Annotated in this window: 43 protein-coding genes and 3 tRNA genes; 36 read left to right on the forward strand and 10 right to left on the reverse strand. The window is 65.2% G+C overall.

Annotation, left to right across the window (positions count from 1 at the left end; all coding sequences use genetic code 11):
* Positions 1-161 precede the first annotated feature (161 nt).
* Genes mauA through napH form a run of 6 tightly spaced genes read left to right on the forward strand, consistent with a single transcriptional unit; the run spans position 162 to position 4,799 of the window.
* Positions 162-728, forward strand: coding sequence for a methylamine dehydrogenase (amicyanin) small subunit (gene mauA / locus Q0O97_RS11655; RefSeq protein WP_294929208.1), 567 nt, complete (start codon positions 162-164; stop codon positions 726-728).
* Positions 729-784: 56 nt separating this feature from the next.
* Positions 785-1,159 carry an amicyanin gene (locus tag Q0O97_RS11660; protein ID WP_294929211.1) on the forward strand — a complete coding sequence of 125 codons (375 nt, stop codon included), beginning with the start codon at positions 785-787 and terminating at the stop codon, positions 1,157-1,159.
* 21 nt (positions 1,160-1,180) lie between these two features.
* On the forward strand, positions 1,181-2,053 hold the full coding sequence (mauJ, locus tag Q0O97_RS11665) for a methylamine utilization protein MauJ (protein WP_294929215.1): 873 nt from the start codon (positions 1,181-1,183) through the stop codon (positions 2,051-2,053).
* Position 2,054: 1 nt separating this feature from the next.
* Positions 2,055-3,236 carry a cytochrome c peroxidase gene (locus Q0O97_RS11670; RefSeq protein WP_294929218.1) on the forward strand — a complete coding sequence of 394 codons (1,182 nt, stop codon included), beginning with the start codon at positions 2,055-2,057 and terminating at the stop codon, positions 3,234-3,236.
* Between the two features lie 28 nt (positions 3,237-3,264).
* Positions 3,265-3,927, forward strand: a complete 663-nt coding sequence (gene napG / locus Q0O97_RS11675; protein WP_294929221.1) for a ferredoxin-type protein NapG — start codon at positions 3,265-3,267, stop codon at positions 3,925-3,927.
* Entirely contained in the window at positions 3,924-4,799 is an 876-nt protein-coding gene (gene napH / locus Q0O97_RS11680; RefSeq protein ID WP_294929224.1) for a quinol dehydrogenase ferredoxin subunit NapH, read from the forward strand. The genes napG and napH overlap by 4 nt, the downstream gene beginning before the upstream one ends.
* A 17-nt stretch (positions 4,800-4,816) precedes the next feature.
* On the opposite strand, the gene Q0O97_RS11685 is transcribed toward napH, so the two are convergent.
* The 3 genes from Q0O97_RS11685 to Q0O97_RS11695 form a co-directional block, all read right to left on the reverse strand.
* Positions 4,817-4,890, reverse strand: a tRNA-Cys gene (locus Q0O97_RS11685).
* An 89-nt stretch (positions 4,891-4,979) separates the two neighbouring features.
* Positions 4,980-5,579: a CbiQ family ECF transporter T component gene (locus tag Q0O97_RS11690; protein ID WP_294929227.1), complete on the reverse strand. Its 600-nt coding sequence runs from the start codon at positions 5,577-5,579 to the stop codon at positions 4,980-4,982.
* Entirely contained in the window at positions 5,554-6,291 is a 738-nt protein-coding gene (locus Q0O97_RS11695; RefSeq protein ID WP_294929230.1) for an ABC transporter ATP-binding protein, read from the reverse strand. Before Q0O97_RS11695 ends, Q0O97_RS11690 begins: the two co-directional genes overlap by 26 nt.
* A 135-nt stretch (positions 6,292-6,426) precedes the next feature.
* On the opposite strand from Q0O97_RS11695, the gene Q0O97_RS11700 reads away from it, so the two are divergent.
* The 6 genes from Q0O97_RS11700 (at position 6,427) to Q0O97_RS11725 (ending at position 14,939) form a co-directional block, all read left to right on the forward strand.
* Positions 6,427-8,097 carry a formate--tetrahydrofolate ligase gene (locus tag Q0O97_RS11700; protein WP_294929232.1) on the forward strand — a complete coding sequence of 557 codons (1,671 nt, stop codon included), beginning with the start codon at positions 6,427-6,429 and terminating at the stop codon, positions 8,095-8,097.
* A 91-nt stretch (positions 8,098-8,188) separates the two neighbouring features.
* A complete protein-coding gene (gene ada, locus Q0O97_RS11705; RefSeq protein ID WP_294929235.1) occupies positions 8,189-9,253 on the forward strand; it encodes a bifunctional DNA-binding transcriptional regulator/O6-methylguanine-DNA methyltransferase Ada in 1,065 nt (354 codons plus the stop codon).
* Between the two features lie 347 nt (positions 9,254-9,600).
* Positions 9,601-10,857: an aspartate kinase gene (locus tag Q0O97_RS11710; protein ID WP_294929238.1), complete on the forward strand. Its 1,257-nt coding sequence runs from the start codon at positions 9,601-9,603 to the stop codon at positions 10,855-10,857.
* Between the two features lie 36 nt (positions 10,858-10,893).
* Positions 10,894-13,131 (forward strand): phosphoenolpyruvate--protein phosphotransferase, encoded by a 2,238-nt coding sequence (ptsP, locus tag Q0O97_RS11715; protein ID WP_294929241.1) that lies wholly within the window; start codon positions 10,894-10,896, stop codon positions 13,129-13,131.
* 60 nt (positions 13,132-13,191) lie between these two features.
* On the forward strand, positions 13,192-14,130 hold the full coding sequence (locus Q0O97_RS11720; protein ID WP_294929244.1) for a diacylglycerol kinase family protein: 939 nt from the start codon (positions 13,192-13,194) through the stop codon (positions 14,128-14,130).
* Positions 14,127-14,939, forward strand: coding sequence for a metallophosphoesterase (locus Q0O97_RS11725; RefSeq protein ID WP_294929247.1), 813 nt, complete (start codon positions 14,127-14,129; stop codon positions 14,937-14,939). Before Q0O97_RS11720 ends, Q0O97_RS11725 begins: the two co-directional genes overlap by 4 nt.
* On the opposite strand, the gene Q0O97_RS11730 is transcribed toward Q0O97_RS11725, so the two are convergent.
* The gene (locus tag Q0O97_RS11730) at positions 14,903-16,096 is read right to left on the reverse strand and encodes an AI-2E family transporter (RefSeq protein ID WP_294929328.1); all 1,194 of its coding nucleotides are present in this window, start codon (positions 16,094-16,096) and stop codon (positions 14,903-14,905) included. The two genes, Q0O97_RS11725 and Q0O97_RS11730, sit on opposite strands and share 37 nt — an antisense overlap.
* Before the next feature lie 262 nt (positions 16,097-16,358).
* Between Q0O97_RS11730 and Q0O97_RS11735 the strand changes: the two genes are divergently transcribed.
* The 4 genes from Q0O97_RS11735 to Q0O97_RS11750 all read left to right on the forward strand — a co-directional run bounded on the left by Q0O97_RS11735 (position 16,359) and on the right by Q0O97_RS11750 (position 21,830).
* On the forward strand, positions 16,359-16,694 hold the full coding sequence (locus tag Q0O97_RS11735; RefSeq protein WP_294929250.1) for an SMR family transporter: 336 nt from the start codon (positions 16,359-16,361) through the stop codon (positions 16,692-16,694).
* A 200-nt stretch (positions 16,695-16,894) separates the two neighbouring features.
* The gene (locus Q0O97_RS11740; RefSeq protein ID WP_294929253.1) at positions 16,895-19,165 is read left to right on the forward strand and encodes an AAA family ATPase; all 2,271 of its coding nucleotides are present in this window, start codon (positions 16,895-16,897) and stop codon (positions 19,163-19,165) included.
* A gap of 321 nt (positions 19,166-19,486) precedes the next feature.
* Positions 19,487-20,080, forward strand: a complete 594-nt coding sequence (locus tag Q0O97_RS11745; protein WP_294929256.1) for a terminase small subunit — start codon at positions 19,487-19,489, stop codon at positions 20,078-20,080.
* Positions 20,067-21,830, forward strand: a complete 1,764-nt coding sequence (locus tag Q0O97_RS11750; RefSeq protein WP_294929259.1) for a terminase gpA endonuclease subunit — start codon at positions 20,067-20,069, stop codon at positions 21,828-21,830. The genes Q0O97_RS11745 and Q0O97_RS11750 overlap by 14 nt, the downstream gene beginning before the upstream one ends.
* 277 nt (positions 21,831-22,107) lie before the next feature.
* On the opposite strand, the gene Q0O97_RS11755 is transcribed toward Q0O97_RS11750, so the two are convergent.
* Entirely contained in the window at positions 22,108-22,398 is a 291-nt protein-coding gene (locus tag Q0O97_RS11755; protein WP_294929261.1) for a hypothetical protein, read from the reverse strand.
* 322 nt (positions 22,399-22,720) lie between these two features.
* Between Q0O97_RS11755 and Q0O97_RS11760 the strand changes: the two genes are divergently transcribed.
* Genes Q0O97_RS11760 through Q0O97_RS11795 form a run of 8 tightly spaced genes read left to right on the forward strand, consistent with a single transcriptional unit; the run spans position 22,721 to position 28,503 of the window.
* Complete coding sequence (locus Q0O97_RS11760; RefSeq protein WP_294929264.1) at positions 22,721-23,281, forward strand: hypothetical protein; 561 nt, start codon at positions 22,721-22,723, stop codon at positions 23,279-23,281.
* A gap of 4 nt (positions 23,282-23,285) precedes the next feature.
* Positions 23,286-24,635 (forward strand): phage portal protein, encoded by a 1,350-nt coding sequence (locus Q0O97_RS11765; protein WP_294929267.1) that lies wholly within the window; start codon positions 23,286-23,288, stop codon positions 24,633-24,635.
* Positions 24,628-26,463: an HK97 family phage prohead protease gene (locus Q0O97_RS11770; RefSeq protein ID WP_294929270.1), complete on the forward strand. Its 1,836-nt coding sequence runs from the start codon at positions 24,628-24,630 to the stop codon at positions 26,461-26,463. The genes Q0O97_RS11765 and Q0O97_RS11770 overlap by 8 nt, the downstream gene beginning before the upstream one ends.
* Positions 26,463-26,678 carry a hypothetical protein gene (locus tag Q0O97_RS11775; RefSeq protein ID WP_294929272.1) on the forward strand — a complete coding sequence of 72 codons (216 nt, stop codon included), beginning with the start codon at positions 26,463-26,465 and terminating at the stop codon, positions 26,676-26,678. Before Q0O97_RS11770 ends, Q0O97_RS11775 begins: the two co-directional genes overlap by 1 nt.
* 1 nt (position 26,679) lies before the next feature.
* Positions 26,680-27,009: a DUF2190 family protein gene (locus tag Q0O97_RS11780; RefSeq protein ID WP_294929275.1), complete on the forward strand. Its 330-nt coding sequence runs from the start codon at positions 26,680-26,682 to the stop codon at positions 27,007-27,009.
* 12 nt (positions 27,010-27,021) lie between these two features.
* Positions 27,022-27,210, forward strand: a complete 189-nt coding sequence (locus Q0O97_RS11785) for a hypothetical protein (protein ID WP_294929277.1) — start codon at positions 27,022-27,024, stop codon at positions 27,208-27,210.
* A gap of 4 nt (positions 27,211-27,214) precedes the next feature.
* Entirely contained in the window at positions 27,215-27,460 is a 246-nt protein-coding gene (locus Q0O97_RS11790) for a hypothetical protein (protein WP_294929279.1), read from the forward strand.
* Between the two features lie 2 nt (positions 27,461-27,462).
* Positions 27,463-28,503 carry a tyrosine-type recombinase/integrase gene (locus Q0O97_RS11795; protein ID WP_294929282.1) on the forward strand — a complete coding sequence of 347 codons (1,041 nt, stop codon included), beginning with the start codon at positions 27,463-27,465 and terminating at the stop codon, positions 28,501-28,503.
* 74 nt (positions 28,504-28,577) lie between these two features.
* Here the strand turns inward: Q0O97_RS11795 and Q0O97_RS11800 are convergent.
* Positions 28,578-28,654 (reverse strand) — tRNA-Arg (locus tag Q0O97_RS11800).
* 140 nt (positions 28,655-28,794) lie between these two features.
* The gene (locus Q0O97_RS11805) at positions 28,795-30,225 is read right to left on the reverse strand and encodes a HAMP domain-containing sensor histidine kinase (protein ID WP_294929285.1); all 1,431 of its coding nucleotides are present in this window, start codon (positions 30,223-30,225) and stop codon (positions 28,795-28,797) included.
* A gap of 249 nt (positions 30,226-30,474) precedes the next feature.
* On the opposite strand from Q0O97_RS11805, the gene rpmH reads away from it, so the two are divergent.
* The 10 genes from rpmH to Q0O97_RS11855 all read left to right on the forward strand — a co-directional run bounded on the left by rpmH (position 30,475) and on the right by Q0O97_RS11855 (position 38,606).
* Positions 30,475-30,612, forward strand: coding sequence for a 50S ribosomal protein L34 (rpmH, locus tag Q0O97_RS11810; protein WP_294929287.1), 138 nt, complete (start codon positions 30,475-30,477; stop codon positions 30,610-30,612).
* Between the two features lie 50 nt (positions 30,613-30,662).
* Positions 30,663-31,103, forward strand: a complete 441-nt coding sequence (gene rnpA / locus Q0O97_RS11815; protein ID WP_294929290.1) for a ribonuclease P protein component — start codon at positions 30,663-30,665, stop codon at positions 31,101-31,103.
* Positions 31,100-31,330: a membrane protein insertion efficiency factor YidD gene (gene yidD, locus Q0O97_RS11820; RefSeq protein ID WP_294929292.1), complete on the forward strand. Its 231-nt coding sequence runs from the start codon at positions 31,100-31,102 to the stop codon at positions 31,328-31,330. The genes rnpA and yidD overlap by 4 nt, the downstream gene beginning before the upstream one ends.
* A gap of 20 nt (positions 31,331-31,350) precedes the next feature.
* Positions 31,351-32,250, forward strand: coding sequence for a tRNA 2-thiocytidine(32) synthetase TtcA (gene ttcA, locus Q0O97_RS11825; RefSeq protein ID WP_294929295.1), 900 nt, complete (start codon positions 31,351-31,353; stop codon positions 32,248-32,250).
* Between the two features lie 101 nt (positions 32,251-32,351).
* On the forward strand, positions 32,352-33,584 hold the full coding sequence (locus Q0O97_RS11830; RefSeq protein ID WP_294929298.1) for an EAL domain-containing protein: 1,233 nt from the start codon (positions 32,352-32,354) through the stop codon (positions 33,582-33,584).
* Between the two features lie 172 nt (positions 33,585-33,756).
* Positions 33,757-35,643 (forward strand): membrane protein insertase YidC, encoded by a 1,887-nt coding sequence (yidC, locus tag Q0O97_RS11835; RefSeq protein ID WP_294929301.1) that lies wholly within the window; start codon positions 33,757-33,759, stop codon positions 35,641-35,643.
* A complete protein-coding gene (locus Q0O97_RS11840; protein WP_294929304.1) occupies positions 35,640-36,389 on the forward strand; it encodes an MOSC domain-containing protein in 750 nt (249 codons plus the stop codon). The genes yidC and Q0O97_RS11840 overlap by 4 nt, the downstream gene beginning before the upstream one ends.
* Positions 36,386-37,036: a ribosome biogenesis GTP-binding protein YihA/YsxC gene (gene yihA, locus Q0O97_RS11845; protein ID WP_294929307.1), complete on the forward strand. Its 651-nt coding sequence runs from the start codon at positions 36,386-36,388 to the stop codon at positions 37,034-37,036. The genes Q0O97_RS11840 and yihA overlap by 4 nt, the downstream gene beginning before the upstream one ends.
* Before the next feature lie 61 nt (positions 37,037-37,097).
* Positions 37,098-37,997 (forward strand): acetylglutamate kinase, encoded by a 900-nt coding sequence (gene argB, locus Q0O97_RS11850; RefSeq protein ID WP_294929310.1) that lies wholly within the window; start codon positions 37,098-37,100, stop codon positions 37,995-37,997.
* A gap of 93 nt (positions 37,998-38,090) precedes the next feature.
* Positions 38,091-38,606 (forward strand): histidine phosphatase family protein, encoded by a 516-nt coding sequence (locus Q0O97_RS11855; RefSeq protein ID WP_294929313.1) that lies wholly within the window; start codon positions 38,091-38,093, stop codon positions 38,604-38,606.
* A gap of 3 nt (positions 38,607-38,609) precedes the next feature.
* Here Q0O97_RS11855 and Q0O97_RS11860 read toward each other — a convergent pair whose 3' ends face one another.
* Both Q0O97_RS11860 and Q0O97_RS11865 read right to left on the reverse strand, forming a co-directional pair.
* On the reverse strand, positions 38,610-39,587 hold the full coding sequence (locus Q0O97_RS11860; protein ID WP_294929316.1) for a 1-phosphofructokinase family hexose kinase: 978 nt from the start codon (positions 39,585-39,587) through the stop codon (positions 38,610-38,612).
* Positions 39,584-39,994, reverse strand: coding sequence for a metallopeptidase family protein (locus Q0O97_RS11865; protein ID WP_294929319.1), 411 nt, complete (start codon positions 39,992-39,994; stop codon positions 39,584-39,586). Before Q0O97_RS11865 ends, Q0O97_RS11860 begins: the two co-directional genes overlap by 4 nt.
* Before the next feature lie 87 nt (positions 39,995-40,081).
* On the opposite strand from Q0O97_RS11865, the gene gltX reads away from it, so the two are divergent.
* Positions 40,082-41,410 carry a glutamate--tRNA ligase gene (gene gltX, locus Q0O97_RS11870; protein WP_294929322.1) on the forward strand — a complete coding sequence of 443 codons (1,329 nt, stop codon included), beginning with the start codon at positions 40,082-40,084 and terminating at the stop codon, positions 41,408-41,410.
* Positions 41,411-41,571: 161 nt separating this feature from the next.
* Positions 41,572-41,648: transfer RNA gene (locus Q0O97_RS11875), tRNA-Met, on the forward strand.
* Between the two features lie 79 nt (positions 41,649-41,727).
* On the opposite strand, the gene Q0O97_RS11880 is transcribed toward Q0O97_RS11875, so the two are convergent.
* The coding region (locus Q0O97_RS11880; protein ID WP_294929325.1) for a hypothetical protein at positions 41,728-42,499 on the reverse strand (772 nt) is incomplete at its 5' end.

Consider the following 42,499-nt stretch of genomic DNA (forward strand, 5'->3'; position numbering starts at 1 on the left):
TCAAGGCCAAGGGCCTGACCAATACGCGCGAACATCTGGAAAGCCTGCTGGAGGCGGACAAGACCGGCTTTGCCTCGCTTCAGCAGTTCATTGCCAGCCGCAAGCAGAACGCGGCCTGATCCGGCCGTTCAGTCTCAACCCCAAGCAGAGGGAGGAAAACGATGCTGGGGAATTTCAGGTTCGACGATATGGTCGAGAAACTGTCCCGCCGGGTGGCGGGCCGCACCAGCCGCCGGGGCGCAATCGGCAGGCTGGGGGCGATCATGGCGGGGGGCGCGCTGGTGCCGCTTCTGCCGGTGGACCGCCGGGGCCGCGTCAGCCGCGCCCATGCCGCCGACGCGCCCGAGGGCGCCAACCCGCGCGACAAGTGGCAGCCGCATGACGACGACATCCAGTCCTGCGACTATTGGCGGCACTGTTCCATCGACGGCAATATCTGCGATTGTTCGGGCGGCTCGCTGACCAACTGCCCGCCGGGGACCAAGCTGGCGACGGCGTCCTGGGTGGCAAGCTGCTACAACCCGACCGACGGCGAAAGCTACCTGATCGCCTATCGCGACTGCTGCGGCGCCAACATGCCGGGCCGCTGCCCCTGCCTGAATACCGAAGGCGAACTGCCCGTCTACCGTCCCGAATTCGCCAATGACATCATCTGGTGCTTCGGGGCCGAGGACGACGCGATGACCTATCACTGCACCATCTCGCCCATCGTGGGCAAGGCAAGCTGATCCCTTGCCGGAGGCGGGTCCGCCGCCTTCGGCACCCTCAACCCCAGGAAGTGAAAATGACGTTTCTGACCAAGACGCGGACCCTTCTGGCCGCTGCCGCCATCGCCCTGACCGCTGCGGGCGGTGCGCTCGCCGCCGGGTTCGAACTGCTCGACGAGGCGCCCGAGGATGCGGTGATCGTCAATATCGACAAGATGAAATACGAAACCCCCGAGGTGACCATCAAGGCCGGCGAGGCCGTCACCTGGATCAACAACGAGGTGATGCCCCACAACGTCCACTTCCTTGCCGGGGTCGTGACCGAGGACGCCGTGCGGGGCGAGATGCTGAAGAAGGGCGAAAGCTGGTCGGCGCGTTTCAACGAACCGGGCACCTATGATTACCACTGCACGCCGCATCCCTTCATGCGCGGCAAGGTCGTGGTGGAATAGGCGGCGAAAGGGAAGGCGGCCATGTGGATACCCTATGACATCCGTTCCTCGCTGAAGGCCGAAAGCGGGCCTGATACCGTGCGGCTGTCGCAGGCCGACGACCGGCCGAGGGATTTCGTGGTCGGCTTCTATCTGCGCAACCCCGTCACCCAGGCGTGGGAACTGGATATCGCCGCGGGGACCGATCCCCAGACCATCGCCGCCGGGCCGGACCTGCCCGGCGCGCGCATCAGCATCTGCGGCAACGAGGCGGGCAAGCTGGGCGAGGTTCTCTATCAGCTTGCCGCCACCTCGGCCGAGGATGCGCTGGCCCGCGCCCATGCCGATTTCCAGCCGCGCCTGCTGCGCTGGCTGGCCGGGATCGGGCGCGGCATGGCCATCGGCGGCTGGCGCGTCGCCGACATGACCCACGGCGCCCGCTGGCGCTGCACGCCCTTCCGCCCAAGCGCGATGAAACTGGATTTCGCGGCGCTGCCCCCCGTGGACCCCGACCTTGCGCCTTTCGTCGAACTGCTTCAGCGCGCCCGCAACGCCTGCGATGCGGCCAGCCGGTTGCTGGCGGGTTTCGCCGTCCTGCATGCTGCCCATGCGGGTCACCCGGCGCTTGGCCGGGCCGGGACGGGCGCGTTCCGCGTCACGCAGGAGATGCTGATCCATTCGGGTGCGCTGGCATGGCCGCAGCCCTTGCAGGACCTGGACCTTGACGCGCTGCTGGCCGTCATGCGCCCCCATCACGACCGGCTGATCCAGGGCGGCGTCCTGGCCCCCGTGCTTGACGATCTGGCGGGGCAGCGGCGGCTGGCGCAGCTTGCGAACCTTGCCGACCTGATCGCGCATCGCCTGATCGGGGCCGAGGTCCATGCCCGCACCGCCGAAATGGCGATGGAGGCATGAGATGCGCCGCGCGCTTGCCATCCTGCTGCCTCTGGCCGCCATCCCCCTGATCGCGGTCGGCGCGGGCGTCTCGGAACCGCCCGAGCGGCTGAACGCGCTGGAGGAACTGGGCCGCCAGCTTTTCCACGAACCCATGCTGTCGCGCAACGGCTCGCAAAGCTGCGCGACCTGCCACGATCCCGACCACGCCTTCACCGACCCGCGCGAGACCGACCTGGGCCGCGCGGTCTCGCTTGGCGACGACGGGCAATCCCACGGTGATCGCAATACGCCGACGCTCAGCTATGCCTTCCTTAGCCCGGCCTTTCATCAGGATGGGCAGGGCCGCTACAAGGGTGGTCAGTTCTGGGACGGGCGGGCGGACGACCTGAAGGATCAGGCCGGCCAGCCGATGCTGAACCCGGTCGAGATGGGAATGCCCGACAAGGCCGCCGTGGTGGAACGCCTGCGCGGCGATCCCGATTATGCCGCGGATTTCGAGGCGGTCTTCGGCCCCGGCGCGCTGAACGACATCGACACCGCCTTCGACCATACCGCCGAGGCCTTGGCCGCCTATCAGTCCACCCCCGAATTCGCGCCCTTCGATTCGAAATACGACCGCTATCTGCGCGGCGAGGCCGAACTGACCGCGCAAGAGCAGTTCGGCCACACCGTCTTCATCACCTGGAATTGCCGCCTCTGCCACCAGTTGCGCAAGCAGGGCCTGACCGAGCGCGAGACCTTTACCAGTTTCGAATACCACAATATCGGCGTGCCGGTGAACCACGCCGTCCGCGAGGCGAACGGGATGGGCGCGGATTACGTCGATCAGGGGCTGGCGGGACGGCTCGGCATCGACGATCCCGCGCAGGCCGGGCGGGTCAAGGTGCCGACGCTGCGCAATGTGGCTGTCACCGGCCCCTATATGCGCAACGGCGTCTTTCAGGACCTGCGCACGGCGGTCGTCTTTTACAACAAATACCCAAGCCGCCGTGCGCATCACCAGATCAACCCCGAAACCGGGCAGGATTGGGGTCCGCCCGAAGTAGCCGAGAACCTGTCCCTGCACGAATTGCAATCGGGGCTGATGGTGGACGACGCCCGGGTCGATGCGCTGGTCGCCTTTCTCGAAACGCTGACCGACCGGCGCTATGAGCCGCTGCTGGAAGAGCAGCGCCGGGCGCGGGAAACGCAGGAGGACTGAACGCAACCCTCATGGGATCAAGACCGACATGGCATCCAGCAAGCGCAAGATGAACCGTCGCACCGCCATCACCGAGACTGCCCGCATGGCCGGGGCGGTCTGCCTTGGCGGGTTTTCGCTGGCCGCGCTGATCCACTCGACCGGCAAGGCCGACGCCCGCGCCATGCGCCCGCCCGGCGCGCAGCCCGAGGCCGACTTCCTGTCCGCCTGCGTGCGTTGCGGGCTATGCGTCCAAGCCTGTCCCTACGACACGCTGTCGCTGGCCGAATGGGGGTCCGAGCCTGCCGTCGGCACCCCCTTCTTCACCCCGCGCGAGGTGCCCTGCTACATGTGCCGCGACGTGCCTTGCGCACGCGCCTGCCCGACCGGGGCGCTGGACAGCGATATCGCCATCCGCGACGCGGACATGGGCGTCGCGGTGCTGGTCGGGCACGAGGATTGCCTGAACTACAAGGGCATGAATTGCAGCATCTGCGTCCGCGTCTGCCCGATCCGGGGCGATGCGATCACGCTCGAGCCGGGCGAATACAACGGCCGCCGCATCATGATCCCGACCGTGCATTCGCGCCATTGCACCGGCTGCGGCACCTGCGAAAAGCACTGCGTGACCGGCCATGCCTCGATCCGCGTGCTGCCGCGCGACCTGGGCCTGGGCGGCAGCGGGCGCAACCGCGCGGGGCGGCGGGCATGATCCTGCGCTGGTGGATATCGGACAGCCGCAAGCTGGGGGTCCAGGCGCATGGCGTGTTGCGCGCGCATAAATGGTGGTTCCTGCGGCGCATGACCCAGATCGGGTTGCTGGGCCTGTTCATGCTGGGTCCGATGGCCGGGATCTGGATCGCGCGGGGCAATTTCGCCTCCAGCGAGGTGATGGGGGTTCCTCTCTCGGACCCTTACATCCTGCTGCAAGGCGTCGTCGGCGGGGCGGTTCCGGCGCTGAGCGTGGTGATCGGGGCGGGGCTGATCCTGCTGGCTTATCTGGTCGTCGGCGGGCGCGCCTATTGCGGCTGGGTCTGCCCGGTCAACATCGTCACCGACGCGGCCTTCTGGCTGCGCGAAAAGACCGGCCTGACCCGCGACCGCAAGCTGGACCGGCGCACGCGGCTGGTGGTCCTTGGCGCGACGCTGCTGGCCTCGGCCCTGACCGGCACCATTGCATGGGAATTCGTGAACCCCGTCAGCCTGACCCAACGCGCCTTCATCAGCGGCATCGGTTTCGGCTGGGTGATCGTCCTTGCCGTGTTCCTGCTGGACCTGTTCGTCTCGCGCCGGGCGTGGTGCAGCCACCTGTGCCCGGTGGGGGCGTTCTACGGGATGATCGGGCGGGGATCGCTGGTCCGTGTCGCGGCGGTCAGGCGCGACGCCTGCACCGATTGCGGCGCCTGTTTCAACATCTGCCCCGAGCCGCATGTCATCGTCCCGGCCCTGAAAGGCAAGGCCAGCCCGGCGATCCTGTCGGGCGATTGCCAGAATTGCGGCGGCTGCATCGACGCCTGCCCGGTCGATGTCTTTCGCATGTCCACCCGCTTCGCCGCGCCCAAGACGCCCGAGGCAAATTCCTGAAAACACGTGAAAACCCTTGGAGGTGGGTACCGGAATCGAACCGGTCTTCACGGATTTGCAATCCGGTGCGTAACCTCTCCGCCAACCCACCGTTGTCCAAGGCTTTGCAGCATGTAGCGATTTCGGTCGCGGCGCGCAAGAGCGGGTTGCGCAATTCGGGCAGGCCCGTCGGCCGGGCTTTCAATCGGGGGCCGAGCGGGCGCGCAGGGCCTCGGCCACGTGGTCGGCGTCGTCCAGCGCCTGCAAGGACAGCGGCAGCAGGATGCGCCAGCCGGGGCGCGAGCGGGCGCGGGCACGCCATGCCTGCGACAGTTGCCCGGCCTTGCCGATCAGCACCGGGGTAAAGCGGACGACCAGCGGCACGCCAAGCTCCAGCATTTGCGTGGACAGGCCCATCCGGCGAAGTGGCGCGGTCAGCCGGTGCAGCATCCCGACCAGGTCGTCCAGCCGGGTCGTCATCGTGACCAGGTTGGCCAGCGCAACCAGGGTCAGCATGCGCAGGTTGACCTCGATCCCCGTCAGGGTGCTGCCGGTCAGGACATGCCAGGCCATCACCAGCACCAGGAAGGGCACCAGCACCCGCAGCGCGGACAGCCCCGCGCGCAGGAACGCGCGCCCCGGCAGCGCGTAAAGGGCCGCCACCACGGCCAGTGCCGCCGCGTGAAACCAGATGCCCTGCACCATGAACAGCCCGGTCGAGGCGATGCACAGCCCCGCCAGCTTGGCCCCCACGGGCCAGCCATGCGCGCGCGTCCTAACCGGCGAGGTCAGCGAGATCATCCAGCTCTCCCAACCTGTTCATCTCGGCGGTGAAGCGCGGCAGCACCTCGGACGCCGGGCCTTGGGCGGCGATGCGGCCCCGGTCCAGCCAGAACAGCCTGTCGTAGCCCTCCAGATCCGCCGGATCGTGCGAGATATGGACGACCGCCACGCCCGCCCGGTCAAGCTGGCGCTGCAACTGGCGGCGGGTGGGGATGTCCAGCCCGGCGAAGGGTTCGTCCAGGATCAGCAGGCGCGGGCGCATGGCCAGCACCGCCATCATGCAGACCAGGTGCTTTTGCCCCTGCGACAGCGCACTGACGGGGGCGTCGTGCCAATGCGCGCGGTCGAAGCGGGCAAGGATCCGGCGCACCTCGTCCCCGGCCTGGTCGCGCGACTGGCCCAACTGGCGCAGCCCGAAGGCGAGTTCCTCGCAAACCGTGGGGAAGATGATCTGATGTTCGGGGTTCTGGAACAGGATGCCCAGGGTGCGCAGGGCGGCCTTGCGGTCGCGGGCGGGGTCGATGCCGTCGATGCCGAGCCGGCCCCGGTCGGGCCGCAGAAGGCCCGCCATCAGCCGCGCAAGCGTGCTCTTGCCCGATCCGTTGCGCCCAACGACCCCGATTCGCGACGAATGCGCCTGTATCGAGACGTCGCAAAGCACCTCGCGCCCGTTCGCCTGCCATGTAACGGCGTCGAGATGGATGGATACCGGGGGGGCGGTCCCGTTCATGGGTCTCTCCGTCGGATGGGGCGCTGCGGTGCCATATAGGCCGGGCAGGGGTGCGGGCGAAAGAGGGGGCGGGCTTTACAGGCTGGCCGGGCTGCCTCTAACCTGCATCCGGCCCTTATCCAGATGAGACGATGCATGACCTCTGACATCCAGATCGCCCGCGCGGCGAAGAAGCGCCCGATCAACGACATTGCCGCAGGGCTGGGGCTGAGCCCGCAGGACATCCTGCCCTATGGCCACGACAAGGCCAAGATCACGCACCAGACCCTTGCGGGCCTGCGTGACCGCGCGCCGGGGCGGCTGGTGCTGGTGACCTCGATCAACCCCACCCCGGCGGGCGAGGGCAAGACGACCACCACCGTCGGCCTTGGCGATGCGCTGAACCGGATCGGCAAGCGCGCCGTGATCTGCCTGCGCGAGGCCAGCCTTGGCCCGAATTTCGGCATGAAGGGCGGCGCAGCGGGCGGCGGCCATGCGCAGGTCGTCCCGATGGAGGACATGAACCTGCATTTCACCGGCGATTTCCACGCCATCACCAGCGCCCACAACCTGCTGTCGGCGCTGATCGACAATCATATCCACTGGGGCAACGCGCTTGGCTTCGACCTGCGCCGGGTGACGTGGCGGCGGGTGATGGACATGAACGACCGGGCGCTGCGCGATACCGTCGTGGCGCTTGGCGGTCCCTCGAACGGCTACCCGCGCGAAACCGGCTTCGACATCACCGTGGCGTCCGAGGTGATGGCGATCCTGTGCCTTGCCGACGATCTGGAGGATTTGCAGGCGCGGCTGGGGCGCATCATCGTGGGCTACAGCCGCGAGCTGCGCCCGATCACCGCCGCCGACCTGGGGGCGGACGGCGCGATGACGGTGCTGCTGCGCGACGCGATGCAGCCCAACCTGGTCCAGACGCTGGAAAACAACCCCGCGCTGGTCCACGGCGGGCCGTTCGCCAATATCGCGCATGGATGCAACAGCGTCACCGCGACCCGCGCCGGGCTGGCGCTTGGCGATTACGTCGTGACCGAGGCGGGTTTCGGCGCCGACCTGGGGGCCGAGAAGTTCCTGGACATCAAGTGCCGCAAGGCCGGTCTTTCGCCCGATGCCGTGGTCGTCGTCGCGACCATCCGCGCGCTGAAGATGAATGGCGGCATGGCCCGCGCCGACCTGGGGGCCGAGAATGTCGAGGCCCTGCGCGTGGGCAGCGTCAACCTGGCGCGCCATGTCGAGAACATCCGCCGCTTCGGCCTGCCCGTGGTGGTGGCGATCAACCGTTTCGACAGCGATTCGCCCGCCGAGATCCAGGCGCTGGACCAGCTTTGCGGCCAGATGGGCGTCAGCGCGGTGCTTTGCACCCATTGGGCCGATGGCGGTGCGGGGGCCGAGGAACTGGCCCATGCCGTCGTCGGCCTTGTCGAAGGGGGGCAGGCCGATTTCCGCACGCTCTACCCCGACGGGATGGGGCTTTGGGACAAGATCCAGACGATTTCGCGCCAGATCTACGGCGCCGACCGGGCCGAGGCGCCCGCGAATGTGCTGAAGCAACTGCAAGAATGGGAACATGCGGGTTTCGGCGGCCTGCCGGTCTGCATGGCCAAGACGCAATACAGCTTTTCGGCCGATCCGACGCGGCTTGGCGCGCCCTCGGGCCATGTCGTGCCGGTGCGCGAGGTGCGGCTGTCGGCCGGGGCGGGCTTCGTCGTGGCGATCTGCGGCGATATCATGACCATGCCCGGCCTGCCGCGCCGTCCGGGGGCCGAGAACATCCACCTGGACGCCGAGGGCCGGATCGAGGGGCTGTTCTAGTTTTCGGATTTGACCGCAAGCGACGGAGTGCGGGACGCCTGCGCCCCGTGTCATTGCGGGACATGACCCGCAAAAGACAGGAGCTTGCTGGATGGACGACCTGACCCCGGCCGAACTGGACCCGCGCTGGCAACAGGTCCGCGACCGCGACCCGGACGCGGATGGGCGCTTCTTCTACGCCGTGACGACAACCGGCGTCTATTGCCGTCCGACCTGTCCCGCGCGCAGGCCCCGGCCTGCCAACCTGCGCTTTTTCGACAGCGCCGATCAGGCCGAGGCGGCGGGCTTTCGCCCCTGCCTGCGTTGCAATCCGCGCGGGCAGGGGGTGGCGCAGGCCAATGCCGACCGCGTGGCCGCCGCCTGCCGCATGATCGACCAGGCCGTCGCGCAGGGCGAACGGCCCCCCGGTTTAGGGGCGCTGGCCCATGCCGCTGGCCAAAGCCCCTGGCATTTCCACCGTCAGTTCCGCGCCGTCACCGGGCTGACCCCGCGCGCCTATGCGCAGGCCCGCCGCGCGCAGCGGATGCGCGCGGGACTGGCGCAGGGGCAGGGGGTGACGCAGGCGGTCTATGAGGCGGGCTACGGCTCGGGCAGCAGGTTTTACGAAAACGCGGACAAGGTGCTGGGAATGACGGCGACAAGCTACAGGGACAAGGGGCATGGTGCGACGATCCGCTTTGCCATCGGGCGCGGTGCCTTGGGCGAGGTGCTGGTGGCCCAAAGCGACCGCGGCATCTGCGCGATCACGATGGGCGACGATCCGCAGGCGCTGCTGGACGACTTGCAGGACCGCTTCCCCAAGGCGCGCCTGATCGGCGGCGATGCGGATTTCGAAAGGGTCGTGGCCCGCGTCCTGGCCTTTGTCGAGGCGCCGGGCGCGGGGCTGGACCTGCCGCTGGACATTCGCGGGACCGCGTTCCAGCAAATGGTCTGGCAGGCATTGCAGCAGATCCCGCCTGGCCAGACGGCCAGCTATGCCCAGATCGCCGAACGCATCGGCCAGCCCCGCGCTGTGCGGGCGGTTGCCGGGGCATGCGCGGCCAACCCGCTTGCCGTGGTCATCCCCTGCCACCGGGTTTTGCGCAGCGACGGCGGGTTGTCGGGCTATCGCTGGGGGATCGAGCGCAAGCGCGACCTGCTGGCGCGCGAGCGATAGGGCAGGCAGGGAAAACGGCCGCGGTGGATTGCGGCCGTTTTCCCCTCCGGCAGTGCGTGCGATCAGAAGATGCCGGTCAGGTAAAGCAGGATGATGACGACGATGGGCACACCCAACAGGTAAGCGACGATGCCTTTCACGATATTTCCTCCTGAATTTGAAAGGGAAACGCCGCCTGACCGCGCCGGGTTCCGTGCTGCGGGCGGATGATCGCGCGGGCGGCCCCCGCATGGGTCGGGCGGGCGGCCCTGATCCCGCGCGGCACCGCCCTTGCAGTTTCTTCCTTGTAGTTTCGCCCTGTCACCCCTAGAAGGCGCCGGTGAAAAAGAAGCTACTGGAGGCATGGAATGCCGCTTCTGGTGATGAAATTCGGCGGCACCTCGGTCGCCGATCTGGATCGGATCCGCAAGGTCGCCGAAAAGGTGCAGGCCGAAGTCGATCGCGGCTATGACGTGATCGTCGTCGTCAGCGCCATGTCGGGCAAGACGAACGAACTGGTGGGCTGGGTCGAGGCGACTTCGCCCCTGTTCGACGCGCGCGAATACGACGCGGTGGTGTCCAGCGGGGAAAACGTGACCGCGGGCCTTCTAGCGCTGACCTTGCAGGAACGCGGCGTTCCCGCGCGAAGCTGGCAGGGCTGGCAGGTGCCGATCCGCACGACCTCGCAGCATTCGGCGGCGCGCTTCGTGGATATTCCGCGCGACAACATCGACGCGAAATTCGCCGAAGGGATGAAGGTCGCCGTCATCGCGGGGTTCCAGGGGCTAAGCCCGGAAAGCCGGATCACGACGCTGGGCCGGGGCGGGTCGGACACGACCGCCGTGGCGCTGGCCGCCGCCTTTGGCGCGGAACGCTGCGACATCTATACCGACGTGGACGGGATCTATACCACCGACCCGCGCATCACCTCGAAGGCGCGCAAGCTGGACCGCATCGCATTCGAGGAAATGCTGGAACTTTCCAGCCTTGGCGCGAAGGTGCTGCAAACCCGCTCGGTCGAACTGGCGATGCGCTACAAGGTGCGCCTGCGGGTCTTGTCCTCGTTCGAGGAAACCGACGAAAATTCCGGCACGCTGGTCTGCGATGAGGATGAAATCATGGAATCGAAAGTCGTCAACGGCATCGCCTATTCGCGCGAGGAAGCCAAGCTGACCCTGGTCACGGTCGAGGACAAGCCCGGCATTTCCGCCGCCATCTTCGCACCGCTGGCCGATGCGGGGGTGAACGTGGATATGATCGTCCAGAACATTTCCGAAAAGGACTATGGCGACCGGCCCGGATCGGTCACCGACATGACCTTTTCCTGCCCCGTCAACCAGGTCGCCCGCGCCCGCAAGGCGATGGAAGAGGCCCGCGAGGCAGGCACGATCCAGTATGACGAGCTGATCGTCGATACCGAGGTCGCCAAGGTTTCCGTCGTCGGCATCGGCATGCGCAGCCATGCGGGCGTCGCCGCGCGCGCCTTCAAGTCGCTGGCTGATGAAAATATCAACATCAAGGTGATCGCCACCAGCGAGATCAAGATTTCCGTCCTGATCGACCGCAAGTATATGGAACTTGCGGTTCAGGCGCTGCATGATGCCTTTGAGTTGGAACAGGCCTGATCCCCACCGGGGCGCGGGCCTTCAGGCCGGGGACATATGGCGGAAAGCAGGGAAAGCAATTCGCGCAAGCTGCTCAGGCGGCTGCGCGAGACCTTGGCGGCTCCTGGCGGCGGGCAGGACCGGCTGGATGACATAACCCATCACATCGCGGATTCGCTGGGGACGGACGTCTGCTCGATCTATCTGTTCCGCGATGCCCAGACGCTGGAACTTTGCGCAACCGAAGGGCTGCGTGCCGAATCGGTTCACAAGATCCGCCTGCGGCTGGGCGAGGGGCTGGTGGGCCGCGTCGCCCGCATGGGCCAGCCGATCAACACCGCGAACGCCCCCGCCGAACCCGGCTTCCGCTTCATGCCCGAATCCGGCGAAGAGGTCTTTCCCAGCTTCCTCGGCGTGCCGATCCAGCGCGTGGGCGAAAAGCTTGGCGTGCTGGTCGTCCAGTCGCGCGAGGCCCGCGCCTTCAGCGACGACGATATCTATGGGCTGGAGGTCGTCGCGATGGTCATCGCCGAAATGGCCGAGCTTGGCGCCTTCGGGGATAATCAGGCCGATCACCAGCCCCACCGGCATACCTATTCCGTCCACGGCGTGTCCGCGCAGGAAGGCGCCGCCGAAGGCCGCGTCTGGCTGCACGAGGCGCGGGTGGTCATCACCAACCCCTTCGGCGACGATCCCGCCCGCGAACATGCCCGCCTGAATGAGGCGGTGGCGATGCTGCGCAGTTCGCTGGACGAGATGCTGGCCAATCACAGCGCCAGCGGCGTCGAATATGACGAGGTGATGCAGACCTACCGCATGTTCGCCCATTCGCGCAGTTGGCTGCGCCGGATGGAAGAGGATATCGAACTTGGCCTGTCGGCCGAGGCGGCGGTGGAAAAGGAACAGTCGCTGGCGCGTTCGCGGCTGGAACGGGCCTCGGACCCCTATCTGCGCGACCGGCTGCACGATCTGGACGACCTGTCCAACCGGCTGCTGCGCATCCTGACCGGGCAGGGCCGCGACACCGGGGCGGCGATGCCGGAAAACCCGATCCTTGTCGCGCGCAATATCGGCCCGGCGGAATTGCTGGACTATGGCCGCAAGCTGAAGGGCGTGGTGCTGCAAGAGGGCTCGGTCGGCAGCCATGCGGCCATCGTCGCGCGCGCGCTGGCCATTCCGCTGGTGGTCCAGGCCGAGCGGATCGAGACCGAGGCGCTCAACGGCGACACCATCCTTGTCGATGGCGACCTGGGCACCGTCCACCTGCGCCCCGAGGAAAGCGTCGCCGCCGCCTTTCGCGACAAGATCGCCATGCAGGCCGAGGCGCAGCAGCGTTACGCGGGCCTGCGCGACCTGCCCGCGCAGGCGACCTGCGGCACCATCATCGAGCTTTTCATGAACGCCGGGCTGATGGCCGACCTGCCCAGCCTGGAAAGCTCGGGCGCCGAGGGCGTCGGGTTGTTCCGGACCGAGTTGCAGTTCCTGACCCGCACCCAGGTTCCCCGCCGCGCCGACCTGGCCGCGCTTTATTCGCATGTGCTGGATAATGCGCATGGCAAGCCGGTGATCTTCCGCACGCTGGACATCGGCTCGGACAAGGTGCTGCCCTACATGAAGCAGCATGACGAACCCAACCCCGCGATGGGCTGGCGCGCGATCCGGCTGGGGCTGGACAAGCGCGGCGTGCTGCGGATGCAGTTGCAGGCGCTGATCCGCGCCAGCGTGGGCCGCCCGCTTCGCGTCATGTTCCCCTTCGTCGCCGAAATGGCCGAGTTCGAGGCCGCGCAGCGCCTGCTGATGGAGGCCGTCAGCCGCGAGCAGCGCCTTGGCCACGCGCTGCCGACGGATGTGCGGGTCGGCGCGATGATCGAGACGCCCTCGATGGCCTTCGCGCCGCAACGGTTCTTCGAGATGTGCGATTTCGTTTCGGTCGGGGGCAACGATCTCAAGCAGTTCTTCTTTGCCGCGGACCGCGAAAACGAACGTGTGCGGCGGCGCTACGATACGCTGAGCGCATCCTACCTGACGCTGCTGGAACAGATCGCCCGCCGCTGCGACCAGTCGGGGGTGCCGGTGTCCTTCTGCGGCGAGGATGCCGGGCGTCCGATCGAGGCGGTCACCTTCGCCGCCCTGGGCTTTCGGCGGCTGTCGATGCGCCCGGCCTCGATCGGGCCGGTCAAGCACCTGATCCGGCGCGTCGACCTGAGGGGGCTGCGCGAGGTCATCGACGAGGCCCGCGCCGAGGGCCAGGCCAACCTGCGCCGCACCATCACGGACTGGATCGCGCGGCAATAGCGGGGAACGTGCGGCGCCGCGCGGGCGTTGACCGGCGGATGCTTGTGCGAAAGGTGGGCCATGAGCCTTGATCGGACCTCGCTGCGGATCGCGGACAGGAAGCTGGTATTGATCCTGAACCACAAGGCGGGAAAGCGGCAGGGCGATGCGGTCCTGCGGATGCTGCAATCTCGCCTTTCCCGCGCTGCGGGCGGTTTCGAGCTGATTCGCGTCTCGCGGGGCGCCGAGATCGTTCCCGCCGCCCGCCGCGCCCTGCGGCAGGGGGCCGATATCGTGGCCGTGCTTGGCGGCGACGGCACGCAATCCGCCGTGGCGGGCGTGCTGGCGGGCACCCCCGCGATCATGGGCGTGCTGCCCGGCGGGACCTTCAACTATTTCGCGCGGGGCCTTGGCGTCGGCGATACCGTCGAACAGGCGCTGGAGACCCTGCTGACCGGCCAGCCGCGCCGGGTGGCGGTCGGCGAGGTGAACGGGCGGGTCTTTCTGAACAATGTCAGCTTCGGCGTCTATCCCCGGATCCTCAAGCGCCGCGAATCGCTTTATGCGCGCTGGGGGCGCAGCCGGATCGTCGCATATTGGTCTTTGCTGAGCGCGCTTTGGGACCTGCGCCGTCCCCTGCGCATCCGCTTGCAGGCAGATGAACGGCAGCAGCTTCATGACACGGCGCTGGCCTTTGTCGGCATGAACGCCTTCCAGCTTGACTCCCTGAACCTCGACGGGGCCGAGCAGGTGCGGCAAGGCCATTTCGCGATCTTCGTCGCCCGCGCCCGCAAGCGGTCCGAACTGATCGGGCCGGTGCTGCGGCTTGCCTCGGGGACCGGCCTGCGCGAATCGGATTTCGAACTGATCACCGCCGACAGCGTTCGGATCGAGACGCACCCCAACCGCCGCCTCGTCGCCTTTGACGGGGAAAAGGCGCGGATGTCGGGACCCTTCCATCTGCGGGTCCGCCCCGAGGCCCTGACCGTCATCGCCCCCGCCGGACCCGATCCGGGATGAGGGCGGGCGCGACGAGGCTGGTCCACCTGTCCGACCTGCATTTCGGGCTTGAGCGGGCCGATCTGGTTCAGCCGCTGTTCGAGGCGGTCGAGGCTGCCGGCCCCGACCTGGTCGTCGTCTCGGGCGATCTGGTCCAGCGCGCGCGCAAGGCGCAGTTCATCGCCGCGCGCCGCTTTCTGGACCGGCTGACGGCCCCCTGGGTGGCGGTGCCGGGCAATCACGACATCCCGCTTTTCAACCTGGCGGGGCGGTTGTTGTGGCCCTTCGCGGGGTATCGGCGCCATATCTGCGCCGACCTGTCACCCGGGCGGCGCCTGCGCGACCTGCGCATCTTCGGGATCAACAGCGCATGGCCCCTGTCGTGGCGCGGCGGCATTGCACGGCGCGCCGATATCGACAGGCTTTGCCGCGAACTGACGGAAGGGGCGAAGGACGTCACCAATATCCTGCTGTTCCATCATCCCATGCAAGAGCCGCCGGGATTCGAGCGCGGCGAAACCATCGGCGCCGAGGCCGCGCTGCCCCGGCTGGCCGCCGCCGGGCTGCATGTCATCCTGTCGGGGCACCTGCACCGCTTCGATCCGGGCCTGTTCGTGACGCGCGACCGCACCCGCCCGATCCTGCAAGTCCAGGGCGCCACCGCCCTTTGCGGACGGGCGGGCGAAACCGCGCATGGCTTTGCCATCCTGGATTTCGACGGCCCGCACCTGGTGGTCACGCCATGCCCCGCCCTGGACGGCCCCGTGCGTTTCGGGCCAGCGCCGCCCTTTCGCTATTCCCGCGCGGAAGGGGAATGGCGGTTGCTGTAGCCATCCGTCCCGGCATCCTCCGCCAGCGGGTCGGGGGGCAGTTCCTCGTGGCTTTCAAAGGCGATCTGGCGTTGCCATTCCCGCCAGATCGAGATCAGCAGCGCCATCAGCACCGGGCCGATGAACAGGCCGACGATGCCCATCGTCTTGACGCCTCCGATCAGGCCGAAGAAGGTGGGCAGGAAGGGCAGCTTGACCGGGCCGCCGACCAGCATCGGGCGGATGGTCTTGTCCACGATGAACAGCTCGATCGTGCCCCAGATGAACAGCCCCGCCCCCGCGACGGGCGAGCCGCTGGCCACCAGGTAGGCCGAGATCAGCGTGAAGGACAGCGGCGCCCCCCCGGGAATCAGCGCCATGAAGCCGGTGATGACCCCGAAGGCCACGGGCGAGGGCACGCCCGCGATCCAATAGGCGGTGCCCAGGATCACGCCCTCGGCAATGGCGATCAGCGTCATGCCCGTCACGGTCGAACTGACGGTGGCCGGGATCACGCGCGACAGCCTTTGCCAGCGTTCGGGCAGGATGCGGCGCCCCACGCGGTCGATCTGGGCCACGATCTTTTCCCCGTCGCGGTAAAAGACGAACAGCGTTACAAGGGTAAAGATCAGCGTCAGCGCGATGTTCAGCGTCAGCACGCCCGCGGTGATGATGCCGCGATACAGCACCATGATGTTCGAGCCGCTGACGATATGGACGATCTCGCTGATTGCGCCGGGGCGGCCGATGTATTGAGACCATTGTTCGTCCAGCCATTCGCCGATCTGGGGCAGTTCGGCCATCCATTGCGGTGTGTCCGCGCCGACCGAGTTGACATGCAGCGCCCATGAGAACCAGCCCCGCAGTTCTCCTATCGTGTAAAGCAGCGCCAGCGTGACGGGCACGACGATGACCACGACGATCGACAGCACCATCAGCGTGGCCGCCGCCGTCCTGCCGGCGCCCCAAGTGTAGCTGATGCGGTTGCGGACCGGCCAGCTTGCCAGCGCGATGACCGCCGCCGCCAGCACCGGAACGATGAAGCCGTGGAAGAAATAGATCGAGGCGATCAGCACGCTGACAAGCAGCCATCGCGCCGCCGATATGTCGGTGATCAGCGGCCTGCGGATCTTGCCGCCGCCGTGAAGCGCCCCGGTCGTTTCCCCTGAGGGTTTCATTCCGCCTGTCTCAGCCATGAATCGCGCCTGCCCGTTCTTTCTTCGCATCGGTCCGCGGCAAGGGCCGTCGTCGTGCCGATGTCCTTGGCCAGTTTTCCCCCTCTGGCGCGGGAACCGCAAGCGAATCCTCATGCAAACTCGCGCAAGGATGTAACGGCCGGATGGCGGGACCGGCGCGGGCGCGCGCGAAACCGGGCATTGCCGGCAAGCCGTCCCCGTGGCATGTGTCCGCCTGTGGGATGTCCCGGCGGTGGGGGAAGCGATGTCCAGGCATTATCTGCTGTTGGTTCTGGCAATCGTCTGCGAGGTGATCGCCACGACGGCGCTGGCCAGATCGGCCAGCTTCACCAGGCTCGTGCCCAGCCTTGTCGCGATCCTGGGCTATGCCTTTGCCTTCTGGCTGCTGTCGTTTCCCGTGCGGGTCATGCCGACCGGCGTGGTCTATGCGATCTGGTCGGGCATGGGGATCGTCTTCATCACCGCGGTCGCCTGGGTCCGGTATCGCGAGGCGCTGGACCTGCCCGCCATGCTGGGCCTGGGCTTCATCCTGACCGGGGTGGTCATCATCAACGTCTTCTCGAAAACCGTCGGACACTGAAACGCCGGAGGGCACTCCCGGCAGGCACGAATCTGCTTCGTTGATGTCTGGATATTCAATGGCGGACCCGGAGCAAGTGATAAAAGGAAGCAAGATCAAATGCTTGCCGCGTCAAACTGCCCGGATTCGTTCCGCTGTTTTCCAAGGGATTTTCTGGCGTTTGTCTAACCCCTTGCGGGGCCTCAACAGAGGACTCGCACATGGATATGCGACACGACGATTTCGACGACCTGCTTGGCGGAACCCCTGAAAAGGAAAGAGCCGTTGCGGCTGGACCCCGCAACGGCTCTGAAATCACACAGGATAAGATCCTTAGCCAAGAAAATACCGCAATCGCGCCTGACACGCAAGCGTCGGATGATCACGACGACCTGATGGGGGGAAGCCCTGAAGTATCGGCGATTGATCTGCCGCTTTCCGTGACCTTGTTCCCGGATCACCACGCCAAGCGGAAGGTCGGCAAGCGGCTGTCCCTTCGCGATCTGGCGGGGGTCGTGAGCAGCAAGACAGCGCCCGAAAAGGGCAAGCTGCCCATGGTGAAGCTGGCGACATTCGGCGACGTGAGAACAGAAGCGGAAAGCTATCGCCATGACGGGAACATGCGACAGATCACGGGAATCGAGGCTGATTATGACGGCGAATCGCTGAGCGTGGGCGAGGGCGCGGAGAGGCTGAAAGAGGCCGGGATTGCCGCCCTACTATATAGTAGCGCATCGCATACGCCCGAGCGGCCCCGCTGGCGCGTCATGTGCCCCCTGTCGTCGGCGGTGAATCCATATGAGCGCAAGGCGCTTGTCGCCGCGCTGAACGGGGCGCTTGGCGGCATTCTTGCACCCGAATCTTTCACTGCCAGCCAAGCCTATTATTATGGCCAGGTGCGGGGGAAGCATCCCGTCGAAACCGCGCTAGTGGACGGCAAGCCGCTCGATCGGGTGCGCGGGCTGACACCCGTGTATTCAGCCGCGAAGGGCGCCAGCAATGGCAGCACGTCAGGTCAGGGACTTGGCAAAGGTCGCACGGGCAAGCCTCTTGAGGTGATCGCGTCCGCGCTCATGGCGATCCCGAACGATGGTTCCGCCGACTATAAAGGTACCCTGGAACGCTACGGCCTCGCCATGCATGAGGAAGGGCAAGGGGCGCCGGAATACTTTGAAGCCTTCTGCCGATGGGCGGAACAGCATCCCAGGTTCGACTGGAACAAGGAAAGTGGCCGGTTCGAGGAAGGCCGGGGACTGAGGATGTGCAAGTCGGTCTGGCCCCGGCACAAAGGCAAGGGAACGCCTGACGCAATCGCGGGCTGGTCCATCATCAAGGATGCGATCGCGCACGGCTGGGAATTGCCCCCGGCAAGCGACGACGATCTGGGATTCGAGGACCAGGACGGCGACGACTTCGACGACCTGCTGGGCAGCGGGGCGCCGGAGCAAGCCAAGCCCTCAAGCCGACTCACGTTCCTGTCCCCTGCGGAATGCGTCAGCGCCCCGGCTCGCAGCTATCTCATCAAGGGCCTGATCGCAGAGCGGGACGTTGCTTGCGTGTTCGGCGCCCCCGGCGCTGGCAAGTCGCTGTTGGCCCCGTTCCTTGGCTATGCTGTCGCCCAAGGCCGGGAAGCCTTCGGGATGCGGACGAAGCCGGGCAACGTGTTCTATGTCGCGGCTGAGGATGAGCATGGGATGCGGGGGCGTGTCAGGGCATTGCAGCAAGCCCATGGCGATGCGGACCAGTTCTATCTTGTCGGTGGTGTGTCGAACCTGTTGGCTGCGGACTCGCCGGACCTGAAGGAACTTGCGCGCGCGGTGAAGGCGCAGCGTCCCAAGCTGATCGTCATTGATACTCTCGCAATGGCCTTCCCCGGCCTGGAAGAGAATAGCGCCGATGCGATGGGGCGGGTTGTCGCTGTGGCCCGTGCCCTGACGAACTGGGGCGCGGCGGTGGTGTTGATCCATCACGACACGAAATCCGAAGGTGGGACACCGCGCGGGCATTCCGTTCTGAACGGGGCTCTGGACGTGGCGATTCACGTCAAGCGTGACGACTCGGCCGTCATCAGGGGCAGGCTGACCAAGAACCGCAACGGCACCTGTGATCGCGACATTGCATTCCGCATCGTCATTGAAGACGGCGGCGTTGATGAGGATGGCGACCAGATCACCTTGCCGCGTTGCGAGGAACTGAACGCAGCGCAAGCGCCTGCACCTGTAAAGCTGACGAAAGCCGAACGTGCCGTCATGGACGTGATCCACATTGCGGGCGGCGAAATTCCTGAATCCGAACTGCGGAAGCTGTGCATCGAAGGTCACAGGGTTTCCACATCAGACAACCAAGAGGCAAAACGGAAGGCGGTTTATCGGGCTCTTGGTGGCCTGGAAGAGAAACGACGAATTGTCATCGAAGGCGGGCACATCAGCGCGGCAGTCCTATCCCGTTCGATCGAAGGTGAGTTCGAGGAATGCGACGATGATCTGGGTTAAACCGTGGGACATTTGGGACATGTCCCGGACAAATCCGAAAATGTCCCAAGCGCAAATGGTCGGGGGATCGTGGGACATTTGGGACACACTCCTTAGGAGTGTCCCATTGTCCCGTCCCGCCATGACGGAAAATCGTCTCAGATCTAAAATGGCTCAGGATCTAAAATGGATCTCTCGCAATTTTTGGGCCGCGTTCGCTCAGGATCGAAAATGGATCTCTCGCAATCTTTTGGGTCCTTCCCCCACCGCCCGGCTTGCGGGGGGCGCAGAGCCCCGGCCCGTCAGGCTTCACAGAATTTTTGAGACAAGGATTTCTGGGAAATGGATCTGAGCGCATTTGACGATCTGAACGAATTTGATGACCTGCTCGGCGGTGGCGGCGATTCCGCTGTTCGGGCCGCCCTCGCCCCAGACGACCCCCTACCGCCAGCCAGTGGGCAGCACAGCCAGCCGCAGACCATCCACGAAAGCGACCTGGCCGCGCTTCTGGGCATCACCCGGCAGGCTGTGGGCGAGAAGGTCCGTTCCGGCATCCTGAAGCGAACAGGTCGCGCGCTTTACATCTACCCCGAGGCGGTGCGGGACTATTGCGCGCATCTGCGGGAACACGCGGGCCGAGCGGGGCGCCCTTCGGCAACAGGCGACAGCCTCGAACTGAAGGCCGAGAAGTTGCGCCTCACGAAAGCGCAGGCAGATGCTCAGGAAACAAAAGTCGCAAAGGAACGCGGCGAACTGGTGCCTGTCGCTGACACGCTCAGGGAATGGCAGGCCGTCTTGCGGGACATTCGCGCCGCCATGCTGGCCGTGCCCAGCCAATTCGCCAGCACGCAACCGCACCTGACGGTGCATGACATTGAAGCCCTCACTCTGGAAAACAAACGCGCCTTGGAGGGGCTTGCAGATGGGAACGCTTGAGAAACTGCGCCAAGATGCGCTGGAGTCGTTGCGCCCGCCGCCCTCGATCCCGCTTTCGGAATGGATCGAGGATAACGTGCATCTGCCGCAGACCGCTTCCGCCACACCTGGCAAGATGCGCCTTTGGAAATTTCAGGAAGGGATTGCCGACGCTTTCACAGACCCCGGCATAAACGAAATCATCGTCAGAAAATCGGCCCGCGTGGGTTTCTCGCAACTGCTCACGGGCTTCATCGCTTACACGGTCGCGACAAACCCGTGCCCGATCCTCGCGACCCAGCCGACGCAGGACGACAGCCGGGCTTTCAGCGTTGATATCGAAGCCATGTTTGAGGCCAGCCCCGCTTTGCGGGGGATGATCAGCGACGGCGCCGACGACAGCGGCAGATCCACGCTGATGCGCCGTTTGTTCGGGGGCGGTTCGCTCGAGTTCCTCAGCGCGTCCAGCCCCCGCGCCTTCCGCCGCAAGCTGGGCAAGGTATGTATCGGGGACGAAATCGCCGCATATGAGGTGAGCGAGGAAGGCTCGATTCTCGATCTTTTGCGGATGCGCTCGCAAACTTATCGTGACAGAAAAATCATTTTCGGAGGCACCCCGATATTCAAGGGCGATGCCGTCGAGTCCCTCTATGAGGACTCCGACCAGCGCGTGTTCGAGGTGCAATGCGTCGAATGCCGCGACTTCGCGGAAATCGAATGGAAGCACCTGGAATTCGACCCGCAGGACATCGACAAGGGCGTGAATTGGGTTTGCCCTTGCTGTGGCAGCGTGGTCCCTGAAAATCGAAAAGCCGAAATGGTGGCGAATGGCCGATGGCGGGCGACAAATCCCGAGAACAAGAGTCGAGCCGGATTCAAACTCAATTCACTTGTCAGCCCGCATTGGAACGCCCGGTGGACCGTGATTGCCTCGGAATTTCTGAAGGCCAAGTCCGATCCCGCCGCCCTGCAAGCATGGACAAACCTTTTGCTTGGCGAGGGATGGGAACAGACTGGCGAAGGAATCAGCGAATCCGCCCTGACGCTTGTTCCGGCCAGCCTGGAAGCCATCCCCGAGCCCGCACTTTACCTGACGGGCGGTTGCGACGTGCAGGCCGACCGCCTCGAACTGTCAACCATCGCGTGGGATGCCGAGGGGCGCGGCACGGTGCTTGGGCATGAAATCATTTATGGCGACCCGCTCGAGAATGAAGTTTGGATTGCGCTTGCCGACCTTATTGCCCGTCGCTTCCCGCATTCCCGCGGCGGGACAATCGGCTATGACAAGGTGCTGTGCGATGCGGGTGACGGCGTGCGGGCTTCAGCAATCTACGGCTTTTGCCGTGGCCGCGCGCCGCTTGTGTTCGCGTCAAAGGGCGTGAGCGGATGGAAACAGCCGCCCGTCACGATGGGCAAGGCTTCTGACAAGTCGATTCGCCTACAGTTGCTGGGCGTGGATGGGCTGAAGGATCGCGTTCACCGCATGGCGTCGTCCGGTGCGCTGCAATTCTCGGAAAGTCTGCCGCCCGGCTATTGGGAACAGATCGCAGGCGAGGAAATCCGGGTGAAATACAGCCGCGGTTTTGCCGTCCGGGAATGGCATCAGGTCACGGGCCGCAGATCGGAAGGGCTCGACTGCGCGGTGATGGCGCTGGCGGCAAAGCATCTGATCCACTGGAATCCAGATCGGCGGGCGGAAGAACTGTCATCTGCCGCCGCGCCTAAGAAAGCACCTGCCGTTATTCGGAGTCGTTGGTTGACGGGCGGGTGAGAGGGCTGCGGATTGCGTCACCTTGAAGAAAGGGGCGTGCCGCAACTGCGGCGCCGGTAGTCCTCTTATAATCTAATGTGAAATAATGGTCTTTCGGTTTCTGCCCGTCCTCAATCTCTTCGCCGACCTGATGGCATCGATAAAACTTTCCGTGCAATGTCTCGACCACAATATATTCGTGCCCGTCGCCTGGTTCAAATGTCATTGAAGGCATCTTTCTATCTCCATACTGGCCCGCTCAGCCTGCCACGCATCTGCACAACCGCAAAGCGATTCGTCACCGCCGAATCTCAATGTAAGGCATCACGCCGTTCAGCAGCGTGTTGCGGACATTCCCCGCAGTCAGCGCCGCATCATCGTCGCCGATGTCGGCAACGTCCGGGCTGGACGCATAGAACGGCAGGCTCATAAACTTGTCGCCGCTGCGCCCGACCGCCAGGCAGGCGTGCCAGCCCTCTGCCGAGCGCCCACGGAATTGTATCCGGCGCTCTTCCGCCGTTGCGGGGCGCAACCACCATCGGCGGGCCGGGAAGCGTTTTGCGAAACGGCGATCTATCTTGGCGGGCATGGGGCGTCCTTCCGTGGGCTTTCACTGAATCAAAAACCCCCCGGCGCGTCGCAGACGCCGAGGGGTTTCTTGCCGATGCGGTTCGGAGGACAGGTCTTGTCGCCGCATCAGCGGTCCCAACGCGCGTTACCGCCAAGAAAGCACACGCCGGGATTGGCTTGGATCGGGCGAGCGGTCCCGCCCGATCCTTTCATGCAAAGGAGAAATCCAGCTTTGGAACCCTGGATAACACCTGTATGCACCATCTGACATGCCGCGTCAATACATATTGACTCGGCATGTCAGATAGATTAGAAGCACATCATGTCGAAAAGGTGCGCTCATGAACATGACCCTGAATTTTCTTGATGTTGCTGGCGTGATCGCCGATGTGGATCGCGTCCCCGGAAAGCTTGTGCCGACGCTTCTGCGACGCATCCGCGTTTTTGACACCAAGAACCTGATCCAAGTCTATCGCGAGGAAACCGGACGGCGTGAGGGACGGCTTGATATCGTCGGCGCTTGCATGGCGCGGGTTCACTCCGAACTGATCGACTTCGGCCTTGACGCCGAGACCTTGCGCCGCCTGCGGGAGTTTTTCGACCGTGGCAAGGATGTGGGACCGTCCGCATTCACGAGCGCGATTGACGCCGTAAAAGACGGGAAGCCTGTGACTCTGGAAGTTGCGCTGCGTCAGCGCCCCGAGCCGTGGAACAAGTGGCACGCCTTCCGCATGGACGGCCATACCGTGAAAAGCGAACGCGCGACCCGTGTGGCGGCAGAACTCGACAAAGCGGAAGGCATTGTCGATCGGGCTGTTCTGACGATCGACCTTCAGATGCTGCTGGGCGAATTCATCAAGGCTTTTGAATTCGCCTCGGCGACCTCGCAAGCCGAGGACTGACCCCATGGGCATTCTGTCCCGCCTTCTGAACCGCAACACTGCCGCACCCGCTCAGGTTCGCAGCTATGACGCTGCAACGCCTGCCCGCACCCGGTTCAACGGCGGGGCGAACCGTTTCAGCAGCTACGGGCCAGAGACGGTTGCCGCCGCCCCCTCGATCCGCAGCCGGGCACGCCATGCGGCTGAGAACAACAGTCTTGCCGTGTCGGCGATCGCCGCGTGGATCGACGCCACCATAGGCGCGGGCATCATCCCGACCAGCCAGCACCCCGACCCCGAGACGCGGGCGCTACTGGACGCCTATTTCCTGAAATGGGCCAGGCGTGCTGATGCCAGCGGACGGGGCGATTACTGGAGCCTGCAAGCCGCTGTGGTGAAGTCGCAGCGCATCGGCGGCGAAGCGTTCCTGCTGTGGCGCGGCGACAAGCTGTTGCACCTGCCACCCGAGCAACTGGCCGATCTGACCACAGACACGATCGCGGCAGGCGTGGAACTGAACGACGATGGTGCGGCAGTCGCCTATCACGTTCACCCGATCCGGCCCGATGCGTTGCAGGCGACCTATGCGCCGCCCATCAGAATCGACGCCAGCGACATGTTGCACATCTTCGAACCGGCAGGGCCGGGCGCCGTCCGTGGCGTCAGCCCGCTTGCGCCTGTCCTGCTGCTGCTGGCCGAACTGGACGGGGCCGAGGACGCGCTGTTGACGCAAACCAAAACCGCCGCGCTGCTATCGGTGATTTTGACGAACCAGAACGATATGACGGGCGAAGATCCTTTGCAGGATGGGCAGGGCCTTGAACCAGGTGCGGTTCTGCGTCTGCCAGGCAACTGGAACGTCTCGACCGTCGCACCGCAGCAAAGCCAGCAGGCGGGCGAGTTCCTGCGCCACCTGACTCACCGCATTGCGGCAGGCGTGGGCGTTCCCGTCTGGCTGGTGACAAGCGATGTGTCGCAGGCCAACTATTCCTCCTTGCGCGCTGCGCTGGTGGCGTTCCGTCAGCGCGTCGAGCGGTATCAATTCCAGACGCTTGCGCCTCAATTCCTTGATCACGTCTGGCGCCGTGTCGCCACCATGGCCGCGCTCGAACATGGGTTGACGATCGACGACGATCTTTTCGCAGTCGAGCATATCCCGCCCGCCCAGCCTTGGGTTGATCCACAGAAGGATGCCCGCGCCACGATCGAGCAAATGGAAGCCGGACTCATGTCCCGCCGTCAGGCCGTCGCTGCCTTGGGATATTCGGTCGAAAAGCTGGATGCCGAAATCGCCGCCGATCGCGCGCGCGAGTCCGCTCTGGGCCTGTCTTTCAATCAACATTTTGTTGACCAAAAGGCGAGTATCGATGAGTAAGCGATTCACGGGCGATCCCTCCAAAGCCTCTTTTATCAAGCGCGGCATCACCGCTGACCCTGCCAAGGCCGTTCGCACCCGGCAGCCCGAGCGCGTCCCGACCGACACGACGCAGGGCGACTGCTTCACCCGCACCATGCCGCGCGCTGGTGATCTGGATGAGGACAGCCGGACCTTCCGCGCTGTCGTCGCGACCTCGACGCCGCTTGCGCGCAGGGATGCCAAGGGGCCTTTCCTCGAAATCCTCGATCCTGCCGGACTGGAATTCAATGCTGGCGACGATCTGCCTTTGCTCACCGATCATCGCCAGGCGGCGCGGGAAACTGTCGGGCGCGCGTCCGGCATCGTGATCGACGGGCCCAGCGTCAGCGCCACGCTTCGCCTTGGCATGGCCGATGATATCGAGCCGATTTTTCAGCGCGTGAAGGATGGCGTCATTCGCCATGTCAGCGCCGGTTACGCGGTCCAGCAATGGGCTGAAACCCGAAACCCTGACGGCACCCGAGTGAAGACGGCAACGCGCTGGCGTTTGCTCGAAATCTCTCTGGTGCCGGTCCCCGCCGACCGAAACGCAATCATTCATAGGAACGCAGAAATGCCCTTTGACCTCGAAACCCGCACTGCGCTGATTGAAACGCTGCGCTCTGCCTGCAACCTGACCGCCGAATGGGGCGAAGACCTGACCGCCGAAGCTGTCAGCGATGACGAGGTGCGCGAGTCTGCCCGTGAAGCCATGTCCCAACGCAGCGCGCCCCGCATCCGTGTCACCCGCAGCCATGACGACCCGGCCCAGATCCAGACCCGCGCCGCCGATGCGCTGGCCTATCGGATGGGCGGTATCGCTGAACTGCCCGAGGGTAGCCGGGAATTCGCCAGTATGTCGCTGATGGATCACGCCCGCGACTCGTTGCAGCGTGCCGGTGTGTCCGTCCGTGGCATGAGCCCCGACGAATTGATCCATCGCAGCCTGACGACCTCGGACTTTCCGCTTGTTGTCTCAAACGCGGCAGGTAAATCGGTGGCACAGGCGTATCAGATCGCCGAAAGCCCGCTGAAGGTTCTCTTCCGCAAACGCAGCCTGAGCGACTTCAAAACCTCGACCGCAATTCGCCTGGGCGGTCTCGGAATGCTGGAAGAATTGACCGAAAGCGGGGAAATCACTGCCACGTCGCGCGGTGAAGAGGGTGAACCCCTTCAACTGCGCACCTTCGCCCGCCGTCTGGATCTGACGCGCCGCCTGATTGTAAACGACGATTTAGGCCTGTTCGGAGACGTTTCACGTGCTCTAGGTGAAGCGGCTGCTGCGACCGAATCGCAACTGATGTTCGAGCAACTGACGGGCGGCAACACGCTGAGCGATGGGCTGGGCCTGTTCGATGTCGCCCGCGAAAACACCGGCACCTATGCGGTGGAAGAGCTTGTCGCGGCACTCAGCAGCGCGCGGATGATCCTGCGTGGTCAGCGGAACCTTGATGGCGTCACGCCCATTCAAGCAACGCCGCGATACATTGTCGCCGGTCCCGAGATGGAAACGGCACTTGAAAAGATGTTGGGCGTCATCACGCCCCCGGACGTTGACAGCTTCAACCCGTTCGCGTCGAAGCTGCAACTGCTGATCGATCCCCGCATTGAGGGCGACTCGTTCTATGTCGTCGCCGATCCCGCACAATGCGCTGTCTTCAACCTCGCCCATCTCGCCAGCGCGGCGGGTCCGCAGATCCAGCGTCAAGAAAAATGGGACACGTTGGGCGTGTCGTTTCGCTGCTTCATGGATGTTGGGGCAGGCTTTGCCGGATGGCGCGGCATCGTGAAAATGGATGTCGTGTGATGGCGACCGTCACCCGCCTGCGGGAATACCGCGAACAGCTTCAGGATGCCCGGTTCTCGGGCGTCCGCAGCTTCACCGATAGCAACGGCGAGTCCGTCACCTATCGCAGCCAAGCCGAGATTGAACGCGCAATCGCCGCGATCGACAGCGAAATCGCAATCATGCAGCGCGGGCGCAATGCGCTGATCCGGCTGCAAACCAGCAAAGGACTCTGATATGGCAACGAACTACATCCAACCCGGTGATGTGATCACCATTCCCGCCGCCGAAGCGGTCCTGTCCGGTGGTGTCGTCATCGCTGGCGAGATCATCGGTATCGCTCAGGGCCATGCGATCGAGGGCGAGCCCGTTGACGTGAAATGCAGCGGCGTCTGGCAATTGCCCAAGGTCGCGGCCAATGCCTTCGCTGTCGGCGATGCGGTATTCTTCGATCTGGACACGGCATTGGCGACCACGACCGAAGGCGACAACCCGAAGCTGGGCGTGGCCGTTGCCGCCGCCATTGCCTCGACCGCGACCGTTACCGTCCGCCTGAGCGGCTTTTGAGGAGTCCACGTCATGCCGAAACTCTACGCGAAAACCCAGATCATCCTGCCAGGCGACGTGGTTGTTCCTGCCCGCAGCGTCTTTGACGCGACGGCGCAGCAGGCCAGGCAATTCGACCATCTGAACAGCGCCCGCCCGGCGACCGAAGCCGAAATCAAGGCGGCGGAAGCGGCTAAGGCGGTCAAGGACGGGCAAGCCTGATCCGATGCAGGCACAAGCCCGCCCCTCTTCCCCGATTGCACCGCCGACCCGGCGGGGGCTGTCGCGAGTCGAGGCGGCGGGCTATGTCGGCATCAGCCCGACGACCTTCGACAAGCTGGTTCTGTCCGGCGAAATGCCCGGCCCTAAGCGCGTCGGTTCCCGCAAACTCTGGGACGTGCGTGCTTTGGACTTGGCGTTTGATGCCCTTCCGGGCGAAGATTCAGCCCCCGAAATCAACGATTGGGACTGAGGATGAATCCATTACGCAAACCGCCCCGATATTGTCAGGGCTTCGAAGACCGGCACGGCAAGTTCCGCTGGTATTACCGCCGCCCCGGATTTCCCCGCATTCCGCTGCCCGGCCTGCCATGGACGCCGGAATTCATGGCGGCATATGAAAAGGCCGAGAAAGGTGAGAAGCTGGAAATCGGCAAGAGCCGCAGCACGCCCGGCAGCGTGTCCGCGCTTGTCGCCAGCTTCTACAGGACCAGCGACTTCACCACCCTGAGCCATTCCACGAAAGCCACCTATCGCGGTATCATCGAACGCTTTCGAGCCGAGCATGGCGACAAGCGCGTTGCCCATATGGAAAAGCGGCACCTGCAGAAGCTGGTCAGCGACAAGGCCGAGACGCCCGCAGCGGCAAACAACATGCTGCGCATGGTGCATCTGCTGATGCGTCACGCGATCGATCTGGGCTGGCGCGGCGACGATCCGACCCAAGGCGTGCGCAAGGCCAAGCGCAAGGGCGGGGGCTTCCCCACCTGGGAAGAGCAGCACATTGCCGCCTTCCTCGATCACCACAAGCCGGGAAGCCGCGCGCATGTGGCGCTTTCCCTGTTGCTCTATACCGGACAGCGGCGCAGCGACGTGGTGCGCATGGGGCGTCAGCATGTCCGCAACGGCGTCCTGTCGATCGTGCAGCAGAAGACCGGGCAGGATGTGCATATTCCGCTGCATGGCGGGCTGCAGGTGATTCTGGCCGCGCTGCCGCTCGACAACCTGACATTCCTTGTCACGGCGCAGGGCAAGCCGTTTTCCCCGGCAGGTTTCACGAACTGGTTCAGGGCGGTGACGCGCGAAGCCGGTTTACCTGACAAGCTGTCACCGCACGGGCTGCGCAAAGCGACCTGTCGCAGGCTGGCGGAAGCGGGCTGCACGCCGCACGAAATCATGGCAATATCGGGCCATAAGAGCCTTGCCGAAGTGACCCGTTACACTGTCGCGGCAGGCCGCAAAGACCTAGCGAAGCGGGCAATCGCTTCGCTCGACAAGACCGAAACCGGAACTTAAACTGTCAAACCGTCTAGGATAGTTTGACAACCCGCCCCGCAGGGCGTTGGCAATCAAGGAAATTTTTGAGGAAATGGCGGACCCGGAGCGATTCGAACGCCCGACCCCCAGATTCGTAGTCTGGTGCTCTATCCAGCTGAGCTACGGGTCCGCTGTAGGGCGGTGATGTAGAGAGATGCTCGGGGGGATGCAAGGGCCAATTTCGCGATTGGGGCAGATTTATTCGCGCGGGGCCATTTCCCCCCGGACAGCCCCCCGATCACGACATGCATCCGGTCCCGACGGGACGGCTTAGCCGGCGGTTTCCGGCGTGGGGGTGACGATGCCGGCCAGGCCGCGGGGCAGGGTCAGCATGAACTCGGTCCCGTCGCCATCCGTTCGGATCAGCTTCAGTGCGCCGCCGTGGTTGCGCACCAGGTCGGCCGAGATCGCAAGCCCCAGCCCGGTGCCGCCCTTGCGCGAGCCGCCCGAAAAGGGCTGGAACAGGAACTCTTGCGCCTTGGGGGGCAGGCCCGGCCCGGTGTCGCCGACGCGGATCCACCAGTTGGATTCGTCCTCGCCCGCGCCGATCTCGATGGTGCCGGGCTGGCCGGTGCCCTCGATCGCCTGGCGTGCGTTGCGGGTCAGGTTCGACAGGACGCGATAAAGCTGGTCGCGGTCGGCGCGGATGGTCAGGGCGGGGGGAATGTCGGTCAGGAACTCGACCCGCGGGCCGTCGCCGTGCTGGGTGCTGCTCATGGCTTCGGCCTCGGCGACTTCGGTGACGAGGGCGGCAAGGTTGAAGCGCGACAGGCTGGGCGTCGGCTCTTCGGTCTTGCCGAAGGCCAGCGTCGTTTCGCAAAGGTTGATCGCGCGGGTGATCGAGTTCACCAGCTTGGGCGCGGCACGGCGCACGGCGGGGTCGGCGCTGTTTTCCAGCCGGTCGGCGAACAGTTGCGCCGTGGTCAGGATGTTGCGCAGATCGTGGCTGATGCGGGCCACGGCCTGCCCAAGCTGCGCCAGGCGGGCCTGCTGCTTGAGCGCCGAGGTGATGGTGCGCTGCATCTCGGCCAGGGCGGCCTCGGCCTCGTGCAGTTCGGCCAGGCGGGCGGTGGGGGTGATGATGGCGCGCGCATCCTCGGGCGAGCTTGCGTAAGCGGTCATGTGGCTGATGACGCGCCGGATCGGGACCAGCAGCATCCGCTGCGCCACGATATTCAGCAGCACCGCCGTGATGATCGCGAAGGCGGCCGAGATCAGCAGGATCCGCAGCCCCGCCTCGATCATGCCCTGGCGCAGCGATTCGGTGTCGGTGGTGATCTCGATCAGCTCGCCCGCCTGCCGCACGGGTTGGCCGATGATGCGGATGATGCGGTTTTCCGGCGTCGCGATCTGGGTCAGCGCATCGCCGATCGCCGTCCAGAAGGGCTGGTCGCGCAGGTCATAGGTCGCGTCCACCGGCCCCGGAATGGGCGAGGACAGCACAAGCTGCCGCACGTCGTTGCGCCGAAGGACGACGTTGAAGACGCCTGCGTTTTCAAGCAGTTCCGATTCCAGTTCGGCCGCAATGGATTCGTCGGTCGCCAGCAGCGCGAGGCTGGCGATCTGCGCACGCTCCAGCCGGGTTTCCAGAAAGTTCAGCCGGTAATTCGAGACCGAGGGGAAAACGATCAGGATTTCCGCGATCAGGACGAAGATGCCGGTCAGCAGCGCGAAGCGACCTGATAGGGTGTTCAGGGTCATCTGTTGCGTTACACTTTCGTCATCTCTCCTTGCTTGCCCACGGACATATGCCCTGCGCGGACCGAGTTCAAACCTCTGTGAGCGCGCAGGGGTTCCCATGCGCCCGAAAACGGGTCAAAATATGTTGCAATCCTGCAAGAATTGCGGCGCCATCGCTTGACTCGCGCAGATGTGGCGACTATCCAGCGACCCTTGAATATAGCGGCGCGCGCCCTTGGGCGGCCTGCGCCATGATGCGGAGTTTGAAAAATGTCGAAACGCACCTTCCAGCCGTCGAACCTGGTTCGCGCCCGCCGTCACGGTTTTCGTGCGCGCATGGCGACCAAGGGCGGCCAGCGTGTGCTGAACGCACGTCGCGCCAAGGGCCGCAAGCGCCTGTCCGCCTGACCCCTCGCCTTCGGGTGCGGGAAGAAACGGACAGGGTGAAAGCCCGGCGGATGCCGTCGCTGCCTTCCGATGCGGACCGCAAGGTTCCGCATGGGGAAACGGGCAGGGCGGTTTTTTCCGTTTCCGGCACTGTCGCGCGGTTCGAGACCCTGCGCCAGCGGCCCGATTTCCTGCGGGCGGCCTCGGCGCGAAGGCAAGGCATGGCGGGTTTCCTGCTGCAAGCGCGCCGCCGCAACCCCGATGAGGCGCCGGCGGAACAGGTCCGCGTGGGCTTTACCTGCTCGAAGAAGATTGGCAATGCCGTGACCCGCAACCGTGCCAAGCGGCGGCTGCGCGCCTTGGCGCGCGAGGTGATGCCCGCCGCCGCCCGTCCCGGTTGGGATTATGTTCTGGTTGCCCGACCCGGCGCCACCGTGACCCGCGATTACGCCGATCTGCGCGACGATCTGGCGCAGGCGCTGACCCGCATCCACGCGCCTCGCCGGACATGAGTCCGCTCGCCCATCTGATCGCGCTGCCGGTGCGCGCCTATCGGCTGGTCGCCAGCCCTTGGGTCGGGCATGGCTGCCGGTTCCAGCCCACATGCTCGGCCTATGCGCTCGAGGCGTTGGAGCGGCACGGCGCCTTTCGCGGCGGCTGGCTGACCCTGCGCCGCATCTGCCGCTGCCATCCCTGGGGCGGTCACGGCCACGACCCGGTGCCGCCGCGCGACGAATGACCCTTGCCAGGAAAGCCGCCATGAACGCCCCTGATTCCATCGAGACCGGCCCCATCGAGACCGACGGGCACGAGGATATCCATCCCCTGTTCCGCGGCGCGCCTTCCTCGACCGAGTTTCGCAAGCTGCGCAAGCGTCTGGTGCGCGACACCCGCGCCGCGATCGAGACCTATGACATGATCCGCCCCGGCGATCGCTGGCTGATCTGCCTGTCGGGCGGCAAGGACAGCTACACCCTGCTGGCGGTGCTGCACGAATTGAAATGGCGCGGGCTTCTGCCGGTCGATCTGCTGGCCTGCAACCTCGACCAAGGCCAGCCGGGCTTTCCGGCGACCGTCCTGCCCGAGTTCCTGACCGACCGTCAGGTGCCCCATCGGATCGAATATCAGGACACCTATTCCATCGTGAAGGAAAAGGTGCCCGCCGGGCGCACCTATTGCGCGCTGTGTTCGCGTCTGCGGCGCGGCAATCTTTACCGTATCGCGCGGGAAGAAGGCTGTTCCGCCGTGGTGCTGGGGCATCATCGCGACGATATTTTGGAAACCTTTTTCATGAACCTGTTTCACGGCGGGCGGCTGGCCTCGATGCCGCCCAAGCTGTTGAATGAAGAAGGGGATCTGAACGTCTTGCGTCCTCTGGCCTATGTTGCCGAGGCCGATTGCGACCGTTTCGCCCGCGCGATGAACTATCCCGTGATCCCCTGCGATCTCTGCGGCAGCCAGGAAGGATTGCAACGGATGCAGGTGAAAAAGCTGCTGGACGAATGGGAGGCGCGCAGCCCCGGCCGCCGCCAGGTGATGTTTCGCGCGATGATGAATGTCCGGCCCTCGCATCTGCCGGATCCGTCGCTTTTCGATTTCACGGCGCTGGATCCGTTGGATTTTAAGGAAAATTCGGTGCCCTTGCTGCGCGAACATTAACCGAACGAAAACCAACGGGCACTATGCTGGCCGGATCAGGGTTTGATTCGGGACGTGCAATGATCTGGCTGGCGATTGTCTTGGGCTTGGCAACGGGCGCGATGGTTTTTCTGCGATGGTCAAGGCGGCGTCGCATCCGTCATGCGATGGTGCTGCGCATGCAGGAACCGGCGGCGATGCGGCAGTTGCTTGGCGCCGCGGGCATGGCCGAACTGGTCGCGGCGATATCGGCGCGGCTTTCGCGCGAATTGCGCCTGCGCGGCGCGTTGCATGCGACCGAAGCAGGGGAATTCCGCGTCTTGCTGCCGCCCCGCCGCGACAGGCAGGTGCGGGTATTGGCGCGGGTGGTCGCGGGCCTGCTGCGCCAGGGCGTCCCGACCTCGCGCGGGTGGGTGCGGCCCGTCTTTGCGGGCGCGCTGGTCCGCGAAGGCGACGACCCGGCGCATCCGGGGCAGTTGTTCGATTTTGGCCGCGCCGTCCTGACGCAGGACGTGGGTCAGGTGGGCGCCTTGCCGGTCATGACCTACTTTCCCCTGCAACGCGCAGTTCCCCCATTGCCGCCTGCCTATGATCCCGACTGGCTGGAAATGCGTTTCCGTCCGCGCCTTTGCGCCGATTCCGGCATCGTTCCCTCGGTCGAGGCATGGGCGGTGCTGCACCACCCCGGCGGCGGTCCTCTTGCGCAGGATCAGTTCCTGCCCCGGCTGACGGTCGAGGATCTGTCAAGGACCACCCAGGACATGATCCGTCACGCGCTGACCGCCTTGCGGGACTGGGACGCCGCGAATGCCGGCATCGGCCAAATCGCCCTGCCGCTGTCGCAGGCGCAGCTTTGCCTGCCGGATCTGGCCGAGACCCTGCTGTGGGAACTAGACCGGCAGGATGTCCCGCCTGCGCGGCTGTGCCTCATCCTGCACTCGCCCACTGGCATGGGGGCTGCGCGGGCGAAGGAAAACCTCCTGCGCCTGATCGCGGCGGGATGCCGGGTCGAGGTCGAGGATATTGCCGCCGCCGACATCGCGCCCGCGACGATGCATGGGGCGGCTGGCGCCACGCTGCGCCTGACCCGGGGATTCACGCGCGATTGTGATCGCCGGGTCGAGCAGCAGCGCATGATCCTTGCCATTCTGGCGCTGGCCGATCATCGCGGTGCCAGGACCGTCGCCACCGCCATCGACACGCCCGGCGAACGGTCATTCCTTGCGCAGATCGGCGTCGATCTTCTGCAAGGCGACGCGGTCTCTGCCCCGCTTTCGCAAGCGGAGGTGGCCGATTTCGCACGGAAACACCGTCAGCCGCCGGGTTTCGCGCTGCCGCCGCGCCGTGTCGGCTAGGGACGGGGGCTTGCCCGCGACGGAAATTTCCTGCCGGCAAGGGGCCGGGACGCGCAATTCGCGCAGGGGGCCAGGGACAGTTTTCCGGCAAACTCCCTTGACCTTTGCCGGTCGCTTCTGTTGAACCGGCGCGGTATGCGATCAGAGACTTCCGACGAAGGGTCCGCCAGCCATGAATAACAATAACCGCAATCTGATTTTGGCCATGGTGCTTTCGGCACTGGTCATGATGGCCTGGTCCTTCTTCTTCGCGCCGCCCCCACCCCAGCCGGAAGCCGAGGCGCCGGTCGCCGAAAGCCAGCAGCCCGCGGGCGTGGTCGCGCCCGAAGGCCAGCCCGCCGCTACACCCGAACTGGCGGCGGAAGGGCAGGCCGTAAGCGATCCATCCGCCGCGGCCGGGCGGGTGTCCATCGAAAGCGGATCGCTGCTCGGGTCGATTTCGCTGGCAGGCGGGCGCGTGGACGATCTTGAACTGACCGGCTATCGCGAAACCCAGGACCCCAATTCGCCCTATGTCCGGCTGCTGTCCCCGACGGTCCAGCCGCAACTGGCCGAGGGCGGCAGTGCCGTCGCGCCCGGCGGCGCGCCCGAACTGGTGTCGCAAAAGCCCTATTATGCGGTCTATGGCTGGATGCCCGCAGCGGGTACCGATCCGGCGCTGGTGCCCGGCCCCGCCACCGTCTGGCAGCTTGAATCGGGCGAGACCCTGGCGCCCGGCCAGCCGGTCACGCTGGCTTGGGACAATGGCGCGGGCCAGGTCTTCCGCCGGACGTTCGAGCTGGACGACCAGTTCCTGTTCACCGTCACCCAAACGCTGGAAAACAACGGCGATGCGGCGTTTTCGGCTGCGCCTTACGGCATCCTTGCCCGTCACGGCCAGCCCGACACCCAGAACTTCTTCGTCCTGCACGAAGGCGCCGTCGGCATGACCGATGGCTCGCTGCTGGAAATGAAATACAAGGATATCGCGAAGCTGGATCCCGTCGCGCAAGAGGGACCCGCGGAAATCGCCCAGGTCGAGGAAGACGGCTGGATCGGCTTCACCGATAAATACTGGATGACCACGCTGGCGCCGGCGCCTGGTACCTCCTTCACAGCGGTGGTCAAATACGCCCCCGGCGCCGACATCTACCAGACCGAGGCGCGCATGCCGGTCCAGACCGCCGCGCCGGGCGCGACGGTTTCGTCCAGCAGCTACCTGTTCGCGGGTGCCAAGGTCTGGGAGACGATCAACGGCTATCAGAACACCATCGGCATCGACCGTTTCGTGGATTCGATCGACTGGGGCTGGTTCTATTTCCTGACCAAACCGATCTTCCGCCTGCTACACTGGCTGCATGGCATCATCGGCAACATGGGCTGGGCCATCATCGCGCTGACCGTGGTGCTGAAGCTGCTGGTCTTCCCGCTGGCGCGGAAGTCCTACATCTCGATGGCGCGGATGAAGGAACTGCAGCCGCAGATGGAGGCGATCAAGGAACGCACCGGCGACGACCGCACAAAATACCAGAAAGAGGTGATGGAGCTTTACAAGCGCGAAAAGGTCAACCCCGCCGCGGGCTGCCTGCCGGTGCTGTTGCAGATTCCGATCTTCTTCTCGCTCTACAAGGTGATCTTCGTCACGATCGAACTGCGCCACGCGCCCTGGATCGGCTGGATCCGCGACCTCTCCGCGCCCGACCCCTCCAGCCTGTGGAACCTGTTCGGCATCCTGCCCTGGGCCGCGCCTGCGCAGGGAACGCTGTTCCATTCCTTTTCGCTGCCGATTCTGGCGATCGTGCTTGGCGTCTCGATGTGGCTGCAGCAAAAGCTGAACCCGGCGCCCACCGATCCGGCGCAGAAGATGATTTTTGCATGGATGCCGTGGATCTTCATGCTGATGCTGGGCGGTTTCGCCTCAGGTCTGGTGATTTACTGGATCGCGAACAACGTCATCACCATCATCCAGCAATATTCGATCATGTCGATGCATGGCCACCGCCCGGACCTGTTCGGCAATATCAAGTCGGGTTTCGGCAATCGCGGTAAGAAACCCGCCGAAAAGGGCAAGGGCAAATGACAGTCCGGCTGGCCCGGCTATGCCGCCACCCCGTCAAGGGGATCGGCGGCGAGGCGCTGGCCGAGGCGCGGCTGACGCCCTCGGGCGTCATGCCGGGCGACCGGGAATGGGCGCTGTTGCACCAAGGGGGGCAGCGTCATGTCGACGGGCAGCCCGATCGCTGGCTGCCCAAATCCTGCTTTCTGCAAGGGGCTGCCTGCGCGGCTTTGCAGGCGGTGAAGGGGGGCTGGCTGGACGATTCGCACCTGCGGCTGACCCATCCCGACCGGCCCGAACTGACGTTTGCGCCCGAACACCAGGGCCAGCGCCTGATCGACTGGGTTGCGCCGCTGTGGCCGGGCGACCTGCCGCAGCCGGTCCGGCTGGTGCGCGCGCCGGTTTTCTGGACGGATTCGCGCCAGCCCTGGATCTCGATCCTGTCGCTGTCCAGCCTGGCTGAGCTTGCGGCCCGTATGACCCAGCCCCTGGGCACGGACCGCTGGCGGGGCAACCTGTGGATCGACGGATGGGAGCCGTTGGCCGAGCGGGACCTGATCGGCCGCACCATCCGCATCGGCGAGGTCGAGCTGCTTGTCGTCCAACCCATCACCCGCTGCGCCGCGACCAGCGCCGACAGCCAGACCGGGCGCCTGGATTGCGACATGCCGCGCAGCCTGCGGGAACATTACGGCCACAGCGACTTCGGCATTTATGCGCAGGTGGTGACGGGCGGCGTGATCCGCCAGGGGGATGAGGTTCGGATATGAAGGTCGCTTTTCCCATTGCCCCCGAACCCGATGACGACAGGGCCGAGGCCGCGCGGCAGTTGTTCGCGGGTCCGGTCGATTTCGTCAAGGGTGTCGTGGCGCTGGACGGCCTGCCCCCCGCCGATCGCCCCGAGGTGTGCTTTGCAGGCCGCTCGAACGTTGGGAAATCAAGCCTTATCAACGCGCTGACGGGGCGGAAGTCACTGGCGCGGGCGTCGAACACGCCGGGCCGCACGCAAGAGATCAACTATTTCACCCTGGGCGATCACGGCTATCTGGTGGACCTGCCGGGCTATGGCTATGCGCGTGCGCCCCTGCCGGTCGTCGCCAAGTGGCAGGCGCTGCTGAAATCCTATCTTGGCGGCAGGCCCACGCTGCGCCGCGCCTTCGCCCTGATCGATTCGCGCCACGGCGTGAAAGAGGTCGACCATGAGATCATGCGCCTGCTGGACCGCGCCGCCGTGCCCTTTCAGGTGGTGCTGACCAAGGCCGACAAGATCGGCGCCGGCACCCTGACCGCCACCGTCGCCCAGGTTGAAGACGCGCTGCAAAAGCACCCCGCCGCCTACCCCGAACTGGTCGTGACCTCGTCCGAGAAGGGGCGCGGCATCGCCACCTTGCGCGCGATCATCGCCGGTCTGGACTGACGGCGGCGCGGGCCATAGGGTCGGATGCCATGAACAGGGGCCTTGAATGAGAAAGCAGGACATGAACCGTGATTGGATCGCCACCGCGCGCACACTGTCGGAAGCCTTGCCTTACATGCAGCGCTACTCGGGTGCCGTCGTCGTCGTGAAATTCGGCGGCAACGCGATGGGCGACGACGAGGCGATGGCCGAATTCGCCCGCGACATCGTGCTGATGAAGCAGGTCGGCATCCATCCGGTGGTCGTCCACGGCGGCGGCCCGATGATCAACGACCTGCTGGGCAGGCTGGGCATCGAATCGCATTTCGTGCGCGGCAAGCGCGTCACCACCAAGGAAACCGTCGAGGTGGTCGAGATGGTGCTGTCCGGCCTTGTCAACAAGCGGATCGTGCAGGCCATCAACGATGCCGGGGGCCGCGCGATCGGCATCAGCGGCAAGGACGACGACATGATGGTGTGCGAAGCCGACGATCCCGAACTGGGCTTTGTGGGACGCCCGGTCGAGATGAACGTCCAGATCATCCGCGACCTCTATGATGTCGGGCTGATCCCGGTGATCGCCCCCGTCGCCACGGGGATGGAGGATAACGAGACCTTCAACGTCAACGGCGACACCGCCGCCGGGGCCATCGCCGGGGCACTGAAGGCCGACCGGCTGCTGCTTTTGACCGACGTGTCGGGCGTCAAGGACGAAAACGGCGAGGTGCTGACCCAGCTTTCCCCCGAACAGGTGCGCGCCATGACCGAAAGCGGCGTCATCGCGGGCGGGATGATTCCCAAGACCGAAACCGCGCTGAAGGCGCTGGAGGAGGGGGTGCGCGCCGTCGTCATCCTGGATGGGCGCGTGGCCAACGCCACCTTGCTGGAATTGTTCACGGAACATGGCGCGGGCAGCCTGATCCGCTCGACCGTGCCGCGGGTGCGTCCGCGTGGGCTGCGTCAGGGCGACAGCGGACTTTAGGTCCGTTTTCCAGAAACTTGCAAGAATGCTTGCGGCCTTGGCGGATGCTGTGGCAGGCTTCGACTTGCAGTCGTAGTTCCAGCACAGGCCAACATGAACCCGAACGGATATCGTCGTCTCATCCTGACCCGCCATGCCAAGTCGTCCTGGGACGATCCCGCGATGCGCGACCACGACCGCCCGCTGAACCAGCGCGGCCGCCGCTCTGCGCGGGAACTGGGGGACTGGCTTGCCAGTCGCGGATACGAACCCGAAGAGGTTCTGTGTTCCACCGCGACCCGCACGCGCGAAACCTGGGACCTGGCGGCGCTGGCTCCGCTGGAGGTGCGCCCGCCCATCCGATACGAGCCGCAGCTTTATCAGGCCGGCCCGGACCAGATGCTGAAGATCTTGCGCAGCGCCACCGCGCCGGTGGTGATGATGCTGGGGCACAACCCCGGCATCGGCGAATTCGCCGCGATGCTGCCCGCCCGCCCGCCGCTGGACCCCGAGTTCCGGCGCTTTCCCACCGCCGCGACGCTGGTGGTGGATTTCCAGGTCCCGGACTGGTCGCAGGTCCGTCCGGGCGAGGGTGGCGTGCTGGATTTCGTGCGCTTCGAGGGGCGCTAGGTTCTAACAGTCGATCCGGGTGACACTGCTCGGATCGAACAGCGCCTCGACATCCGCAGGGGGGCAAAGTTCGGTCGCCGGGGTCTGGATGGTCGCTGTCGCCGCAGCCGCGCCAAGGGCCAGCGCCAGCGGATCGGGCCATCCCCGCGCAAGGGCAAGGGTCAGCCCCGCGACATAGCTGTCGCCCGCGCCGATCTTGCTGAGGATGGGGACGCGCTTGGCCTCGGCATGCCAGCAACCGTCGGCAGAGGCCAGCAGGTTGCCATCGGCCCCGCGCGCGATCACGACCGCGCGGGCCAGCCCACGCCCCAGCAATTCGCGCGCGAATTGCAGCGTGTCGCGCTGATGGGGCAGGGGGCGGCCCGCCAGCGCCTCGGCCTCGGGTCCGTCGATGCGCAGCACCTCGATCCGGGGGCCGCCGGGCTGGGTGATCCGCCGCAGCGCCTCGCCCGAGGTGTCGACGATCAGTCGCCCGCCCGCCTGCGCGACGGCCTGCGCAAGATCGCGGCCAAAGCCGGGCGGCACCCCCGGGGGGTTCGAGCCGGACAGCACCACATAGCCCCCCGCCTCGACGCGGGCCGCGATGGTGGCCAGCGCCTCGTCCACCATCGCGGGCGACCATTCCGGGCCGGGCAGGACATAGCGATATTGCTGGCCCGTCGCCCGCTCGGTCGCGGTGAAGGATTCGCGCGTCTCGCCCGGCAGGTCCTGCACGGCCAGCGCGATGCCCTCGGCCTGCAACAGGCGCGCCACCCGCTGCCCGGTCAGCCCGCCAAGCGCCACAAAGGCGCAGGATGTTCCGCCCATCAGCCGGATCGCACGGCTGACGTTCACGCCGCCCCCGCCGGGATGGATCAGCGGTGCGTCGCAGCGCAGCTTGAGATCGGGGCGCACGCTGGCGGTCGTCGTGGACAGGTCCAGCGCCGGGTTCAGCGTGACCGTCAGCACCGGGACCTGGTCGGCGGGGGCGGTCGGCTTCATTCCCACCACCTGTCGATCTGCGCGATGTCGTCGTCCGACCAGCCGAAGTGATGGGCGAATTCATGCACCACGACATTGCTGACCAGCGCCCCCAGGGTCACGTCCCCGCGGCTGGCCCATTCGTCCAGGATCGCGCGGCGAAACAGCCAGACCGTATCGGGGAAGGCTTGCGGTTCGGATGCCGATTTCTCGGTCAGGGGCACGCCATCGTAAAGGCCGGTCAGTTCCAGCGGGTCGTGAACTTCCAGTTCTTCAAGGAAATCCTCGCGCGCGAAATCCTCGACCCGCAGGATGACCTGCGCGGCGGCGCCTGCGAATTCGGGGGGGAAGGCGGCGATCACCTCATGCGCCATCGTCTCGATCATGGTCAGATCGGGGGCGGTGGTATTGGTCCAGTCCGTCGTCATGTCCTGCCTTCCGTTTTCGTGCCTGCCAGTTCCCGATATGGACAAAATCGCCCCGTTGTGAAAGAGCGAAGCGGACAGGAGACCGCCATGACAACCACCCGTTTCGCCCCTTCGCCCACCGGCCACATCCATGTGGGCAACCTGCGCACCGCCCTGATGAACTACCTGATCGCCCGAAAATCCGGCGGCACCTTCATCCTGCGGCTGGACGACACCGACCGCGAGCGTTCGAAGCAGGAATATGCGGACGGCATCCAGCGCGACCTGGAATGGCTGGGCCTGACATGGGACCGGGTCGAGCGTCAGTCGGACCGCCTGGACCGTTACGCCGAGGCGGCAGATGCGTTGCGCGCGGGCGGCAAGCTTTACGAGGTGTTCGAATCGCCGACCGAGCTGGACCTCAAGCGCAAGAAGCAGCTCAACATGGGCAAGCCGCCGGTCTACGACCGTGCCGGGCTGAACCTGTCGGATGCCGACAAGGACCGCCTGCGGGCCGAGGGCCGGACGGGTTACTGGCGTTTCCTGCTGGATCACGAGCGGATCGAATGGGTGGATGGTATCCTGGGGGATATCTCGATCGACGCGGCCTCGGTCAGCGATCCGGTGCTGATCCGCGCGGATGGGCAGGTGCTGTATACCTTTGCTTCATCTGTCGATGATACGGATATGGGTGTGACCCATATCGTGCGGGGTGCCGACCATGTGACCAATACCGCAACCCAGATCCAGATCATCCGTGCCCTTGACGGCACCCTGCCCGCCTTTGCGCATCACAGCCTGCTGACCGGCGCGCAGGGCGAGGAACTGTCCAAGCGCCTTGGCGCGCTGTCCATCCGCGAGATGCGCGAAAGCGGCATCGCGCCCGAGGCCCTGCTGTCGATGATGGCGCGCCTGGGTTCGTCGCAGCCGGTCGCGCTGAAGATGTCGCTGGACGAACTGGCCGAGGGGTTCGACCTGTCGCAATTCGGTGCTTCGCCCACGCGGTTCGACGCGGACGACCTGCTGCCCCTGACGCGAGAGGCGAATCAGGCGCGTCCCTTTGCCGAGGTGGCCGAGCGCATCGCCGCGCTTGGCGTGCCCGCCGATCTGGCGGAACGGTTCTGGCGCGTGGCCTCGCAGAATATCACGAAGCTGGATGATCTTGCCGGGTGGTGGGAGATTTTCAGCAACGGCGCCGAGCCTGATATCGCCCCCGAGGATGCCGAGTTCATCGCACAGGCGATGACGCTGCTGCCGCCGCCGCCCTATGACGACGCCAGTTGGGCGACGTTCACCGCCCGCGTCAAGGAAGCGACGGGGCGCAAGGGCAAGCCGCTGTTCATGCCCCTCCGCAAGGCCCTGACCGGGCAGGCGCATGGGCCGGACATGGCCGAAGTCATGCCGTTGTTGCAGGTCGTGCGGGCGCGCGGCGCGTGAGGGGCAGGTGCCCGGCTTGGTGGCAAGGGCGGGACCGCCTCCGGCGGGGGTATTTGGGTGATGAAGAAATCGGGGTTTGCGCGCGAATGGGGAAGGGGCGTTTTTTCTGCGATTATCCGCTTGACGCCCCCGTCGCCGGGTTATAAATCCCCCTCACCCGTGGCGGAGTAGCTCAGTTGGTTAGAGCAGCGGAATCATAATCCGCGTGTCGGGGGTTCAAGTCCCTCCTCCGCTACCATAATTCCCTGATACGCAAATGGTTTTCATGGCCGGATCGGTGTCCTGACAGCCCAGTATTCGGTCAGTTTCCGGTCTGGCTAGCCTGAATGCTTGCCTTGCAGCCAGCCTTGCGGGAAGCCGGTGTGGTCGAGTTTGGACAGTGCCGAATCGGCGATGGTTTTGGCAAGTTTCGGGCAGCTTTTGAGATAGCGTGCATTTGTTTGCATCAGAACGATGCCCGGTGCTACGGTATCCACGACTTCGATGATGGGCATGGTCAGGGGCGAATTGACGCGCATGATCTTGCGGAATATCTCGGCCATGACCCGCGATAGCTGGTCCGATGAACTGCCTCCGAATATCAGCACCGTATCGTCGATGACGGGCTTGTCGTTCTCGTATATCTGTATGCCGCTGGAACCTAGCACCCTATTGTCGAAGGTCAGCTTGGCAGAGCGTTCTTGCCGAGCCAGGACTTTGCGCCGAGAGCGGCGAGCCGGGGTCAGCTTCGAGCCAAGATCCCCCGCGACTTCCATATCCTCGAACTGGAGTTCGAAATCGTCCGGCAGGTCAATTTTCAGTGTTTCGAGAATATCGCGGACGCAAATATATGCGCCCAGATCGGACCAGTGGGTGTCTGTCGGATAATAGCTGTCAGCTTCCTGTCTTAGCCGGCGTATAGGGCAACTGACCGGAACGCCGGCGGTGAATATGCTTGAATATATCGCATCCACGATCGAAACTGAGGCGGCTTTCAGCGGATGGAAATCTGGAAGCACGTCTTCCTTTGACGGTGCGATCACTAGGCAATATTTGAGGCTTGAGGCTTGAGGCTTGAGGCTTGAGGCTTGAGGCTTGAGGCTTGAGGCT

Source organism: uncultured Paracoccus sp., from assembly GCF_945915435.1.
GTDB lineage: Bacteria > Pseudomonadota > Alphaproteobacteria > Rhodobacterales > Rhodobacteraceae > Paracoccus.

Bases quoted from the DNA above. Each gene is read 5' to 3' on its own strand.
- Q0O97_RS11790 (WP_294929279.1), top strand. From the start codon at position 27,215: ATGCAGGCACAAGCCCGCCCCTCTTCCCCGATTGCACCGCCGACCCGG.
- mauA (WP_294929208.1), top strand. From the start codon at position 162: ATGCTGGGGAATTTCAGGTTCGACGATATGGTCGAGAAACTGTCCCGC.
- Q0O97_RS11795 (WP_294929282.1), top strand. From the start codon at position 27,463: ATGAATCCATTACGCAAACCGCCCCGATATTGTCAGGGCTTCGAAGAC.
- ttcA (WP_294929295.1), top strand. From the start codon at position 31,351: ATGAACGCCCCTGATTCCATCGAGACCGGCCCCATCGAGACCGACGGG.
- napG (WP_294929221.1), top strand. From the start codon at position 3,265: ATGGCATCCAGCAAGCGCAAGATGAACCGTCGCACCGCCATCACCGAG.
- Q0O97_RS11690 (WP_294929227.1), bottom strand. From the start codon at position 5,579: ATGATCTCGCTGACCTCGCCGGTTAGGACGCGCGCGCATGGCTGGCCC.
- Q0O97_RS11740 (WP_294929253.1), top strand. From the start codon at position 16,895: ATGGATATGCGACACGACGATTTCGACGACCTGCTTGGCGGAACCCCT.
- Q0O97_RS11785 (WP_294929277.1), top strand. From the start codon at position 27,022: ATGCCGAAACTCTACGCGAAAACCCAGATCATCCTGCCAGGCGACGTG.
- gltX (WP_294929322.1), top strand. From the start codon at position 40,082: ATGACAACCACCCGTTTCGCCCCTTCGCCCACCGGCCACATCCATGTG.
- Q0O97_RS11780 (WP_294929275.1), top strand. From the start codon at position 26,680: ATGGCAACGAACTACATCCAACCCGGTGATGTGATCACCATTCCCGCC.
- Q0O97_RS11770 (WP_294929270.1), top strand. From the start codon at position 24,628: ATGAGTAAGCGATTCACGGGCGATCCCTCCAAAGCCTCTTTTATCAAG.
- Q0O97_RS11735 (WP_294929250.1), top strand. From the start codon at position 16,359: ATGTCCAGGCATTATCTGCTGTTGGTTCTGGCAATCGTCTGCGAGGTG.
- yihA (WP_294929307.1), top strand. From the start codon at position 36,386: ATGAAGGTCGCTTTTCCCATTGCCCCCGAACCCGATGACGACAGGGCC.
- Q0O97_RS11865 (WP_294929319.1), bottom strand. From the start codon at position 39,994: ATGACGACGGACTGGACCAATACCACCGCCCCCGATCTGACCATGATC.
- Q0O97_RS11805 (WP_294929285.1), bottom strand. From the start codon at position 30,225: ATGACCCTGAACACCCTATCAGGTCGCTTCGCGCTGCTGACCGGCATC.
- Q0O97_RS11695 (WP_294929230.1), bottom strand. From the start codon at position 6,291: ATGAACGGGACCGCCCCCCCGGTATCCATCCATCTCGACGCCGTTACA.
- mauJ (WP_294929215.1), top strand. From the start codon at position 1,181: ATGTGGATACCCTATGACATCCGTTCCTCGCTGAAGGCCGAAAGCGGG.
- yidC (WP_294929301.1), top strand. From the start codon at position 33,757: ATGAATAACAATAACCGCAATCTGATTTTGGCCATGGTGCTTTCGGCA.
- Q0O97_RS11755 (WP_294929261.1), bottom strand. From the start codon at position 22,398: ATGCCCGCCAAGATAGATCGCCGTTTCGCAAAACGCTTCCCGGCCCGC.
- Q0O97_RS11760 (WP_294929264.1), top strand. From the start codon at position 22,721: ATGAACATGACCCTGAATTTTCTTGATGTTGCTGGCGTGATCGCCGAT.
- Q0O97_RS11660 (WP_294929211.1), top strand. From the start codon at position 785: ATGACGTTTCTGACCAAGACGCGGACCCTTCTGGCCGCTGCCGCCATC.
- rpmH (WP_294929287.1), top strand. From the start codon at position 30,475: ATGTCGAAACGCACCTTCCAGCCGTCGAACCTGGTTCGCGCCCGCCGT.
- yidD (WP_294929292.1), top strand. From the start codon at position 31,100: ATGAGTCCGCTCGCCCATCTGATCGCGCTGCCGGTGCGCGCCTATCGG.
- argB (WP_294929310.1), top strand. From the start codon at position 37,098: ATGAACCGTGATTGGATCGCCACCGCGCGCACACTGTCGGAAGCCTTG.
- napH (WP_294929224.1), top strand. From the start codon at position 3,924: ATGATCCTGCGCTGGTGGATATCGGACAGCCGCAAGCTGGGGGTCCAG.
- Q0O97_RS11765 (WP_294929267.1), top strand. From the start codon at position 23,286: ATGGGCATTCTGTCCCGCCTTCTGAACCGCAACACTGCCGCACCCGCT.
- Q0O97_RS11855 (WP_294929313.1), top strand. From the start codon at position 38,091: ATGAACCCGAACGGATATCGTCGTCTCATCCTGACCCGCCATGCCAAG.
- Q0O97_RS11840 (WP_294929304.1), top strand. From the start codon at position 35,640: ATGACAGTCCGGCTGGCCCGGCTATGCCGCCACCCCGTCAAGGGGATC.
- ada (WP_294929235.1), top strand. From the start codon at position 8,189: ATGGACGACCTGACCCCGGCCGAACTGGACCCGCGCTGGCAACAGGTC.
- Q0O97_RS11750 (WP_294929259.1), top strand. From the start codon at position 20,067: ATGGGAACGCTTGAGAAACTGCGCCAAGATGCGCTGGAGTCGTTGCGC.
- Q0O97_RS11720 (WP_294929244.1), top strand. From the start codon at position 13,192: ATGAGCCTTGATCGGACCTCGCTGCGGATCGCGGACAGGAAGCTGGTA.
- rnpA (WP_294929290.1), top strand. From the start codon at position 30,663: ATGCCGTCGCTGCCTTCCGATGCGGACCGCAAGGTTCCGCATGGGGAA.
- Q0O97_RS11860 (WP_294929316.1), bottom strand. From the start codon at position 39,587: ATGAAGCCGACCGCCCCCGCCGACCAGGTCCCGGTGCTGACGGTCACG.
- Q0O97_RS11730 (WP_294929328.1), bottom strand. From the start codon at position 16,096: ATGAAACCCTCAGGGGAAACGACCGGGGCGCTTCACGGCGGCGGCAAG.
- Q0O97_RS11710 (WP_294929238.1), top strand. From the start codon at position 9,601: ATGCCGCTTCTGGTGATGAAATTCGGCGGCACCTCGGTCGCCGATCTG.
- Q0O97_RS11775 (WP_294929272.1), top strand. From the start codon at position 26,463: ATGGCGACCGTCACCCGCCTGCGGGAATACCGCGAACAGCTTCAGGAT.
- Q0O97_RS11725 (WP_294929247.1), top strand. From the start codon at position 14,127: ATGAGGGCGGGCGCGACGAGGCTGGTCCACCTGTCCGACCTGCATTTC.
- Q0O97_RS11670 (WP_294929218.1), top strand. From the start codon at position 2,055: ATGCGCCGCGCGCTTGCCATCCTGCTGCCTCTGGCCGCCATCCCCCTG.
- Q0O97_RS11830 (WP_294929298.1), top strand. From the start codon at position 32,352: ATGGTTTTTCTGCGATGGTCAAGGCGGCGTCGCATCCGTCATGCGATG.
- Q0O97_RS11745 (WP_294929256.1), top strand. From the start codon at position 19,487: ATGGATCTGAGCGCATTTGACGATCTGAACGAATTTGATGACCTGCTC.
- ptsP (WP_294929241.1), top strand. From the start codon at position 10,894: ATGGCGGAAAGCAGGGAAAGCAATTCGCGCAAGCTGCTCAGGCGGCTG.
- Q0O97_RS11700 (WP_294929232.1), top strand. From the start codon at position 6,427: ATGACCTCTGACATCCAGATCGCCCGCGCGGCGAAGAAGCGCCCGATC.